This is a genomic window from Antribacter sp. NEAU-D49 (assembly GCF_057158775.1).
Window position 1 is genome coordinate 1 of record NZ_JBXTSN010000009.1, and the last position, 44,282, is coordinate 44,282.

A 44,282-nucleotide genomic window follows, 5' to 3' on the forward strand; every position below is an offset into this window, starting at 1 on the left:
ACGGCCCGTACTTCGCAGGCACGTCCCGCCACGGCGTCCCGGCCCGCAGCCGCCACAAAATCCCGTTGATCACCTGCCGGTGATCACGCCACTGCCCGCCACGCCCGGACGAGACCGGCAGCAGCGGCTCGATCCGCGCCCACGCCGCATCCGTCAACTCACCCCGACCAACACCCACAACCCGGACATTACAGAACCAGTGACCAGGCCATTCACAGGACAGGCCCTAGGGCAGGTAGCGCATCGGGTCGGTCGTGCTGCCGTCCGTGTACACCTCGAAGTGCAGGTGGCACGCGGTGGAGGTGCCTGTGGTGCCCGAGTAGCCGACCACCTGGCCCGCCGCGACCTGCTGGCCCGAGGACACCGCGAACGCCGACAGGTGGTTGTAGCTCGACATCACGTTGTGCCCGTCGGTCCAGCCGTGGTTGATCAGCACCTGGTTGCCCAGCCCCGCCAGCGTGCGCGAATACACCACGGTGCCGCTCTGCGCGGCGAGGATCGGCGTGCCGCAGTACGCGCGGAAGTCCGTGCCGGCGTGCAGCCGCCAGTAGCCCAGCACCGGGTGGAACCGCATCCCGTAGGACGAGGTGACCACGGGGTTCGCCGTCGGGTAGCGCAGGAACGAGCCGGACGGTGCGCTCGCCGCGCCGCCTCCGCCGCCGCCACTGCCCTGGGCGGCCGCGGCGCGGGCCGCCTCCTCGGCGGCGCGGCGGCGCTCCTCCTCCAGGCGGCGGTCACGCTCCGACTGCTCGGCGATGATCCGCTGGAGGTCGGCCTCGATCGCCGCGGCCTCGGCGGCGTTCGCGTCGATCTCCTCGATCGCCGCCTGCTTGCGCGCCTCGATGGTGGCCTTGAGCTGCTGCTGCTCGGCGATCAGCCGCTCGATCTCGGCCTTCCGCGCGGCGGCCGCGTCCGCCGCCGCCTGCTTGGCCAGCACGTTCTCGTCGGCCAGGCGCTTGAGCTCCGCGATGGTCTCGCGGACCGCGGCGAGACGGGCCTGGAGGTTGCGGGCGATGGCCTCGGCGTCCTGCAGCTCGGCGAGCGTGCGGGCCTGGCTGCGCGCAGCCGACGACGTCACGGCGTACCCGTCCACGAACTCCTCGGTGGACTGCGCCCCCGTGACGAGGCCGAGCGCGTTCGCGTCCCCGCTGCCCCGGAACTCCTCACGGGCCATCTGCGCGATGTCGGCCCGCGCCTCCTCCACCTTCCCCGCGCCGTCCTCGATCTGCCGGGTGACGGCTGCCTCCTCGAGCTGCGCGTCCGACAGCCGCTGCGCCAGCACCGCCGCCTCCCGCTCGGCACGTTCGAGCTCCGCCTCGGCGGCGGCGAGCTCGGCCTCGGCCACGGGCAGCCGTCCCTCGACGGTGTTGAGGTCCAGCACCGCCTGCGCCAGCTCGGCGTCCGTGTGCTCGAGCTCCGCCTCCAGGGTCTCCCGCTCCGCCTGCTTCGCCCGCTGCTGGGCCTCGGCGGCGGCCCTGCGGTCGTCGATGTCGTCGGCGACGGCGGACGTGGCCCCGCCGAGCACGAGGGAGACCGTCAGGAGGGTCGCCGCCAGGCGGCCGGGCAGCGAGCGGGCTGGGTAGGTGCGCATCGTCGGCATCAGACTCTCGTGTAGCGGTTCTGCGTGAAGAACGACGACACCACTGCCAGCGCCGCCGCCACGGCGACGAGGAGCGGCGCTATCGCCAGGACGTCCAGCTCGGAGACGTAGGCCACCCAGTTCACCGACTGTTCCAGCCAGTCGGAGACCAGGAAGCGCACGGCGAGCCACAGCCCCACCACGGCGAGCACGGAGCCCGCCACCGCCGCCAGCGCTCCTTCCAGGAGGAACGGCAGCTGGACCAGCAGGTTGGAGGCGCCGACGAGCCGCATGATCTCCGTCTCCTTGCGGCGTGAGATGGCCGACAACCGGATGGTCGTGGTGATGAGCAGCACGGCAGCGAGGAGCATGACGACGGCAAGGCCGGCGGCCAGCAGCGTCGCCACGTTGAGGGTGCGGAACAAGGGTTCGAAGACGGCCCGCTGGTCGTTGACCATCTCGACGCCGTCCCGGCCGGAGAGGACGTCGCTCACCACCCCGTACTGCTCGGCGTCGGTGAGGTTGAGGCGAAGCGACGCCTGCATGTCGTCGACAGTGAGCTGCGTGCCCTGGTACCCGTCCGGGTAGCGCTCCTGGAACTCCGCGAACGCGTCGTCCTTGGACTCGAACCAGACCTGCTGCACCTCGTCGGCGAGCTCGGTGTCGATCACCTGGCGCACCGCGTCGATCTGGTCCTGGGTGGCCTCGCCCGCCGCGCAGGTGGGCGCCATCGAGCCCGTGGGGCAGAGGAAGACCGACACCTCCACGAGGTCGTACCAGTCGTCCTTGAGCTTGCCGATCTGCGCCTGGAGCAGCGCGGCCGAGCCCACGAACGTCAGGGACACGAACGTCACCAGGATGACGGCGATCACCATCGTGGTGTTGCGCCGCAGGCCGTGGACGACCTCGCTCAGGACGAACTGGAACCGCACCTCAGGCCTCCCCGAGGGCGGGCCGCAGCATGCGGGTGCCCGCACCGGGCGCGTCAAGCACGGGCGAGCGGCCGACGTCGGGCAGGATCGCCTCCCGCTCGCCGTACACACCACGCGCCTCGTCGCGCACGACGACGCCGGTCGACAGCTCGACCACGCGCTTGCGCATCTCGTTGACGATCTCGTCGTCGTGCGTGGCCATGACCACCGTGGTGCCCGTGCGGTTGATGCGGTCGAGCAGGCGCATGATGCCGAGGGAGGTGGTCGGGTCGAGGTTTCCCGTGGGCTCGTCGGCCAGGAGGATCTGCGGCCGGTTCACGATGGCCCGCGCGATGGCGGCGCGCTGCTGCTCCCCGCCGGAGAGCTCGGTGGGCATGCGCTTCTCCTTGCCGCCCAGGCCCACCATGTCCAGCACCTCCGGGACCGTGTCCCGGATGACGTGCCGCGGCTTGCCGATCACCTGGAGCGCGAACGCCACGTTCTCGTAGACGGTCTTGTTCTGCAGGAGCCGGAAGTCCTGGAAGACCACGCCGAGCTGACGACGGAGGGTCGGCACGCGCCAGCTCGACAGCGCCGCCACGTCGCGCCCGGCCACGTACACGTGGCCCCGCGTGGGACGCGCCTCCCGGAGGACCAGCTTGAGGAAGGTCGACTTCCCGGAGCCCGAGGCCCCCACGAGGAAGACGAACTCTCCCCGCTCGACGTCGACGGACACGTCGTCGAGGGCCGGGCGCGCGCCCCGCGTATAGACCATCGACACGTTCTCGAACCGGATCACGAGCACTCCCCTGGGACGGACTTGCGTCCCGAGGGTAGGCACGGGTGAAGGCGGGCGCGGCGGGAGACACGCCGGAAACCCTCGTTGTCGGAAATCGCGCTATTAGGCCGTTTTGAGGCCCTTGCGCCGCCGATCTACTCGACGGTGGCAGACCGGCGCCAGCGGATCCCTGCCTCGATGAAGTCGTCGATGGCGCCGTCGAACACCGCGCTCGGGTTGCCGGACTCGTGCTCCGTCCGCAGGTCCTTGACCATCTGGTACGGCTGCAGCACGTAAGAACGCATCTGGTCGCCCCAGCTCGCCTTGATGTCCCCCGCGAGCTCCTTCTTCTTCGCCGCCTCCTCCTGCTGGCGGACCAGGAGCAGGCGCGACTGGAGCACGCGCAGCGCCGCGGCACGGTTCTGGATCTGCGACTTCTCGTTCTGCATCGAGACCACGATGCCCGTGGGGATGTGCGTCATGCGCACCGCCGAGTCGGTCGTGTTGACCGACTGGCCGCCCGGCCCGGACGAGCGGAACACGTCCACCTTGATCTCCGACTCCGGGATCTCGATGGAGTCCGTCTGCTCGATGAGCGGGATCACCTCGACGGCAGCGAACGACGTCTGCCGGCGACCCTGGTTGTCGAACGGCGAGATGCGCACCAGGCGGTGGGTCCCGGCCTCGACCGACAGGTTGCCGAACGCGTAGGGCGCCTTCACCTCGAACGTGGCGGACTTGAGCCCGGCCTCCTCGGCGTACGACGTGTCGAGCACGGTGGTGGGGTACCCGTGGCGCTCGGCCCAGCGCAGGTACATGCGCATGAGCATCTCGGCGAAGTCCGCGGCGTCGACGCCGCCCGCGCCGGAGCGGATGGTCACGACGGCCTCGCGCGCGTCGTACTCCCCGTTCAGGAGGGTGCGGATCTCCAGCGCGTCGAGGTCCTTGCGGATGCCGACGAGCTCGCCCTCGGCCTCGGTCAGCGTGTCGGCGTCGTCCATCTCCACCGCCATCTCGACCAGGGTCTCCAGGTCGTCGATGCGGGCGCCCAGCTTGGCGACGCGGTCGAGCTCCGCCTGCGTGACGGAGAGCGCGGAGGTGATCTTCTGCGCGGCCTCCGGGTCGTCCCACAGGTCGGGGACCGACGCCTGCTCCGAGAGCTGGGCGACCTTGGCGCGCAGCACCTCCGGGTCGCTCACCGACTCGATGGACTCGAGGGTGGAGCGGAGCGCCTTGATCTCGGCGGGAAAGTCGATGGTTGCCACAAGGTTCTAGGTTACCCGCCCCTGCCGTCTCACCATGCCCGGGCAGTCGACGTGGCGCTCAGCGGGATGCCGCCGCCGAAGAGGTCGGTGAACCAGCGGAGCAGAGGTGGTCTCGCGACCGCGGCCAGCGTGACCCGCGCCGAGCGCCCGTCCGGCGACGACGCCTCGACCACCGCGAACCCGTCCGGCGCCGACGGGGGACGCTCCGCCAGGGCCGCCTGGACCGCGGCCCGCACGTCGGCGTCGGACAGGGTGAGCACCGCGCCCTCCCGCGGTGCCGCGCCCCGGCCCGAGTAGAAGGTCTCCGCGGGCATGGCCTGCGCCGCGTCGGCGGCCAGCAGGTCGGCGAGGTCGTAGAGGCGCTTGCGGTCGAGGTGGACCGCGGTCGCCGAGACCACGACCGCCGTCAGGGCCAGGGCGAACGCGGTGAAGGCCGCTGTCAGCAGGAGGATGCGGCCGGACTCGGGCTCCCCGGCTCCCGGCGTCACGGGCGGGCCGCCGCGTAGCGGTCGACCACGCCCACGTGCGCGGCCTCGACCGGCACGCTCAGCGGCACCCAGCCACGGACGGCCGGCGGTACCAGGGGCAGGGGGACGTCGAGCCGGACGAGCGCCGCCACCTCACCGCCCGGGGTGAGGCACGGGTCGGCCGAGCACTCCAGCGTGAGGCGTGTGCCGCCGTCGGACGCGAGAAAGCCCTGGTCCGCCAGAGCCAGGGCGACCGCGGCCTGGGCCCGCGTCGCGCCGTCGGCGCTGGTCTGCGCCGTGACCATCGCCCGGACCGCCTCGTGCGCCGCGCCCTCGACGGCGAAGGCGGCGGCCTGGACGCGCCCGGCGGTCAGCACGAGGTAGACGAGCGGGACGAGCAGGACCAGAGCGACCCCGAGGAACTCGACGGAGGCGTTGCCACGGTCGGCTGCTGCTCCGGGCCTGGTCATGGCACCTCGTCGAGGGCCTGGCCGCGCACCGTCAGCGAGCCGCCCGGTCCCAGCAGCCCGACGACGGGCAGCGGCGCCACCACGGTCACCTCCACGACGGGCAGCCCGTCGCGCGTGACGGAGCGGGCCGTCACGTCCTCGGCGAAGTCGCGGGACAGGGCCGCGTCCAGCAGGGCCCGGGTGCGGGCGACGCCGTCGGCCAGGTCACGGTCGGCCCGGCCCGCGAGGCGGGCGCCCTCGGCCGCGGCGTCGGTGGTCAGGGCGCGGACATGGACCGCGAGCGCAACCTGGACCACGCCCAGCAGGAGGGCCAGGACGAGCGCCGAGACCATGACGAACTCCGCGATCGCGGAACCGGCCTCGCCGGCAGCCGGGCGGGTCCCGGTGCGCGGGCGCGCCCCCGCGCGAGCGGCGCTCATCCCTGCCCGGTGACCGACGCGATCGCCTGCCGGAAGGCGCCCTCGAGCAGCGGCCCGGCGACGGCCCACAGCGCGACCACCAGGCCGGCCGTCATGAGGGTCACCAGGACCCAGCCCGGGACGTCACCCCGCTCGGGATCGTCGCCAGGGACTCGCGGGGCGGTCGCCGGGCGCTGCTGCTGCGTCATGGTCGTCCTTCGTCGTGGGGTCAGAAACCGATCTGAAGTGTCATCAAACTGGGGAGAACTGCGAAAACAACGGTAATCGGCAGCAGAAGAAACACAACAGGAACCATCATCAGGACCTCCTTGCGCCCGCCCGCCTCCAGCAGGGCCCGCCGGCCGGCCTCCCGCACGTCCTGGGCCTGCGCCCTCAAGACCTCGGCCAGCGGGGTTCCCCGCTCCAGTGCGACCACCACGCCCTCGGCGAACCGGGTGAGCGGAGCGAGACCGGTCCGCTCGGCCATCGCGGTGAGCGCCGCGGGCACCGAGGCCCCCGCGCGGACCGCGGCGAGCGCCCGCGCGAGCTCGTCCGCCAGCTCGCCGCGCGCGGTGGTGGCCACCCGCTCGATCGCCGCGACGGGCCCCTCCCCGGCGGCGACCGCGAGCGCGAGGAGGTCGGCGATCGTCGGGAACTCGGCGAGCATCCGCTCCTCGCGCTGGCGGACCCGGTGCGCCAGGACCTGGTCGCAGGCGACGTAGCCGGTAGCTCCGCACAGCACCACCAGCGCGACGAGCGGGATCGCCGCAGACTCGCGCGTCGTGGCGAGCAGCAGTGCCAGGCCGAGCCCGGCGGCCACCCCCAGCACCGACCACACGAGCTGACGCGCCCGGAACTGGTCGACGCTCTCGCGGGATCCCGCGCGGTCCAGCCGCCGCCGCACCTGGTCGCGGGGCGACCCGAACCGTTCGAGAGCGCGCAGCACGGCGGAGGCCAGGGGGCCGGTCCACGCGACGCCGGGGACGTCGGAGCGCAGCAGAGCGGAGGTGGCGTCGCGCGGGCGCAGGTACGGGGCGAGCCGCGCGTCGAGCCGGGGGCGCCGTGCGTCCAGCCCGGCGAGGACGAGCAGCAGCCCCGCGGCCAGCCCGAGTCCGGCCAGCCCTCCCCAGGCGGTCACCGGAGCACCCGCCGTTCCTCGGGCAGCCGCCCCAGCCGCAGCATGAGCCGGTACGCGGCGACCGAGCAGGCGGCGCCCGCAACCAGCACGGCGACGCCCACCGGTGAGTCGTAGGCGCGTGCCGTCTCCGGACGAGTGGCGAGGAGACCGAGCACCACCCAGGGGCCGGCGACGGCGACGCGTGCCCCGTTCACCGTCCAGCTCTGCCGCGCCTCCAGCTCGCCGCGTGTCCTCAGGTCGTCCCGGAGGAAGCCCGACAAGGTGCGCAGGAGGCGGCCCAGGTCGGACCCGCCGACGTCGCGCGTCAGCCGGAGGGCCTCGGCGATGCGGTCGGCGACAGGGTCGGCCAGGCGGGCCTTGAGCGCGTCGAGGCAGTCGCCGAACCGTCCCGTGGCGCGGTAGTCGCTCGCGAACCGCCGGAACGGCTCCCGGAGCTCGACCGGCCCCCGGTCGCCGAGCTGCGCCACCGCCTCGGGCAGGGACAGCCCGGCGCGCACTCCGGACGCGAGGTGGTCGACCACCTCTGGCCAGACCTCCCGCAGGTCCCGGCGCCGCCGCCGGGCCCTCGCCCGCACCAGAGCGCCTGGACCGAGCGCCGCGAGGACCGCGAAGCAGGCAGCGATCGCGGGCGACCGGGTGAGGGCGAGCGCCGCGAGCAGGACCAGTACCCCGGCCCCGGCGCTCGCCCCGTAGAGCATGGCGGGCGTGACCGAGGGCGCCCCGGCCTGGACCAGGAGGTCCTGCACCCGGGCCAGCCGTCCGCTCCGGACCGGGCCGCGCGCCGGCGGCTCCCAGAAGGACCACCAGACGCAGAACGCTCCCGCGCCGAGCAGGAGGCCGGCGACCACCCCCATCAGCGTGTCGCCCCGTCGGGGTCGGCGAGCAGCGCCCGCAGGTCGATCCCCGCCCGCTCGAACCGGTCGGTCCCGGGCGGGAAGCCGTCACCGCGCCGGAGGATGCCCGTTGTGTCGCGGGCGAACAGCGTTGCCGTCTCGATCCGCCCCTCCTCGGCACGCCCCGTCACCGCGACGATCTCGCCGACCCGCCGCCGTCCGCCCCGGTCCACGCCCAGGTGCACCACGACGTCGATCGCCGACGCCACCGTGGGCACCACGAAGCGGTCCGTCACGTTCTCCCCGGCGAGCAGCGGCAGCGTCGTCATCTTCGCCACCGCGTCGCGCGCCGAGTTGGCGTGCAGGGTGCACATCCCCGGGATGCCCGCGTTGAGCGCCACCAGCAGGTCGAACGCCTCGGCCTCCCGCACCTCCCCGATGACGATCCGGTCGGGGCGCATCCGCAGCGCCTCCTTGACCAGGCGGCGGAGCGGGATCTCGCCCACGCCCTCGAGGCTGGGCGGACGGCACTGCATGGCCACCTGGTCTCGGACGGGGAGCCGCAGCTCGAAGACCTCCTCGCACGACACCACCCGCTCGGACGCGGGGATCGACCCGGCGAGCGCGTTGAGCATGGTGGTCTTGCCCGCCTGGGTGGCGCCTGCCACCAGCACGTTGAGCCCCGCCCGAACCGCGCCGTCGAGGAAGGCGGCGGCGTGCGGCGTCAGCGAGCCGAGCCGGACCAGGTCCTCCAGGCCGTTCGCGCGCACCACGTGCTTACGGATGTTGACCGCCAGGTCGCGCCGGGTGACATCCGGGATGACGGCGTGCAGCCGCTCGCCGCCGGGCAGGCAGGCGTCCACGAACGGGCTCGACAGGTCGAGCCGCCGCCCGGAGGACTTGAGCATCCGTTCCACCAGGTCGCGCACCTGCTCGGCCGTGAGGATCGTGGTCGTGAGCTCGGAGACCCCGCCCCGTGCCACGAAGACCTGGGCGGGGCTGTTGATCCAGATCTCCTCGACCTCCGGGTCGTCGAGGTACTGCTGGAGCGGCCCGAGCCCGCCCACGGCGTCGCCGACGGCACGTGCGGCCGCGGCCGGGTCGACGAGCGGCGGCACCAGCCCGCGCGTCACCCGCTCGGCGTAGTCGCCCAGCACCTCGTGCACCAGGCTGCGAAACCCCGAGCCGTCGCGCGCGGGGTCCAGCCCCCGCTGACGCACCAGCTCGCGCACCTCTTCCTCCAGCAGCGCGACACCGTCGTGATCGGCCATGCTCCGCCCCCTCGGACTGCCCCCGTGCGTCCCTCGTGGGACCCGCGAGCGACACTAGGCGGTCGCGCCCCGGCGCGCAGAGGCACCCTGTGGACAACTCCGCATAGGGTCGCTCCATGAGCTCGCCCCGCTGGCAGGCCGCCGCCCGCGCCACCGGCCTCCTCGCCCCTGACGGACGCGTCGCCGCGACGATCTTCGCGGAGATGTCGGCCCTCGCCGCCCGCACGGGTGCGATCAACCTGGGCCAGGGCTTCCCGGACGTGGACGGTCCCGAGTACGTCAAGGAAGCGGCGGTCGCCGCGATCCGCGACGGCCGTAACCAGTACCCGCCGGGCGACGGCATCCCGGAGCTGCGGCGCGCCGTGGCCGGCCACCAGGCCCGCCACTACGGCCTCGCCGTCGACCCCGACACCGAGGTGCTGGTCACCACGGGCGCCACCGAGGCGATCGCCGCCGCGCTCCTGGCGCTCGTCGGCCCGGGCGACGAGGTCATCACGCTCGAGCCCTTCTACGACTCGCACGCCGCGGGCATCGCGATGGCCGGCGCCACGCACGTCCGCGTCCCGCTGGTGCCGAGCGGGACGACATTCCGCCTCGACCTGGACGCCCTGCGCGCCGCCGCCTCTCCCCGCACCCGGATGATCCTGGTCAACAGCCCGCACAACCCCACGGGCACGGTCCTCTCCCGGGCGGAGCTGGAGGCGCTGGCGCAGGTCGCCCGCGAGCGCGACGCGATCGTCCTGACCGACGAGGTCTACGAGCACCTCGTCTTCGACGGCGTCGCGCACGTCCCGGTCGCCACCCTGCCCGGCATGGCGGAGCGCACGCTCACCGTGTCGTCGTCGGGCAAGACGTTCTCCTTCACGGGCTGGAAGATCGGCTGGGTCCACGGCCCGGCCCACCTGGTCACGGCCGTCCGCACGGTCAAGCAGTTCCTCACCTACACGTCGGGCGCGCCGTTCCAGCCGGCCATCGCCCAAGCCCTGGCCGACGACGACACGCCCCGCGCCCTGGCCTCGTCCCTCGCCTCCCGGCGGGACCTCCTCCTCGAAGGTCTCGAGGCAGCCGGGTTCGGCGTGAGCGTCCCGCAGGGCACGTACTTCGTGGTGGCCGACGGCGGCCCGCTCGGCTTCGCGGACGGCGCCGACCTCTGCCGCCGCCTGCCAGAGCTCGCCGGAGTGGTCGCGGTGCCGGTCTCGGCGTTCTGCGCGGCCGGCTCCCCCACCGCGGAGGCGTTCCGCTCCCGGATCCGCTTCACGTTCGTCAAACGGGAAGAAGTGCTGCGCGAGGCGGCCACCCGCCTGGCGCGCCTCTCGCCGAGATAGTGCGCTCGGCGGGGCGAGGGTCAGCCGACCACCAGCGACACCGCCACGACCAGCATGACGACGGCGATCACGCCGTCGAGCACCCGCCACGCACCGGGACGGCGCAGCACCGGCGCCAGAAGCCGCGCCCCGTACCCGAGACCGAGGAACCAGGCCCAGCTCGCCACGGCGGCGCCCGCCGCGAACCACCAGCGCAGGTCACCGTAGGTGGAGCCCACGCCGCCCATCAGCACCACCGTGTCGAGGTAGACGTGCGGGTTGAGCCAGGTGAGCGCGAGGGTCGTGGCGACGACGGCGCCGGCCCCTGTACGGGCGGCCCTCCCGGCCGCGCGCCTCGCCGAGAGAGGCCCCTGCCCCTCGAGACAGGCCTCCGGATCGCGAGCGAGGCCCTCCCGGCCCCTGTCCCCCGGACCGGCCCCTACCTCGGCCGGGACCGGGACGCCCGCCGCGACGGCCACCGCCCCGGGCGACCCCGGCCCGCCGTCGGGCACCGTGAGCTCTCCCGTGCCGAGCCAGGCACGCCGGGCGGCCAGGGCCCCGTAGGCGAGCACGACCGCGGCGCCGAGCCAGCGCACGGCCTCGACCACCGCGGGAGCGCCCTGGAGCACCGACCCGAGCCCACCCACGCCCGCGGCGATGAGCAGCGTGTCCGACCCCGCGCAGAGCACCACCACGAGCGCCACGTGCGCGCGCTGGAGCCCCTGGCGCAGCACGAACGCGTTCTGGGCACCGATGGCCACGATGAGCGACAGGCAGAATCCGAGCCCGGCGAGGGCAGCGCCGAGCGCGGGAGCGTTGGAGAGCATGCAGCCACGCTACGGAAGGACCTCATATGAAGACCAGCTCAAGTTCCTGAAGGTGATGAAGCAGCGCTTCATGATTGACTGGCTCCCATGCGCTGGGACTCCGCACAGCTCGAGGCGCTGGCCGCCGTCGTCGCCGAGGGCACGTTCGAGGGGGCGGCGCGCGCGCTGCACGTGACGCCGTCGGCGGTGAGCCAACGCATCCGCGCGCTCGAGAACACCGCGGGAAGCGTGCTGGTGCGGCGGTCCCGGCCGGTCGTGGCCACGGACACCGGCGAGGTGCTGCTGCGCCTCGCCCGCCAGGTGGAGCTGCTGGCGGCGGAGGCGGCCGCGGAGCTCGGCGGCGCGGGCGACCACCCATCGCCCACGTGGTCCACGGTCCCCCTCGCCGTCAACGCGGACTCGCTCGCCACCTGGATCCTGCCCGCGCTCGCCCACGTGGACGGCGTCTGCTTCGACCTGCACCGCGCCGACCAGGACCGCACCGCGGCGCTGCTCACCGACGGGCTCGTCATGATGGCCGTCACCTCGCAGGCCGAGCCGGTGCAGGGCTGCTCGTCGGTGCCGCTCGGCGTCATGGCCTACCGGCCGGTGGCGACGCCCGCCTTCCGGGAGCGGTGGCTCCGGGACGGCCCCACGGCCGCCGCGCTGTCGGCGGCCCCGGTCGTCGTCTTCGACCGGTCCGACGACCTGCAGGACCGCTACCTGCGCGGCCGGGGCGCGTCCGGATCGCCCCGGCACCACGTGCCGAGCTCGGTCGAGTACGTCGAGGCGGTCCGGCTGGGCCTGGGCTGGGGCATGCTGCCGGAGCTGCAGTCGGGGCCGCTCGTGGCCTCGGCCGACCTGGAGGTCTTCGACCCCGCGGCCGTCCTGCGCGTGGCGCTGCACCTGCAGCAGTGGCGGTTGCGGTCGTCGGTGCTGGACGCGGTCTCCGCGGCGCTGCGCGCGGAGGCCGCGGACCGCCTCCTGCCGCAGCGGCGCTGACGGCTACGGGCAGGTGCCCGGCGGGACCGAGGGCACAGGCTCGGGCGGGGGCACGGCACCGCTGCCCGACGGCGGTGGTGCCGCCTCTCCCGTCGTCGTCCCCGGGTCGGTGGCCGTCTCCGTGGTCGGCGGGGGCGGCGGGGGCGGGGCCGCCGCTCCGGTCCCGGTCCCGGTCGCGGGCGCTCCCGTCGTCGTGCCCGGCTGCTCCGCCGCCCCGGACGAGGCGGCCGGCTGCTCCACGGGCAGCGCCGGGAGGTCGGCCGGGGGCTGGTCGGCGGCGATGCGGTCCCAGATGTCGTACGCCTCGCCGGTCCAGACGACCTTGTTCCGGTTCTGCGGGAACGGCTCGTTGGGGATGGTCCGGAAGACGATCCGCGACCGGTCCAGGTCCTTGAGGCTGAAGGCGAGACCGACCAGCTTGGCAGGGTCCGCGAGCGCCGGGTCGGGGCTGATCGAGCCCATCACGGCCGAGGCCAGGGGCAGCATCTTGGTGGGGTCGGCGAGCGTGTCGGCAGCGAGCAGCTTGCCCAGGAGGTTGTTGACGAACCCCTGCTGGCGCTCGATGCGCGCGATGTCGGCCCGGCGCTCGTCGATGCCCTCGCCGTGGCGGATGCGGAGGTACCCGATCGCCTGCAGGCCGTTCAGCGTCGGGTTGCCGGCCGGCAGGTTGAGGCTGCCGTAGCGGGGGTTCTCGACGATCGGCTCGGCCAGGCAGACCGGCACGCCGCCGATCGCGTCGACCACGCCGACCACGCCGTTCATCTTCACGACCACGTGGTTCCCCACCGGCACGTCCGTGTTCTCCACGACCGTCGAGATGGTGCACGCGGCCGCGTAGTCGAGGTCGTTCTCGCCCTTGCCCGTGATGTACCCGACGGCGCCGAAGGAACCGTTGAAGCTGTTGAGGTCTCGCTCCGGCGCGGTGCCGCCGCCCGGCACGTTGCAGGCGGGGATGGAGACCATCGAGTCGCGCGGGATGGACACGATCTCGACCCAGGTGCGGTCGGCGGAGACGTGCACCAGGAGCGTGGTGTCGGACCGCAGGCCGCCCTCCTCGTCCTTCCCGGCGATCGCGATGTTCGCGGCGTCCCGGTAGTCGGTGCCCATGACGAGGATGTTGACCGGCACGTCCTTGAAGGGGTCGTCGGGGTCCTGCGGCACGGGCGCCTCGGCGGCCGCGCCGACGGTGAGCCCGGAGACGTCGGAGACGTCGACCTGCGACCGGAGGTCCGCCACCACGGCGGCGACTGCAGAACCGCCCAGCGCGAAGACGCCGAGCGCCACCATCGCCACCACGCGCGGCACGGGCGACCACCCGAGGCCGGAGGAGTGTCGCGTGGCCGGGGCGTCCGGGTCACGAGGCAGACCCACCTGGGGTCCAGCCTTGTGCTGGGGCGTCGGTGTCACGGGCATGGCTCAGAGGTTAGCGGCGGGTGAAGGCCCCTCCCGCACCCTTTCACCAGGGGAAACGGCCGAGTTGAGGAGATTCTGCGAAGGCCGTACGGAGGTCGGCGGTAGAAGCCTTCCCCCCGGTGGCGGACACGCGGCTACGGTGCGGTCGCCGGTGTCCGGCGTCAGTCCGCGCAGACCCCGTCGAGCAGGCTCGGTGTCGGCGACGGGGCCGGCGGGGGCGCGGCGGGAGCAGCCGGGTCAGCGGCAGGTGCGGCCGGGGCGGCCGGGTCCGCCGCGGGGGGCGCTCCGCCCGCCGGAGCCGCCGGGTCACCGGCGGGAGCGGCCGGGGCCGCGGGGTCACCGGCGGCCGGGCTCCCGGACGCGCCGGGAGCGGGCGTGACGGGCAGCACGACACCAGGCGGCGGCTGGTCGGCGGCGATCCGGTCCCAGATGTCCTGCGCCTCGGGCTTCCAGCCGATCACCGACAGCCCGCCCTGGGTGTCGTCGTAGACGGGCAGCTGCGTCATGACGACGTTGGCCCGGTCGAGGTTCCGCAGCGACCACGCGAGCCCGGCGAGCTTGGTGGGATCCGCCAGGTCCTCGTCAGCGCTCACCGAGCCGAGGGCGGCCGACGCCAGGTTGTACACCTTGACGGGGTCGGCGAGGGTCTGGGCCGAGAGCACCTGCCGGAGCATCGAGTTGATGAACGCCTGCTGGCGCTCGATGCGGGTCAGGTCGCTGCCCAGCTCGAGGCCCATGCCCCTGCCGTGGCGGGCACGCAGGAACTGGATCGACGTGTGACCGTCCAGCGTCTGAGGGCCCGCGCCGAGGTCGAGCGAGCCGTACTTCGGATCCTCCTTGATGGCCTCGGGGAGGCACATCCGCACCCCGTGGATCGCGTCGACCACCCCGATGACACCCGTCATCTTCACCACGGCGTGGTTGGTGACGGTCACGCCCGTGACGGTCTGCACCGTCGAGATGGTGCACGCCGCGGCGTAGAGCAGGTCCTCCTGCTCCTCGCCGGACAGGCGCCCGTTCGCGCCGAACGATGCGTTGAACTTGTTGGAGCCCGCGCGCGACTGGCCGTCCTTCAGGTTGCAGGCGGGGATCCTGACCCAGGAGTCCCGGGGGATCGACACGATCTCGATCCACTGCCGGTCGGCGGAGATGTGGACCAGCATGGTCGTGTCCGACCGCAGGCCGCCGTCCGCGTCCTCGCCCGCGATGGCGATGTTCTCCGCATCGCGCAGGTCGGTGCCCATGAGGAGGAGGTTCACGGCCCTCCCGCTGAACGGGTCGGTGGGGTCCACCGGTTCCTCGGCGCCGCCGATCACGAGGTCGTCGACGTCCTGGACGTCGATCCGGCCCATCAGCGACTGGTAGGCGGCCGCACCGGCGCTCGTGCCGAACACCATCGCGCCGACGAGGGACATCCCGACGACGCGCGCGGTCTGGACCCGTCGCCAGCTGCGCACGTGCCGGGGCTGGCGCACCGCGACCCGGCCGTGCCGTGGAACGGCGGCGACGGCGCCGGACCCACGGGTCCGCCCACGGACCACGGAGGAGAAGTCGAACGGCTGCACGGAGGGAGTGTACGAGCCCCAGATGCACGCTCTGTGACGTTCCCGTGATCTTCGCCGGCCTCTGTCGGGTGAAACGACGGCGTCCGGACGCCTCCCGCAGGAGGCGACCGGACGCCGTCGGGCCGATGACCTGCGTCAGCGCGTCGAGACCGCCGCGTCGCCCAGGTCGGGGTTGTCGGTGAAGAACCCGTCCAGCCCGGCGTCCAGGTAGGTCTGGATCTCCCGGACGAGGTCGCCCGTGGCGTTGGGGTCCGTCGACGAGCGGTAGTCCACCGGCATGAACTGGTTCTCGCGGCGGAACGTCCAGGTGTGCACCTCGAGCCCGGCGCGGTGCGCGTCCGCGATGACAGGGCTGGGCGTGCCGAGCGTCCCGTCCGCCCGGCGGGGGATCAGCACGCTCTTCTCCGCGCCGATGCCGTCGGCGTACGCGGCGATCTCCGCCAGGCCGGCCGGCGTGACGAGGTCGCGGTACGTGCGCGGGTCGCCCGCGGCGACGAAGTCGTACGGCGCCCCGCTGTTGCTGATCAGCTGACCGAGCGGCACATCGGTCAGACCGTTCAGGTCCACGAGGTTGCCCACCTCGAAGGACTGCACGATCACCGGCGCGTCGGCGCGGTCGAGACCGTTGGCCCGCAGCGTCGCGACCAGGGGCTCCTCGAGCGAGAGGCCGATCGAGTCGAAGTACGACGGGTGCTTGGTCTCGGGGTACACGCCCACGGGGGCGCCGTCGCAGGTCCGGCTGTTGCGGGCCAGGTCGATGACCTCGTCGAGGGTCGGCACCTGGTAGAGGCCGTCGAACGCGGTGTTCTGCGGGCGGGTGCCCGGGATGCGCTCCTTGGCCCGCAGGGTGCGGAGCTCCGCGAGCGTGAAGTCCTCGGTGAACCAGCCGGTGATGCTCGTGCCGTCGATCACCTTGGTGGTGCGGCGCGACGCGAACTCCGGCTTGGTGGCCACGTCGGTGGTGCCACCGATCTCGTTCTCGTGCCGGGCGACCAGGACGCCGTCCTTCGTGGCGACCAGGTCGGGCTCGATGTAGTCCGCGCACTGCAGGATCGCCGTCTCGTACGCGGCGAGCGTGTGCTCGGGGCGGTAGCCCGAGGCGCCGCGGTGGCCGACGACGGTGATGCCGTCGTCCGTGGCGCGCACGCGGCGCAGGTCCACGATCGCCATCTCGGTGTCGTCCGGCGTGCCGGGGACGCGCGCGTCGTTGCCCGGGAAGTTGTTGTCGTTGCCGATGAGGAGGCGGCCGTCCTTGAGCTGGAGCACCGTCTCGAAGGACTGCACGGGCAGCGAGAACGTGTCGCCCAAGCCGTAGCCCTCGCCCGCGTCGATACCGTGCGGGTTCTCGACCCGCAGCGCGTCCAGGACGAGCTCCTTGCGGACGAAGCCGTCACGGTCCGTGCGGTCCAGGTTCACGCGGTACACGCGCTTGATGACCGACGCCTCGCCCTGGAAGTCGTCGCGCTCGATGAGGAGCAGCTCGTGGCGGCCCACCGTGAAGGCGTCGCCGATCACGTCGGCCGGCATGTCCGTCTGGTACGCCCAGCGCTGGCCCGTGTACTCGCCGCGGCGGGTGTCGAACTCGTAGATCCAGCGGCGGCGGGCATCAGTCTCGTTCACGAGCGCGCCCTCGACCACCGGGTAGAGGTACCGGCCGTCCTTGCTGGCCGACATGGCCTCGAAGCCGCGGCTGGAGGGGACGAGCGGGGTCTCGCCCGGCGCGAGGTAGGGGTTGGCGGGCGACTTGCCGTCGGGGAACGGCACCGGCGCCTCGAGCAGCGTGCCGTCGGCCGAGAAGTGCAGCAGGAACGGGCCGAACTCCTCGCCCACCCACAGCGTGCCGTCCTTGGCGCGCACCACGGACTCGATGTCGAAGTCCGCGCCCGTGAGCAGGCGCTCGGCCGTGCCGTCGTTCACGATCGGGAAGTCCAGGACGCCGTTCGCGTCGTTGTAGGAGATGAAGCGCTCGACCTCGATCTCGCCCGACCCGCCGCGCGCGGTCTCCCAGTGCGGGCGCACCAGGTAGCTGCGCAGCAGGAAGTCGGCCGAGTTGCCCTTGGCGCCGAACCCGTTGTCGGGCTGGGCCCAGAAGGTGCCGTCGCCGTTGTCGATCATGGCGGAGAAGCCCGGGATCACCTGGCCGGCGAACGGGCCGCTCCGCCCGTTGTCCGGGGTGACCGCCGCGCCCGACTGCGGACCCTCGGCGAGGAAGTCCGCCGAGAGGGTCGCCCGGGCGACGAGTGTGGGCTCGGTGCGGAACGGCTTGCCGTGGGCGTTGCCCGCGGGCTCGTGCCTGCCGTGGTCGCCCGCCTCGCCGGCAGCGGCGACGGTCGGAGCCAGGACGGGCAGGAGCAGCGAGGCGGCGGCGACGAGCGCGGCGGCGCGCCGGGTGGAGCGTGGTGTCGTCCTCATGGGCGCGAGCCAAACGGAGCCGTCCGACATCGGCGTGTACCGCGGTGGTCGGCCGGGTGAACGCTGGGTGTCGCCCGAGCGGGCTCTGTGCCCGTCAGACCGGCAGGTGCCACCCACCCTTGCGGAACGCCGGCGTGGCCACCGCGAGCACCACGATCGCCAGGGCCAGCGCGACCACCATCACCCCGGCCATCGTCACCGCGGTGCTGCCGAGGAACCCTGCGAGCGGGCTCACGACGCCGGCGACCAGCGACTGGATCGCGCCGATCATGGCGGCCGCCGTCCCGGCGATCTCGCCGTGCCGGGTGAGCGCCAGGGCGGAGGCGTTGGAGGGGATGAGCCCCTGGAACGCGAGGACGAGCCAGAGCACCACCAGCAGGCCGATCAGGCCGCCGAACCCCGTGATCGCGACGCCGAGGAGGACCACCGAGATGATCGCCTGCGCCACGATGCCGAGCCGCAGCAGCCGGATCGGGGCGACCCGCCGCACCAGGGCGGCGTTGAGCTGGGCGGACAGGACCAGTCCCAGCCCGTTGACCCCGAACAGGAGGGCGTACTGCCCCTGGCTGAGCCCGTAGCCCTCCTGGAACACGACCGGTGAGCTCACCACGTAGGCCATGAGCACGCCGAAGCCCAGGCCGGGCACCACCGCGAGCGCGATGAAGTGGCGGTCGCGCAGGAGGACCCGGTAGCCGCGCAGGGCGGCCGCCCCGACGCCGCCGGTGGTCCGGGACTCGGGCGCGTGCGTCTCCGGCATCACCGTCAGCACCACGACCGCCAGGACAGCGCCCATGAGCGCGAGGGCCACGAAGACCCAGCGCCAGCTCGCGTGCAGCAGGACGAACGAGCCGACGGTGGGGGCGAACATGGGCGCCACGCCGATGACCAGCATGAGCCGGGAGAGGATGCGGGCCGCCTCGGCCCCCACGAAGCGGTCGCGGACCACCGCCACGGCGGCCACGCCGGCGGCCGAGTTGAAGAAGCCCTGGAGCAGGCGGAGCGCGATCAGCGTCGGCATGTCCGTCACGACGGCACAGAGCAGCGAGGTCACCACGTGCAGTGCCAGGCCGACGAGGAGCGGCACGCGCCGCCCGAAGCGGTCGGACAGCGGCCCGATGACGATCTGCCCCGCGGCACCGCCGATGAGCATGCACGACACCGTGACCTGTGCCATCGCGTCCGTCGAGCCCAGGTCCTCCGCGACCTGCGGAAGGGCCGGGAGATACATGTCCACGGTGAACGCGGGCAGGGCGGAGAGCGCGCCGAGCATGAGGACCCAGCGCACGACGGAACGGGAGCCCGGGGGCGAGGTGGTCGGCACCCAGGCAGCCTATCGAATCGATACGAGGATCGGGAGGGCCTCAGGCCGCCCGGCATCGTGATCCGTGCCGCACCGCCCCCGCCCGGGGAATGTCGGTGGTCCGGGGCATGCTGGACCCATGTGCGGACGCTTCGCCTCCTTCCGGGACGCCCAAGACCTCGCAGACGAGCTCGCCGTCGCCGAGATCGCCGACGACGCGCGGCTGCTCCCGCCCTCCTGGAACGTGGCCCCGACCGACCCGATCCGGATCGTCGTCGAGCGCGCGGCCAAGGACTCGGACGACGTGGTCCGCTCGCTGCGTGTCGCGCGCTGGGGCCTGGTCCCCTCCTGGGCCAAGGATCTCTCGGTGGGCTCGCGCATGTTCAACGCCCGCGCCGAGTCGCTCGCCGACAAGCCGGCGTTCGCCAAGCCGTTCGCCGTCCGCCGCTGCCTGGTCCCGGCGGACGGCTACTTCGAGTGGAGAAAGCTGCCCGATCCCCGGGGCCCCCGCGAAGCCGCTGGGGCCGGTTCCGGCACCACACGGGCCTCGCGCGTGCCCAAGCAGGCGTACTGGATCCACCCGCCGGGCTCGGGCCTGGCAGCGCTCGCCGGGCTGTACGAGTTCTGGAAAGACCCGTCGAAGGGCCCGGACGACCCCGAGCGATGGGTCGTGTCGGCGACCGTGGTGACCACGGCGTCGTCGGGCACCATGGGGCTCATCCACGACCGCACGCCGCTCGTGCTGCCGCCCGAGACCTGGGACGCGTGGCTGTCGCCGGACGTGGGCGCCGACGAGGCGGCCGGGCTCCTCCGCGCGCCGGGTGTGCGGCTCGAGGCCACACCCGTGCGCGACGCGGTGGGGTCGGTGCAGAACGACGGGCCGGAGCTCGTGGAGCCGGACCCGGACCCGCGCGACCCGGAGGTCGTGCGGCTCTGACGGGCGGCGCCGGCCCCCAGCCTCAGAACGTGAGGGCGGCGAGCGTCGGCACTGTCCGGTGCCCTGTGGACTCGTACCGGCTGGTCCGGTCGAGGAGCACTGCGTCCATGCCCGCGTCCAGGGCCGCGAGGTAGTCGTTGGTGGGGTGGTCGCCCACCATGAGGATGTCGCCGGGGTTCGCGGCGAGCAGCTCGCACGCCGCGGCATAGGCGCGGGGGTCGGGCTTGCCGGCGGGGAGCTGGTCGGAGGAGACGACGCTGTCCACGTGGTCCGCCAGGCCCGTGACCTCCAGCTTCTGCTGCTGCTGGGCGGAGTTCCCGTTCGTCAGCACAGCCGGACGCAGGCCCGCCGCGCGCACCCGACGCAGGGTCGGCAGCGCGTCGTCGAACGCCCGCCAGGCGGCCTCGTACCGGCGCAGGTAGCCACGGAAGAGCTCGTCCGCCTCGTCGTCGTCCGCGTCGATCCCGAGGAACGAGCGCACGCGCTCGCGCCTCTGGTCCTGGAACGAGATCTCTCGCCGTTGGTAGCGGCCGTAGGCGCCGTCGGACACGGCCGCCCAGGAGTCGACGACGTCGTCGGGGCTCTCGGTGTCGAGCCCCAGGTCGTCGGCCCAGCCGAGCACCGCCTCCCGGGAGGCGGACTCCTGGTCCACGAGGGTGTCGTCGAGGTCGAAGAGCACGATCCGGGCCACGGCAGGCATCCTGCCACGGGACGACGGGCGCCGGTCCGCTTCGAGAACGCCATTGAGGGTCGCCTCGAGGCGGCTGGCACTACCTCATGACGTTCTCGAAGCGGACGCCACGCGAGAGCCTAGAGTGACGCCATGACCGTCACCTGCACCGTCGCAGCCGGCATCGCCGACGTCCGCCTCGACCGGCCCGACAAGCTCAACGCCCTCTCGCTGGAGATGGTGCGCGGGCTCGCCGCCACAGGCCACCGGCTGCGGCGCGAGCGAGGGCTGCGCGCGGTGGTGATCTCGGGCAACGGCCGGGCGTTCTGCGCCGGCATGGACCTCGGCTCAGCGGCCCGCGACCCGTTCGGCGTCGTGCGCGGGTTCATCCCCACCCTGCGCGGCACCAACGTGTTCCAGGAGGCCGTCTGGGCCTGGCGCCGGCTGCCCGTGCCCGTCGTGGCGGCGCTGCACGGACCGGTCTTCGGCGCCGGGCTCCAGCTCGCCCTCGGCGCGGACCTGCGCGTCACCGCCCCGGACGCCCGCTGGTGCGTCGCGGAGACCGGTCGCGGGCTCGTGCCCGACATGACGGGCATCCACGCGCTCGCCCAGCTGGTCGGCGTCGAGACCGCGAAGCGGCTCACGTTCACCGCCGACGAGGTCTCCGGCGAGCAGGCGGTCGCCCTCGGCCTCGCGGGCACGCTGAGCGAGACCCCGCTCGACGACGCCCGCGCGCTCGCCACCCGCATCGCCGAGCACCGGCCGGCGGCGGTCGCCGCGGCGAAGCGCCTGTTCGACCAGACCTGGTCGGCGGGACCGCGCCGCACGTTCCGCGCCGAGCGGAGGGAGCAGTCGCTCCTCCTGCCGGGCGCGATGCAGCACCTGAAGCGTTCGCCGAGATAGGCCTCCGTCCCGCGAGCAGGCGACGAGGGCTCAGCCCGTGTACGCCCGCTGCAGCCGCACCGGGACCAGCGGCCCGATGCCCGGCACGTCCCGCTCCGGCTGCGCCGTCAGGGCGTAGCGCGGGCTCGTGGCCAGCGAGCCGGCGGTCGCGGTGTCGACCAGCACGGTCGAGGGCTCCGCCAGCTCGGTCAGCCGCGACGCGAGGTTCACCGACGGCCCGAACACGTCGCCGAACCGCGACAGCACCCGGCCCCACACGAACCCGACGCGCACGGGGATCTCGGGCTCGTCCGGCCCCGCGGTACCGAGGGCCCGGCCGGTCGACTCCGCCAGCCCGAGGGCCACCTCGGCGCCCGTCGTGACGTCGTCGGCCACGAAGAGGACCGCGTCGCCGATGGTCTTGACCACGCGCCCGCCCGCCGTGGTGATCACGTCCCGCGCGCCCGCCTCGAAGCGCTGCACGAACTCCGCCAGCTCCGCCGACCCGAGGCCCGCCGTCCGCTTCGTGAACGACACGATGTCCGCGAAGCCGACCGCCCGCGGCAGGGGCAGCTGGTGCGAGTCGGTGGGCGCCCCGGCCCGGGCCCCCGCGAACTCGATCGCGGTGCGGCCCGTGAGAGCCGCCAGCTGCCGGCGCCAGGCGTGCTCGAGCTGGCGCCCGAGCGTCTCCGCGACCGACGGCAGCCGGTCGAGGGCGAGGAGCCGCGCGCTCGTCTCGTCGAGCTCGTGGCGCCGGGCGAGGTGCTCCACCAGGGCCTCGACCTGCCACAGCGCCAGCCGCTCGGTGGTGTGGCCCAGGGAGCGCACGAAGGTCATCTGGGCACGGCGGTCCATCTGCTCGGCCTCGAACAGTGCGGCGATCTCCCGCAGCGCGGTCTCGTCGCCCTCGGTGAACCACCGCTCCGTGGGGTGCGTGACGGGCAGGCCCATCCACCGCCAGTAGGACTCGATGAACTCGCGCGAGAGCCCTGTCCGGTCGATCAGCTCCGAGAGCGTGTAGCGCCGCTCGCCGCCGAGGATCGCCTCGTCGAGCCGCGACGCGGTGTCGTTGCCGACGAGCGCGTGATGCTCCGGCTCGCCGGCCTGCGGCTCGGGAGCCGCTTCCTCGGGGTTCTCGCTCTGACGCAGCACCCGTCAAGCCTATGCGCCCCGCCTGGGAGCAGGGGTCACAGGACCCTCAGCGCAGGTGGTGCACGTCGCCCGCGGACACGGTCTGCTCCCCCTCGGGCGTGCGGATCACGAGCGCGCCGGTCGCGTCGAGCCGGGCGGCCTCGCCCTCGATCACCCCGCCGCCGCCCGCCAGCTCGGCCCGCACGCCGGTGCCGAGCGTCGCCGACGCCGCCGCGTACTGCGTGTCCAGCCCCGCGGCAGCGACGTCACCGCCCGCGGCCTCCCAGCGTCCGACGACGGAGCTCATCTCTCCCAGCAGCCGCACCAGGAGCCCGGTCCGGTCGGGCGGGTTCCCGCCGGGTCCGGTCATGCCCGCGAGCGCCAGCGAGGTGGCCGACCCGACGGGCAGCTCCGCCTCGCCCTGGGAGACGTTGAGGCCGATGCCGACCACGACCGCCGTCGGGCCGCCGCTGCCGGGGCGACCGGGGGTCCCTGCGCCGGCGTCGGGCACCACCTCCGCGAGGATGCCCGCCACCTTGCGGTACGGGCCGAGGCCGGCGGCGGGCAGGTCCGACGGCAGGAGGACGTCGTTGGGCCACTTGACGCGCGCGCCGAGGGGCGCCGAAGCGCCGGCCTCCAGCGCCCGCACCACGGCGAGCCCCGCCAGGAGGGGGAGCCAGCCGAGGGCGGCCGGCGGGACGTCGGGCCGCAGGAGGACCGACACGGTCAGGGCGGCGCGGGCGGGCGTCTCCCAGGTGCGGCCCGCCCGGCCGCGGCCCGCCGTCTGGTGCTCGGCCACGAGCGCGGCGGGCACGGGCCACGACGGCGCGAGGCGGGCGAGCTCGGCGTTGGTGGACGGCGAGGTGTCGACCACCTCGAGGCGGGCGAGGGGACCACCCCGCCGCGCAAGGGGCGCGAGGCGGCCCCGGTCGAGCGGGGGCCGGTCGAGGAGGAGCGTCACGTGTCCATCCTCCCTCGCCCGGGCGCCGGGCGCTTGGAGGTTTCCCACAACGCCGCCCGCAGACCCGCTGGCACCTCACCCATCGAGTTGGCGGCAGCCGCCAACTAGGCTCGGCCACGTGAACGACGCCACCACCACGCTCTCCGGGACCCAGGCCAAGCTGGCGGACCTGGACCGCCGCCGCGCCGAGGCCATCGACTCCCCGGAGGAGACGGCCCGCGAGAAGCAGCACAAGCGCGGGAAGAAGACGGCCCGCGAGCGCGTCGAGGCCCTGCTGGACCCGGGCAGCTTCGTCGAGCTGGACGCGCTCGCGATGCACCGCAGCCGCAACTTCGGGCTGGAGAAGAAGCGGATCGCGGGCGACGGGGTCGTGACGGGCTACGGCACGGTCGACGGCCGGCAGGTCTGCGTGTACAGCCAGGACTTCACGGTGTTCGGCGGGAGCCTGGGTGAGGTCCACGGCCAGAAGATCACGAAGGTGCAGGACCTGGCGCTGCGCACGGGCGTGCCGCTGATCGGCATCAGCGACGGCGGCGGCGCCCGCATCCAGGAGGGTGTGGCGGCGCTGACGCAGTTCGCGGAGATGTTCCGGCGCAACGTCGCCGCTTCGGGCGTGATCCCGCAGATCTCGCTGATCCTGGGCCCGAGCGCGGGCGGCGCGGTGTACTCCCCCGCGCTGACCGACTTCATCGTGATGGCCGACGGCACGTCGAACATGTTCATCACCGGCCCGGACGTGATCCGTGCGGTCACGGGCGAGGACGTGGACTTCGAGACGCTCGGCGGCGCGCGCACGCACAACGCGACCTCGGGCGTGGCGCACTACATGGGCGCCGACGAGGACGACGCGATCGACTACGTGCGCCACCTGCTGGCGTACCTGCCGCAGAACAACCTGAGCGACGCCCCCGCCTTCCCGCCGGACGACCTCCCGCTGGAGGTCACCGCCGAGGACGAGGCGCTCGACGAGCTGGTCCCCGACAGCGACTCCCAGCCGTACGACATGCGCGGCGTGGTGGAGGCCGTCCTCGACGAGGGCGCGTTCCTCGAGGTGCAGCCGCTGTTCGCGCAGAACGTGCTGGTCGGGTTCGGGCACGTGGAGGGCCAGTCGGTGGGCATCGTGGCGAACCAGCCGCTGTCCATGGCGGGCACGCTCGACATCGACGCGGCCGAGAAGGCCGCCCGGTTCGTCCGGACGTGCGACGCGTTCAACATCCCGGTGCTGACGTTCGTGGACGTGCCGGGCTTCCTGCCGGGCGTGGGCCAGGAGCACCAGGGCATCATCCGCCGCGGCGCCAAGCTGATCTACGCGTACGCGGAGGCCACGGTCCCGCTCGTCACGGTGATCACGCGCAAGGCCTACGGCGGCGCGTACATCGTGATGGGCTCGAAGCAGCTCGGCGCGGACGTCAACCTCGCGTGGCCCACGGCGCAGATCGCCGTCATGGGGGCGGGCGGCGCCGTGAACATCCTGCAGCGCGGGGCGCTCAAGGCCGTGGCGGAGGCGGGCGGGGACGTGGAGGCCGAGCGCCGTCGGCTCACCGCGGAGTACGAGGAGGCGATCGTCAACCCGTGGGACGCGGCCGAGCGCGGCTACGTCGACGCGGTGATCCGCCCGTCCGAGACCCGCATCCAGGTGGTCCGCGCCCTGCGGGCGCTGCGGACCAAGCGCGCGAGCCTGCCGCCCAAGAAGCACGGCAACATCCCGCTCTGAGGCACCGCGGGGCTGCCCGACGGCGGCCTGGTGCACCCGGGTGCACCAGGTCACCCCCTCGGCGGCGGCCTGTACCCAGGAGGGCGCGCGACAATGGGGACGTCCGAACGTCGGGCGCCGACTGCACGGAGGCACACATGAGTCACGAGGACGCCACACACGGTCCCGCACCGATGGGCGCCGTCGATCCCGAGCCGATGCACCGCGCGGTGGACGCGCTGGCCTCGACGCTGCACGAGTACGTGAAGGCGGCGGTGGGCGTGCGTGCGGAGTTCGGCGCCTCCGAGGCGGACGAGGACCCGCGCATCCTCGCGCTGGAGGACCGCATCGGGCGACTCAACGCGACGCTGTTCGACACGCTGCACGACGCGCTGGGCATGCACCCGGACCTCACGTCGTCGGTGTGGGAGCCGGAGGACGGCGAGTCGGTGGACCTGGACGACCACGTCAACCCGGCCGATGCCGAGGCGTTCTACCTGGGTTTCCTCGTGACCGCCGGCGGTGGCGACGCGACGATCGACGGTGTGATCGACCTGCTGGACGCCGCCGGCGAGGGCGTCGCGGAGCAGCTCCACGAGGGCGGCTACGACGTGGTCGAGTGGGCGGCGTCGCGGGGCGAGGCCCCCGGGTTCGGCAACGACGCGCTCGGCGACGAGGAGGAGCACGGACGATGACCTCCGAGGTACGCGTGGTCCGCGGCGAGCCTGACGACCTCGAGGTCGCCGCCCTGGTCGCCGGCCTGGCGGCCGTGGCCGCCGCCGGCGAGCCCGAGGACGCGGCGCCCGTGGACGAGTGGACCAACCACACGCGGACCCTGCGCGGCAACGGGGCGGGCGCGACGGCGAGGAGCTTCGGCGGCCGCGAGGGCCGCCACAACGCCGACGCGTGGCGCTGGAGCCTCCGGTCATGACCCGCGGGGCCGTCGGGGCGCTCGTGGAGTCGCCGCTGCAGCTGATCTGCACCATCGAGGCGCACGCCGCCGGGCTGGGCGGCAGGCCCACGCGCGTGCACGTCCGCTCGGACGTGCCCTCGCTCGAGCAGGTCCGCGACACCGTGGCCGCGTCAGTTCTGCCCGACGGCGTGACACTCGACGTCCGTGGCCCCGGCGCGGCCCTGACGTCGTTCGAGCCGGGCCGGATCGTGGGCGAGGCGTTCTCCGGCCTGTTCCAGCTGGCCCTCCTCACCCGGCCGGTGCGCTCGATCGTGCTGGTCGACGACGGCCTGGCGGCGCTCGACCTCGCCCGCATCCTCGCGTCCCCCGACGCCGCCCTGATCCGGCCCGGCCTCCGTCTCGGCGCGGGACGCCGCGTCCTCGGCCGGCTCGCCGCCGCCCGCCTGCGCGACCTGGCCCGCCGCGGCCGCCTGACCGTCTTCACAGCGCTCCCCCTGGCGTCCGACGTCGCCGAGCGGCTCGTCGCCGTGGGGGTGAACGTGGTCCGCAACGACTTCACGTGGCTCGCCACCCAGCCGATGGACGAGACCCCGCCCGAGCCGACGGTGGTGCTGGGCTCCGAGCTGGTGGCCACCGGGCTCGTCGACGAGGACGGCTACCTCGGGTGGGTCCTGTCGATGGCCGCCGAGGGCCCGCTCCTCTACCTGCCGTTCCGCCGGGAGAACCCGGCCGTGGCACGCGTGCTCGCCCGCACCCCGGGCGTCACCGTCGCCGACCCGGGGGCGGCCCTGGAGCTGCGCCTGTCGGGCATGAAGCCCGGCCAGCGCGTGATGTCGCTCCCGTCCACGACGGCGGTCGTCCTCACCACGATCCTGGGCCACCGGGGCGTCGAGGTGGAGACCGTGCCCGTCCCGGACGCATGGTGGACCCCGCGGTCCACGGTGGAGCAGCACGCGTTCGCCGCGCGCCTGGTCCCGCTGGCGGAGGCGGCCCGCGCCCGCGGGTGAACCCCGTCCGGGGGCTCCCCCTGCGGCGGGGATCCCGCCGAAAAGGAGCCCCGGGCGACCGGCGGTGCGTCGTAGGCTCGGCGGGTGACCACACCTGACACCCCTGCCACCCGCACCCCCACGGCGATCGACGCCGTCGCCGACGCGTTCGTGACCCGGATCGCCGAGCTCAACCCGCTCAACGCCACAGCCATGGGCCTCGCGGGGTACGACCACCTGATGAGCGACCTCTCCCCCGCCGGGCACGAGGCGCTGGCCGACGCCAACCGCGCGGTGCTGCGCGAGCTGGACGGCCTGGAGCCCGCGGACGACGTCGACCGCGTGACCCTGGCCGCGATGCGCGAGCGTGTCGGCCTGGACCTCGAGCTGCACGAGGCCGGCGAGCCGCTCGCCGAGCTGAACAACATCGCCTCCCCCGCGCAGTTCCTCCGCGACATCTTCGACATGATGCCGACCGGCACCGTCGAGGCGTGGGAGAACATCGCCACCCGCCTCGGCGCCCTGCCCGGCGCCCTCGACGGCTACACCGAGTCCCTGCGGCTCGCCGCCGAGCGGGGCAACGTGGCCGCGATCCGCCAGGTGCGCGAGGTCGTGACCCAGGCTCGCGAGCTGGCGGGTCCGGAGTCGTTCTTCCGGTCGTTCGTCGACGGCAAGGAGGCCCGCTCCGTGCTCGACGAGTCCGCCGCCTGCAGCCTGGTCCGCAAGGAGCTCGAGCACGGCGCCACCGCGGCCCGCGAGGCGTACGGCCGGCTGGCCGAGTTCCTCGAGACGGAACTCGCCCCCCAGGCACCCGAGCAGGACGCGGTCGGCCGCGACCGGTACGGGCTGTTCTCGCGCCAGTTCCTCGGCGCCACGGTGGACCTCGACGAGACCTACCAGTGGGGTCTCGAGGAGCTGGCCCGCGTCGTCGCCGAGCAGGAGGAGGTGGCCCGCCAGATCGCCGGACCCGGCGCCACCGTGGAGGACGCCGTGCGCCTCCTCGACGAGGACCCGTCCCGCAAGCTCATCGGCACCGACGCCCTCAAGGCGTGGATGCAGGAGACGTCCGACGCGGCGATCGTCGCGCTGAACGGGACGCACTTCGACATCCCGGAGCCCGTGCTGACCCTCGAGTGCATGATCGCGCCCACCCAGAACGGCGGCATCTACTACACGCCCCCGAGCGACGACTGGTCGCGCCCGGGCCGCATGTGGTGGTCCGTGCCGCCGGAGGTCACGGAGTTCAACACGTGGCGCGAGAAGACCACCGTCTTCCACGAGGGCGTCCCCGGCCACCACCTGCAGTGCGGCCAGGCGGTGTTCGCGCGCGAGACCCTGAACACGTGGCGCCGGCTCGCCTGCTGGGTGTCCGGCCACGGCGAGGGCTGGGCGCTGTACGCCGAGCGCCTCATGGCCGACCTCGGCTTCATGGAGGACCCGGGCGACCGCCTCGGCATGCTCGACGCGCAGCGCATGCGCGCCGCCCGCGTGGTGTTCGACATCGGCGTGCACCTCGGCCTGCCGGCGCCCGAGCAGTGGGGCGGCGGCACGTGGGACGCCGAGAAGGCGTGGCCGTTCCTCAAGGCCAACGTCAACATGGCGGAGGGCTTCGTCCGCTTCGAGTACAACCGGTACCTGGGCTGGCCGGGCCAGGCGCCGTCGTACAAGGTGGGCCAGCGCCTCTGGGAGCAGACCCGCGACGAGGCCCGGGCCGCGGCGTCCGCGAAGGGCGAGGCGTTCGACGCCAAGGTCTTCCACGCCCGCGCGCTGAACCTCGGCTCGGTGGGCCTCGACGTCCTCAAGGACGCCATCGCCTGACCCCGCCGTCCCGGTGTCCGCTTCGAGAACGTCATGAGGTATCGCTACCCAGGTCCACGCACCACCTGATGACGTTCTCGAAGCGGACCACAACCGGCCTCGGGCACGGCGGGACCACCCACCGAGCCCGACCCCAGGGACAAGGAGCGCCGCACCGTCCACAGGGTGCGGCGTCCACTCCTCGGCGGACACACGACTGCTGGTCCCATCAGCAGATGCGCGCCCTCCTGCCGATCCCCCCAGACGTCATGACCTTCGCCCACCACCAGGAGGGGCTCGTCTCCACGGCACAGTGCGACGCCGCAGGGCTGAGCCGGCAGCGGGTCGCACGGCTGGTCGCCCAGTGCAGATGGCAGCGGGTCACCCGGGGCGTCTACGACACCGATCCCGTCCCACCCCACCAGCGTCGCCGGGACGACTTCCACGACCACCTCCGTCGGCGAGCCGCCTGGATCGGTCTTCTCGCGTTCGCGGAAGCGATCGCCGTCGGCGCCTGCTCCCTCGCCCTGCACCGGGTCCAGGGCCTCCCGCGGGTCGTGGTCCCGGAGGTCGCCCTCCCGGACGGTGCCCACCGGCGCGGCCGGGACGGCATCCTCGTTCGCCAGTACCGCCCCTTTCCCACCAGCCGGATCGGACCGCGGCAGGTGGCGCGGATCGACCACGCCCTCGCCCAGGCGCTGCCCGGGCTGACTCGGGAGCAGGGCGTCGCGGTCCTCAGCAGCGCCCTGAACCAGTCGATGATCGACGCCCCCGGGCTCGCTCGCGTGCACGACCTGATCCGCGGAGGCCGCGGGGCGGTGTCGGTCCACGGCTGGTTCCGGCTCGCCGAGGCCGGTGACGAGTCGCCGGCGGAGACGTCTGCCCGCCTCTCCTGCCTGGACCACGGCGTCCCGCCGGACGACACCCAGGTGGTGTTCACCCTGGACGGCCGCTTTCTCGCGCGCGTCGACCTGGCCTGGCTGCTGCCGGACGGCCGCTGGCTCGTCGTCGAGATCGACGGCCTGGGGCCGCACGGGCGCCCGGAAGCCCTGGTGAAGGACTCGGCCCGGCAGAACGGCCTGCTCAGCACCGGCCGCATCGTCCTGCTCCGGTTCCGGCCCGCGGACAGCACCCGGTCCGGAGGGATCGGCGCAGCCGTCGCCCAGCAGCTGTCCCGGCTCGGGTGGAAGCCCGGCCAGCAGGTGGAGCGTGGGCTGGCGGTCGAGCTCCGGTCCGCTTCGAGAACGTCATGAGGTATCGCTACCCAGGTCCACGCACCACCTGATGACGTTCTCGAAGCGGACCCCACCGAGGGCGCGTGACGATCACCACGGATCACGCATTCCAGGACCCTTCCCGGCCGATCGTCAGTACTCTGGCGCGCGTGCCCCGTATGGTCCTCGCCTCCCGGTCCCCCGCCCGCCTCGCGACGCTGAACGCCGCCGGCGTCCGCCCGGACGTCCTGGTCTCGGGCGTGGACGAGGAACGTGTCCTGTCCGACGCCGCCGCGCGGTTCGGCGACCTCGACCCCGTCGACGCCGTCCTCATCCTGGCCCAGGCCAAGGCGGAGGACGTGGCCACCACCCTCGAGTCGGGCGAGCACGCGGAGCTGGCGGCCGAGGGCGACGAGATCGTCGTCGGCTGCGACTCCATGCTGGAGATCGACGGCGAGATCTTCGGCAAGCCCGCCGGGCCCGACGAGGCGCGCGAGCGCTGGCGCGCGATGCGGGGCGGCCGCGGCGTGCTGCACACGGGCCACTGGATCGTCGACCTGCGGGACGACGAGTCGGGCGGCACGGGCGCCACGCTGGGCTCCACCAGCTCGACAACCGTCTGGTTCGCGGACCTGGACGACGACGAGATCGACGCGTACGTCGCCACGGGCGAGCCGCTCGAGGTGGCCGGCGCCTTCACGATCGACGGGCTCGGCGGCCCGTACGTCGAGCGGATCGAGGGCGACCACCACGGCGTCGTCGGCCTCAGCCTCCCGCTGCTGCGTGAGCTGCTCGGCGAGCTCGGCATCCCGTGGCGCGACCTGCGGGCAGCCTGAGAAACCCCTCTCCTGTCGGAACCCGACAGGCCGACCCCGGCCCGGACCGGGGTCGGACCACCTGGCCATGGTGGATTCCTCCAAACGTCCCCAGACACGGTTGGCCCCTTTTCCAATCTTCGTGGTGAGGTTGCGCCGGAGCACCGACGGGCGTACCGAGACGCGTTACCGTGAGCCGTGCTCAGTTCAAGGATCACCAAGGTTCTCATCGCGAACCGCGGGGAGATCGCCGTCCGCGTCGCGCGCGCGTGCGCCGACGCCGGCGTCGCGTCGGTCGCCGTCTACGCCGACCAGGACCGCGAGGCCCTGCACGTGCGTCTCGCCGACGAGGCGTTCTCTCTCGGTGGCGCCCGTGCGGCCGAGACGTACCTGGACATGGGCAAGCTGCTCGATGTCGCCCGGCGGTCGGGCGCCGACGCGGTGCACCCCGGGTACGGCTTCCTCTCCGAGAACGCACAGTTCGCCCAGGCGGTGATCGACGCCGGGCTGATCTGGATCGGCCCCCCGCCGAGCGCGATCGACGCGCTGGGCGACAAGGTGAGCGCCCGCCACATCGCGCAGCGCGCGGGCGCGCCCCTGGTCCCCGGCACGGCGGACCCGGTGGCCGACGGCGCGGAGGTGCGCGCGTTCGCCGAGGAGCACGGCCTGCCGATCGCGATCAAGGCGGCCTTCGGCGGCGGCGGTCGCGGCCTCAAGGTGGCCCGCACGTTCGAGGAGATCGACGAGCTCTTCGACTCGGCGGTGCGCGAGGCGACCGCCGCGTTCGGCCGCGGCGAGTGCTTCGTGGAGCGCTACCTGGACAAGCCGCGCCACGTCGAGACGCAGTGCCTCGCGGACCAGCACGGCAACGTCGTGGTGGTCTCGACCCGTGACTGCTCGCTGCAGCGCCGGCACCAGAAGCTCGTGGAGGAGGCCCCAGCCCCCTTCCTCACGGCCGAGCAGGAGAAGTCCCTGTACGCGGCGTCGGAGGCCATCCTCCGGGAGGCCGGCTACGTGGGCGCGGGCACCTGCGAGTTCCTCGTGGGCGCGGACGGCACCATCTCATTCCTGGAGGTGAACACGCGACTCCAGGTGGAGCACCCCGTCACCGAGGAGGTCACGGGGATCGACCTGGTCCGGGAGCAGCTCCGCATCGCCGCGGGCGAGAAGCTGGGCTACCACTCGACAACGGTCCGCGGGCACTCCCTGGAGTTCCGCATCAACGGCGAGGACCCGGCCGCCGGCTTCCTCCCGGCGCCGGGCCGCATCACCACCCTGCGCTTCCCCTCCGGACCGGGCGTGCGCGTGGACACCGGCGTGGTCGAGGGCGACACGGTCTCGGGCGCGTTCGACTCGATGATCGCCAAGCTCATCGTCACGGGCGCCACGCGCGAGCAGGCGGTGGAGCGTGCCCGCCGTGCCCTGCGCGAGCTCGAGGTCCAGGGCATCCCCACGGTGGTCCCGTTCCACCGGGCGGTGCTGGAGGCCCCCGCGTTCGTGCCGACGGACGGCGGCCCCTTCCGCGTGCACACGCGCTGGATCGAGACGGAGTTCGCCGACACGCTCAAGGCTCTCGCACCGGCCCCCGCGCCGGTCGCCGACGACGAGCCGGAGGTGCTGGCCGAGCGCGTCGTCGTCGAGGTGGGTGGCCGCCGGCTGGAGGTCGTCCTGCCGGTCGGTCTGGGTGTGGCCGCGGGACGGGCACGGTCCGCGAACGCGGCTCGCCGTCCGGCCCGGCGCAACGGGCCCAAGGCCGCCACGGCGAGCGGCACCACCCTCACGTCGCCCATGCAGGGCACCATCGTCAAGGTCGCGGTCGAGGAGGGCGCGCAGGTGGCCGAGGGCGACCTCGTCGTGGTCCTGGAGGCCATGAAGATGGAGCAGCCCCTGGTGGCGCACCGCTCGGGCGTCGTGCGGTCGCTGACCGCGACGCCGGGTGCGGGTGTCACCGCCGGCGCGCCGATCTGCGAGATCGTCTCGGAGTCCTGAGCCGTAGGCTCGACCCGTGCCCGACGACGACTCGCCGCCCGCCCCTGCCGCCTGGTCCCGTCCGGGCGCTGACGCGCCCGAGCGCCTCGCCGGTGCGCCGCAGCCGCCGCAGGGGCTGCACCGGCACCCTGGCGACGGCTGGGTGGCGTGCGAGGACCACCGGCACTGGGGCCTGTTCGGGGCGGCGGGCCTGCTGGTCGCCCGGCGCGACGCGACGGGCCGGGTGACGGACGTGGTGCTCCAGCACCGGGCCCTCTGGTCCGACCTGGGCGGCACCTGGGGCATCCCGGGCGGCGCCCTCGCGCCGGACGAGGAGCCCCTCGCCGGGGCTCTCCGCGAGGCGCAGGAGGAGGCTGCCGTGGACCCCGCCGCCCTCCGGGTCGTCGGCTCCTCCACGCTGGAGCATCCGGCGTGGCGGTACACCACGGTCGTCGCCGAGGTCGCACCGGGTGCGACGGTCCGTCCGGCCGCGGCCGACCAGGAGAGCCTCGAGGTGCGGTGGGTACCGGTGGACGAGCTCGCCACGCTGCCGCTCCTGCCGGCCTTCGCCGAGGCGCTGCCTGGCCTCCTGGCCCTTCTGGACGACGACGGGTCGGCGCGCGGCGAGCGACCCGCGTCGGCGGCGGGTTAGGGTCGAGCAGTGCATATCCGGCTTACTCCCGTCGAGGCCCTGGGCCTCGCGAAGCTCAGCGGCCAGGCGCCGCCGCCCGTCATCACCTCGGTCGCCGGTGACGGCGACGTGCTGCGGGTCGTCCTCGACCTCCGGCGCCTGGACTCCCTCCCCGGGCCGCTGCGGCTCGCCGTGAAGATCGCCCCCATCGTCCGGGCGGACGTGCGCGTCGAGTCGTTCACCCGCGGCGTGGCCACGCTCGCCGTCGAGGCCAACGCGGCCGGCCTGCCCGCCCACAAGCTGCTCAGCCTCGCGGCCGCCCCCATCGAGCAGGCGCTGGCCCAGCAGGGCCTGCCGCCGGGGGTCGTGGACGTCCAGCCGGACGCCCGCATCGCCGTGGACGTGGAGCGCCTGCTCGACGCGCGGCTGCCCGGCCTGACCGTCAGCTCGCTGCGCGTCCAGGACGGCCAGATCCTCGTGGACGGCACGGTCACCTGACGGCTGCCGGGACACGCCCGGCGGTCAGTCAGGTCAGGGCGCGGCCACCCTCGCGTCGAGGACCCGCGCGGCCTCGGCGATCGACCCCGAGAGCGAGGGGTAGATCGTGAAGGCCGACGCGACGTCGTCGACGGTGAGGTGGTTCTGGACCGCGAGCGTGACCGGGAAGATCAGCTCGGACGCCCGGGGGGCCACGACCACCCCGCCCAGCACCACCCCCGCCTCGGGGTGCGCGAACAGCTTCACGAACCCGTCCCGCATGCCCAGCATCTTGGCGCGCGGGTTGCGCGCCAGGGGCAGCGTCGTGGTGATGTAGCGGGAGCCCTGGGCCTTGAGGCGCTCCTCGCTGTACCCGACGGTGGCGATCTCGGGCGCCGTGAAGATGTTGGCGGCCACCGTGCCGAGGGCCAGCGGCGACACTCCCCCGCCCAGCGCGTGGTGCATCGCGATGCGGCCCTGCATGGCCGCCACGGACGCGAGCGGCAGCACCCCGGTGCAGTCGCCGGCCGCGTAGACGCCGCGCGCCGAGGTGCGGGAGACCTTGTCCACCACCACGTGGCCCGACGCCGACAGGCGCACCCCGGCCTCCTCCAGACCGAGGCCCTGGGTGGAAGGCACGGCGCCCACCGCGATGAGGACGTGCGACCCGTGGACCACCCGGCCGTCGGCCAGGGTCACCGCCACGCCGTCGGCGGTGCGCATCGCCGACTCCGCCCGGGAGCGCGACATGACGGTCATGCCGCGGGAGCGGAACACGCCCTCGAGCAGCTCGGCCGCGTCCTCGTCCTCGCCCGGGAGCACACGGTCGCGGCTCGACACCAGGACGACGTCGGCCCCCAGCGCGTTGTAGGCCCCCGCGAACTCCGCGCCCGTGACGCCCGAGCCCACGACGATCAGCCGCTCGGGCAGCTCGGTGAGGTTGTACACCTGGGTCCAGGTGAGGATCCGGTCGCCGTCGGGGACGGCGGTGGGCAGGGTCCGCGGCGTGGCGCCCAGGGCGAGGAGGACGGCGTCGGCCTCCAGGGTGCGCGTGCCGCCCTCCGCGAGGTCCACGACGACGCGCTCCGGGCCGTCGAGGCGCCCCGTGCCCGTCACGACCTCTACGCCCTCGCGCTCCAGCCGGCCGCGGATGTCGGCGCTCTGCGCCGCCGCGAGCGCCAGGACGCGCGCGTTGACGGCGCGGAGGTCCACGAAGTGCTTGAGGTCCGACGCCGGACGGGTCGCCCCGGGCGTGCCCGGGGCCCCGGGCGCCGGGGAGGGCGCCAGCTGGGGGCTCACGACGGGGATGTTGCCTGTGGCGAGGCTCACGGAGACGTCTCCGGCGAGGTCCAGCTGGTCGGGCATCCGGATGCCGAGCTCGGGCGCGCGGTCGGCGATGGTCATCCACTCGGCGGTGGCGATCAGCGTCTTGGAGGGCACCACGTCCGTGAGGACCGCGGCACCGCCCACACCCTGGCGTTCCACCACGGTGACCCGGGCGCCGAGGCTGCGGGCCACGAGCGCGGCCTCGTAGCCTCCGGGGCCTCCTCCGACGACGACGACGTGCGTGGGGGTCTCGGTGTTCTCGGCGCTCACGGACCCCATTCTGTCAGGCCGCCGGAGGACAGCGCCGCCGCCGTGATGCGGATAACCTCGGAGCATGACCACCGCACCTTCCCTGGACGACCCCGCCACGGACCCGTTCGAGGTGGCCCGCGAGGCCGCCGAGTTCATCGCCGCGAAGACCGGGGTGCCCGGCCACGACGTCGCGCTCGTGCTGGGCTCCGGCTGGGGCGGTGCGGCGGAGCTGCTGGGTGACGTGGTGGCCGAGATCCCCACGGCGGAGATCCCGGGCTTCACCAAGCCCGCGGTGGGCGGGCACCTGCCGGTGACGCGCTCGATCCGGGTGGAGCGGGCGGACGGCTCGACGCGCCACGCGCTGGTCCTCGGCTCGCGCACTCACCTCTACGAGGGGCACGGCCTGCGCCGGGTGGTGCACGGCGTGCGGACCGCCGCCGCGACCGGGGCCACCACGCTGGTCCTCACCAACGGGTGCGGCGGGCTCCACATGGCGTGGCGACCGGGCCAGCCCGTGCTGATCCGCGACCACCTGAACCTGACCGGCCAGTCCCCGCTCGAGGGCGCCACGTTCGTGGACATGACGGACGTCTACACGCCCCGCCTGCGCGACCTGGCACGGACGATCGACCCGGACCTGCCGGAGGGCGTGTACGCCCAGTTCCGCGGGCCGCAGTACGAGACGCCGGCCGAGGTGCGGATGGCGGGTGTCCTGGGCGCCGACCTGGTCGGCATGTCGACGGGCCTGGAGGCCGTCGCGGCCCGGCAGTGCGGGCTCGACGTCCTCGGCATCTCGCTCGTCACGAACCTCGCGGCGGGGATCAGCCCCACGCCGCTCTCGCACGGGGAGGTCCTGGAGGCGGGCGCGGCGGCCGGCCCTCGGATCAGCGACCTGCTCGCGCGCATCGTCAAGCAGCTGTGATCTCGCCGCGCCGAGGAGGTCGGACCGTATGACGTCCAGCATCCCGCTCGACACCGACGCGCCGGGTTCCGACCCGCGCGATGACGTCCAGGGCCTGATCGACCGCGCGGAAGCGTGGGCACGGTCCGACGTCGACGAGGACGACCGCGCGGAGCTGCGGGCGCTCCTGGACCGGGTGACGCACACCCCGCCGTCGGTCCGCAACGCCGACGCGGCGGTGGACCCGTCGTTGCGCGACCCACGGCCCGCGCGGGTGCACGCCGCCGCGCTGGCCGAGCTGCGCGACCGGTTCGCGGGGTCCCTGCAGTTCGGCACGGCGGGGCTGCGGGGCGCCATGGCGGCGGGCCCCAATCGCATGAACCGGGCTGTCGTGATCCGGGCCGCCGCCGGGCTCGGGGCGTACCTGTCGTCCGCGCTGGACGGGCAGGACGGCGCCCCGCGCGTCGTCGTGGGCTACGACGCGCGGTACCGCTCGGCGCAGTTCGCGGAGGACACCGCGGCGGTGCTCACGGCGGCCGGTGCCGAGGTGCTGCTGCTGCCGCGCCCGCTGCCCACCCCCGTGCTCGCGTTCGCCGTACGGCACCTCGACGCCGACGCGGGGGTCATGGTCACCGCGAGCCACAACCCCGCGGCCGACAACGGGTACAAGGTCTATCTCGGCGGCCGCGCCGTCACCGACGCCGGGCAGGGGGCCCAGATCGTCCCGCCGTACGACGCGCGCATCGCCGAGCGCATCGCCGCCGCCCCGCCCGCCGCCGACGTGCCGCGGGCGGGGTCCGGCTGGACGGTGCTGGGCCGGGACCTCGCGGAGGCGTACCTCGCGTCCGTGGCCGCCCTCGCCGCCCGGACCGACGGTCTCGCGACGGGCGGGCCCCGGTCGCTCCGCATCGTCACCACCTCGTTGCACGGCGTGGGCGGCGTCGTCCTGGGGCGGGTGCTCGCCGACGCCGGCTTCCGCGACGTGGTGCCGGTGGAGGAGCAGCTCGACCCGGACCCCCGCTTCCCGACCGTCACGTTCCCCAACCCCGAGGAGCCCGGGGCGATCGACATGGCGCTGGCCGTGGCGCAGGACTGCGCGGCCGACGTCGTGCTGGCGAACGACCCGGACGCCGACCGGTGCGCCGTGGCCGTGCTCGACCCCGCCGTGGGGGCGTACCGCGGCCCGGAGACCGCACGGTCGCAGGGCTGGCGCATGCTGCACGGCGACGAGGTGGGCGCGCTGCTCGGCTGGGAGGCCGCCACGTTCGAGGCGGCGAGGGTCCGGGCCGGCGGTCCGGGCACCGAGGCCGGGGTGCTGGCGAGCTCCGTCGTGTCGTCCCGTCTCCTGGGCGCGATCGCCGCACGCCACGGGCTGCGCCACGCCACGACGCTGACCGGGTTCAAGTGGATCTCGCGCACGCCCGGGCTCGTGTTCGGCTACGAGGAGGCGCTGGGCTACTGCCTCGACCCCGCCCACGTCCGTGACAAGGACGGGCTGTCCGCGGCGGTCAGCGTCGCCCTGCTCGCCGACCGCCTCAAGGCGGAGGGGCGCACGCTCCTGGACGCGCTGGACGACATCGCCCGCGCCTCCGGCCTGTACGTGACGGACCAGCTGTCGGCGCGCTTCGACTCCCTGGACGACATCACGGGCACCATGTCGCGTCTCCGTGCTACCCCGCCGCGCACCCTCGCGGGCGCGGGCGTCGCCCGGGTCGTGGACCTCTCCGCGGGCTCCGACGGGCTCCCTCCCACCGACGGCGTGGTGCTCGTCGGCGCCGACGACACGCGGGTGATCGTCCGCCCGAGCGGCACCGAGCCCAAGGTGAAGTGCTACCTGGAGGTGGTGACGGCCGTGCCGTCCGACGCGACGACGGACGCCCTGGGCGAGGCGCGGGCGGAGGCCCACCGCAAGCTGGGGCGCATCAAGGACGACCTGCGGGCGGCGCTGGGCATCTAGCGGGCACAGGTTAGGCTTGCCTCACCATGACAGAGAACCCGGTACCCGAGGTCCGGCGCCGCAAGGGCGTGCCCACCACCGCGACGGTCACGCGCGCACGTCACGTGACACCGCACATGATCCGCGTGACGCTCGGCGGCCCTGCTCTCGCGGCGCTCGGCCCGCTGCCGTTCTCCGACCGCTACGTCAAGCTCGTGCTCGGCGAGCTCGAGGACGGGCGCCCGCTCCTGCGCGCCTACACGGTGCGCGCGGTGCGCGGCAGCGGCGAGGCCACGGAGTGGGACGTGGACGTGGTGGTGCACGGCACGGGCGACGCGCTCGAGGGCGTGGGCGGGCCGTGGGCCGCCGGGGTCCGGCCGGGCGACGAGGTCACGTTCCTGGGCCCCGGCGGCGAGTACGCCCCCGGGGCGGACGCCGCCTGGCACCTGCTGATCGGCGACGAGTCGGCCCTGCCCGCCGTCGCCGCGTCCCTGGAGGCGCTGCCCGACGGCGCCGTGGCGCGCGCGTTCGTCGAGGTGGAGGACGCGGCCGAGCGTCAGGAGCTGACGCTGACGGGCGACGTGCTCGTCACCTGGGTCCACCGCCGGGACGGCGGCGACCTGGCCACGGCCGTGCGCGCGGCGCACACCGCCGGGGCGCTGCCGGAGGGCGTGCCGCAGGTCTTCCTGCACGGTGAGGCAGCGTGCGTGCGCGACCTGCGCCGCTGGGTCCGCACCGAGCTGGCGGTCCCGCGGGAGCAGCTCTCGGCTTCCGGGTACTGGCGCCGGGGGCGCTCCGACGAGGGCTGGCGCGCCGAGAAGCCGGAGTGGAAGGCGGCCGTGGAGAGGGATGACCTAGCACTGGTCTCGGCCCACTAGGATTCGACCTACCGAGTGCGCATTCCTGAGGGCCACGCCGGGGCGTGGCGCACCAGGGGTGCGCACTTCGTCGTGTGCGAGGACAACGGGTGCGACCCAGGCTCTAGACGCCTAGAGTCAGGCTCGGACACGTGATCGCGAAGGCCCCGGAAAGCCCGCAGATCCGTAACTCATTCCCGTAACGCGTCTGCCGTACACTCGCGCCACCGTGAGCCCCCGACCCGGGACGACGGACCTGTCCACACCGACTTCGCAAGGAGAAGCCATGTCCCCTGTCAGCCGCCGTCTCACCGGGTTCCACACGAGTGAGGAGGCGCACGCGGCGCTCAGTCATGAGGCCGCCGAGGGTGCGCTCGACACCCTCCAGCACACCGAGCACCACGCCACCGAGCTGCGTCCCGTCACGCCGTCGGACCAGGAGTCCTGGACCGCCGCCAAGGAGGAGAACCGGCAGCCGCGCGAGGCGTGGTCCGCGCCGAACCGCTCCTGGGACAAGCCCTTCGTCGAGGTCGTCGAGACCCCCACGAGCGACGTCCTGATCACCCAGGCGATCCGCCGGGGCCTCCCGCTCGACGAGGCCGTCGCCACCTCGGTGCGCGAAGCCACCGGCATCAACGCCGCCGAGTGGCGCGCGCTCTGCCACTCGCTCGCCGCACAGCCGGCCACCCGCAGCGCCGGGGTGGTGGGCTCCGCCCTCCTGGCCCAGCGCTCCGGCCTCCGCGACCTGGCGTGGGACCTGCTCTCCTCCCTCGAGGAGGACGACGCGGCCCGCCTGGCCCCTGCCGAGTACCTGCGCGCCGGCATCGCCTCCCGCGACCCGCGTGCCGTCCCGGTGGCCACGCGCTGGCTGGAGACGGGCGCCGTGAGCGACCCGGCCGTCCTGCTCGAGCTCGCCCGCCTCTTCTTCGTGGCCGACGAGTACACCCTCGCCCAGGGCGCCGTCGACGCGGCCCGCAAGGCACCCGGCCTGAGCGACGGCACCGAGGCGTCCCTCGACTACCTGGAGCCGTGGATCCGCAAGGCGGCCTACCCGGCCCCGGCCCCGCGCATCCCCGCCGGCCAGGTGTCGTTCGCCGTCATCGACTACAAGGCTCCCGACGAGGTGGTCTCGTCGAGCAACATCGGCGACAACGTGCAGACGGTCGCGAGCCTCGGCCACCTGGTGCGCCACGAGGGCCTGCGCCTGCACGGCGACCCCGAGGTCACCGAGCCCGTGTCCTTCCTCGCCGGCCGCGTGCGACCCGAGCTGAAGGTGGCCGGTCCCGGTGCCGACGTGCACCTCACCGTGGTACAGCGCGACGTGACCTACCTGGACTCGGTGCCCGAGAACACGTGGATGCTTGCCTTCGGCTGGTACATGCACAACCAGTTCGACCTGCGGTTCGGCTTCCCCTTCCACGAGAACCTGAACCCGATCTTCGTCTCGTTCCATGTGAACAAGTACGCGATCCTCACGCCCACCGCCGTGGACTACCTCAAGGCGCACGGCCCCATCGGCTGCCGGGACTGGACCACCGTCCACCTGCTCCTGAACGCGGGCGTCCCGGCGTTCTTCTCGGGCTGCCTCACCACCACGGTGAGCACCGTGTTCCCCGCCGAGCACGCGGCCGCTCCGGCGGACGCCCCGCGGGTCTACGTGGACACGGCGGCGCCGAGCATCGACGACGCCGTGGTCACCCACTCCTACCCCGAGGTGCGGAGCGCGTCGTTCAGCCGCAACCTCTACGACGCGGTGGCGCTGCTCGACTCGTACCGGACCGACTACTCCAAGGTCGTCACGTCGCGCCTGCACTGCTTCCTCCCGGCGTGGGCCATCGGCGCCAACGTCGACTTCACGCCGAAGAACAACGCCGACATCCGCTTCGCCGGGCTCCTCGACGCCACCGAGGAGGACCGCCGGGCCATGCAGTCGCGGATCCGCGACCTGGTCGCGCCCGCCATGAGCCGCATCCTCGCGGGCGCGTCCCGTGACGAGGTCTACGCGGTCTGGCGCGAGCACACCGCGGCGCTGGTCGAGCACGCGCGCCGCGTGCACGCCGAGCCGGTCCAGGCACCCGTGGCGTCGTTCGACGTCCACGCCGCCGTGGAGAACGTGCGCGCTACGCGGGTGCGGGTCGAGGCGAGCCGGCCGCGAACCGGCGAGCCGGTCAACGTCGCCGTCGCCCTCGACGGCAACCTGCGTTCCCAGATGGAGGTGGTCGTGGGTGGCGTCGTACGCCACACGGACCGCCCCGTCCGCGTCGTCGCCCTGACGCGCGAGCACGGCGCCGCGGACCACGCCCGCCTGGCGGCCCTCTTCCCCGAGGTGACCTTCGAGTGGTTCGCCTGCGACGACGTCGACTACGGGTCCGTGCTCGGCATGCTCAAGCACATCACCGTCGCGACGATGGACCGCCTGCTGCTGCCGGAGCTCCTGCCGCACCTCGACAAGGTGCTGTACCACGACCTCGACGCCCTCGCGGTCACGGACCTCACCCCGCTGTACGACACCGACCTGGGCGGGGCGCCGCTCCTCGCGCGCCCGTCGATCTCGTACAACTACCGGCACGGCATCGGCAACGTCATCCGGTCCACGCGCCTGCTGCGCCACGACCCGGCCGCCGCGCGCGACCTGGTCCGCAGCACCACGCAGCGGCACCGGCACGGCTTCCGGGGCTTCAACGCCGGGATCCTGCTGCTCAACCTCGCGGTCATGCGCGCGGACCGCTTCACGGCGGAGTTCGTGCCGTACGCGGAGCGCTACGGCCTCAACGACCAGGACATCCTCAACGCCTACGCGGGCTCCCGGTACCTCGTCATGGACGACCGGTGGAACGCGTGGCCCACGCAGGAGGTCGTGACCGAGCCCGCCCTGGTCCACTGGGCCGGACCGGTCAAGCCGTGGAGCACGGAGAACTACATCCACCTGCGGCAGCATTGGCAGGAGGCCGAGGGCTACGTGGCGGAGCGCCGCGCGACCCGCTGACACAGCTCAACGCCGAGACAGTGCGTTCGTCCGGACGGACGGACGCACTGTCTCGGCGTTGCTGCGCTCAGTAGCCGGCGTCGCCCGTGGCCGACGTCGCACCCGGCTGGGCCGCGCCGCCGTCGGGCGCGTCGAAGCCGTCGAGGACCGCAGCGGTCCCGGACAGCCCGAGGCGCGTGGCGCCCGCGTCGACCATGGCGAGCGCGTCAGCGAGGGTGCGGATGCCGCCGGATGCCTTGACCCCGAGCCGCCCGCCCACGGTCTCCGCCATCAGCCGGACGGCGTGCACCGAGGCGCCACCTGCGGGGTGGAAGCCCGTCGACGTCTTGACGAAGTCGGCGCCCGCGGCCTGGGCCGCCCGGCACGCACCGACGATCTCGTCGTCGGTCAGCGCTGCCGACTCGATGATCACCTTGAGGATCTTGCCCGCCGGCACGGCCGCCCGGACAGCAGCGACGTCGGCCTGCACGGCCTCGAAGTCGCCTTCCTTGGCCGCGCCGACGTCGATGACCATGTCGACCTCGTCCGCGCCGTCAGCGACCGACTGCGCCGCCTCGTACGCCTTCACGGCGCTGCGGTGCTTGCCCGAGGGGAACCCGCACACCGTGGCGACGGCGAGCCGCCCGGCCGCCGTGGACACCGCGTGCGCGACGAACGTGGGCGAGACGCACACCGAGAAGACCCCGAGGGCGGCGCCCTCTTCGACGAGGGCCGTGACGTCGGCGGTGGTGGCCTCCGGCTTGAGGAGGGTGTGGTCCACGAAGGCCGCGAGGGTGGGCCGGTCCAGCGTCATCGGACCGCCCCCTGCACTGCCTGGTAGCCCGGGACGATCACGTCGTCGACGAGCGCCCGGCGCTCGTCGTGGTGCATGAACGCGCTCCAGGCGGCGGTGACGGTGACGTCGACCAGGTCGTCGATGGTCCAGCCGGCCTCGGCCACCAGCAGCTCCATCTCGTGCGACATCGAGGTGCGCGACATGAGCCGGTTGTCGGTGTTGAGCGTGACCGCGAAGTCCAGCTCCTTGAGCCGGGTGATCGGGTGCTTGGCGATCGACTCGGCGGCACCGGTCTGCAGGTTGGACACCGGGCACAGCTCGAGGGCGACCTGGTGGTCGCGCACCCAGTGCGCCAGCGGGCCGAGCTCGGCGTAGCCGCCGTCGGAGTCGCCGTCGGCCTCGTCGCCGTCCAGGACGAAGGCGATGTCCTCGATGAGGCGCACGCCGTGCCCGATCCGGTCCGCGCGGCCGAGGTGCACGGCCTCCGCGATCGAGTCGAGTCCCGCGGCCTCGCCCGCGTGGATGGTCACCGGGAAGTTGTTCCGGGCCAGGTAGTCCCAGATCTCGGCGTGGCGCGACGGCGGGAACCCGTCCTCGGCGCCCGCGATGTCGAAACCGACGACGCCGCGGTCGCGGTACGCGACCGCCAGCTCCGCGATCTCCTGCCAGCGGTCGGCGTGCCGCATCGCGGTGACGAGCTGGCCCACGCGGATGATGCGGCCCTCGGCCGCGGCGAGCGCGATGCCCTCGTCGATGCCCGCCTGCACGGCCTCGACGGTCTCCTCCAGCGACAGGCCCTTGGCCAGGTGCTGCTCGGGAGCCCAGCGCTGCTCGGCGTACACGACGCCGTCAGCCGCCAGGTCCAGCACGGCCTCACGGGCCACGCGGGCCAGGGAGTCGGCGGTCTGCATGACCGCGATGGTGTGGTCGAAGGTCTCGAGGTACCGGACGAGCGTGCCGGAGTCGGCCGCCTCCTGGAACCAGGTACCGAGCGACTCGGCGTCGGTGGCGGGCAGGGTGTGCCCCACCTCCTCGGCGAGCTCCAGCACGGTCTGCGGGCGCAGGCCACCATCGAGGTGGTCGTGCAGCACGACCTTCGGCAGGGCGCGGATGGTGTCCGCCGTCGGGCGCGAGCCCGTGGCGACGTCGAGCGTGGTCATGCGACCAACCTACCCGGCGCCGGGGGGCCCCCCCCCCCCCCCCGGGGGGGGGGGGGCCGGGGGCCCCCCCCCCCCCCCCCCCGCGCGGGGGGGGGCGCCCCC

At 73.8% G+C, this 44,282-nt stretch carries 41 protein-coding genes; 18 read left to right on the top strand and 23 right to left on the bottom strand.

The features are described from left to right. The 12 genes from AC060K_RS09030 to AC060K_RS09085 all read right to left on the bottom strand — a co-directional run. The coding region (locus tag AC060K_RS09030; RefSeq protein ID WP_483765222.1) for a transposase at nucleotides 1-223 on the bottom strand (223 nt) is incomplete at its 3' end. A 3-nt stretch (nucleotides 224-226) separates the two neighbouring features. Next, nucleotides 227-1,591, bottom strand: coding sequence for a peptidoglycan DD-metalloendopeptidase family protein (locus AC060K_RS09035; protein WP_483765102.1), 1,365 nt, complete (start codon nucleotides 1,589-1,591; stop codon nucleotides 227-229). An 8-nt stretch (nucleotides 1,592-1,599) separates the two neighbouring features. Continuing rightward, complete coding sequence (gene ftsX / locus AC060K_RS09040) at nucleotides 1,600-2,511, bottom strand: permease-like cell division protein FtsX (protein WP_483765103.1); 912 nt, start codon at nucleotides 2,509-2,511, stop codon at nucleotides 1,600-1,602. Between the two features lies 1 nt (nucleotide 2,512). Then, nucleotides 2,513-3,289, bottom strand: coding sequence for a cell division ATP-binding protein FtsE (gene ftsE / locus AC060K_RS09045; RefSeq protein ID WP_483765104.1), 777 nt, complete (start codon nucleotides 3,287-3,289; stop codon nucleotides 2,513-2,515). Between the two features lie 134 nt (nucleotides 3,290-3,423). Continuing rightward, entirely contained in the window at nucleotides 3,424-4,533 is a 1,110-nt protein-coding gene (prfB, locus tag AC060K_RS09050) for a peptide chain release factor 2 (protein ID WP_483765105.1), read from the bottom strand. A 29-nt stretch (nucleotides 4,534-4,562) separates the two neighbouring features. Beyond that, entirely contained in the window at nucleotides 4,563-5,021 is a 459-nt protein-coding gene (locus tag AC060K_RS09055; protein WP_483765106.1) for a hypothetical protein, read from the bottom strand. Continuing rightward, nucleotides 5,018-5,470, bottom strand: coding sequence for a pilus assembly protein (locus tag AC060K_RS09060; RefSeq protein WP_483765107.1), 453 nt, complete (start codon nucleotides 5,468-5,470; stop codon nucleotides 5,018-5,020). Before AC060K_RS09060 ends, AC060K_RS09055 begins: the two co-directional genes overlap by 4 nt. Further along, nucleotides 5,467-5,889: a TadE/TadG family type IV pilus assembly protein gene (locus AC060K_RS09065; protein WP_483765108.1), complete on the bottom strand. Its 423-nt coding sequence runs from the start codon at nucleotides 5,887-5,889 to the stop codon at nucleotides 5,467-5,469. Before AC060K_RS09065 ends, AC060K_RS09060 begins: the two co-directional genes overlap by 4 nt. Then, on the bottom strand, nucleotides 5,886-6,077 hold the full coding sequence (locus AC060K_RS09070) for a hypothetical protein (protein ID WP_483765109.1): 192 nt from the start codon (nucleotides 6,075-6,077) through the stop codon (nucleotides 5,886-5,888). Before AC060K_RS09070 ends, AC060K_RS09065 begins: the two co-directional genes overlap by 4 nt. Nucleotides 6,078-6,097: 20 nt before the next feature. Next, nucleotides 6,098-7,006 (bottom strand): type II secretion system F family protein, encoded by a 909-nt coding sequence (locus AC060K_RS09075; protein ID WP_483765110.1) that lies wholly within the window; start codon nucleotides 7,004-7,006, stop codon nucleotides 6,098-6,100. Then, nucleotides 7,003-7,860 (bottom strand): type II secretion system F family protein, encoded by an 858-nt coding sequence (locus AC060K_RS09080; protein ID WP_483765111.1) that lies wholly within the window; start codon nucleotides 7,858-7,860, stop codon nucleotides 7,003-7,005. Before AC060K_RS09080 ends, AC060K_RS09075 begins: the two co-directional genes overlap by 4 nt. Continuing rightward, the gene (locus AC060K_RS09085; RefSeq protein WP_483765112.1) at nucleotides 7,860-9,110 is read right to left on the bottom strand and encodes a TadA family conjugal transfer-associated ATPase; all 1,251 of its coding nucleotides are present in this window, start codon (nucleotides 9,108-9,110) and stop codon (nucleotides 7,860-7,862) included. Before AC060K_RS09085 ends, AC060K_RS09080 begins: the two co-directional genes overlap by 1 nt. Before the next feature lie 116 nt (nucleotides 9,111-9,226). Between AC060K_RS09085 and AC060K_RS09090 the strand changes: the two genes are divergently transcribed. Then, a complete protein-coding gene (locus tag AC060K_RS09090) occupies nucleotides 9,227-10,435 on the top strand; it encodes a pyridoxal phosphate-dependent aminotransferase (protein WP_483765113.1) in 1,209 nt (402 codons plus the stop codon). 20 nt (nucleotides 10,436-10,455) lie between these two features. On the opposite strand, the gene AC060K_RS09095 is transcribed toward AC060K_RS09090, so the two are convergent. Further along, on the bottom strand, nucleotides 10,456-11,241 hold the full coding sequence (locus tag AC060K_RS09095; RefSeq protein WP_483765114.1) for a LysE/ArgO family amino acid transporter: 786 nt from the start codon (nucleotides 11,239-11,241) through the stop codon (nucleotides 10,456-10,458). An 87-nt stretch (nucleotides 11,242-11,328) separates the two neighbouring features. Here AC060K_RS09095 and AC060K_RS09100 point away from each other — a divergent pair, with 87 nt between their 5' ends. After that, complete coding sequence (locus AC060K_RS09100; RefSeq protein ID WP_483765115.1) at nucleotides 11,329-12,222, top strand: LysR family transcriptional regulator ArgP; 894 nt, start codon at nucleotides 11,329-11,331, stop codon at nucleotides 12,220-12,222. 3 nt (nucleotides 12,223-12,225) lie between these two features. On the opposite strand, the gene AC060K_RS09105 is transcribed toward AC060K_RS09100, so the two are convergent. The 4 genes from AC060K_RS09105 to AC060K_RS09120 all read right to left on the bottom strand — a co-directional run bounded on the left by AC060K_RS09105 (nucleotide 12,226) and on the right by AC060K_RS09120 (nucleotide 18,933). Further along, nucleotides 12,226-13,635: an LCP family protein gene (locus AC060K_RS09105; RefSeq protein WP_483765116.1), complete on the bottom strand. Its 1,410-nt coding sequence runs from the start codon at nucleotides 13,633-13,635 to the stop codon at nucleotides 12,226-12,228. Between the two features lie 161 nt (nucleotides 13,636-13,796). Continuing rightward, nucleotides 13,797-15,200 carry an LCP family protein gene (locus tag AC060K_RS09110; protein WP_483765117.1) on the bottom strand — a complete coding sequence of 468 codons (1,404 nt, stop codon included), beginning with the start codon at nucleotides 15,198-15,200 and terminating at the stop codon, nucleotides 13,797-13,799. Between the two features lie 135 nt (nucleotides 15,201-15,335). Continuing rightward, nucleotides 15,336-17,612 (bottom strand): esterase-like activity of phytase family protein, encoded by a 2,277-nt coding sequence (locus AC060K_RS09115; RefSeq protein ID WP_483765118.1) that lies wholly within the window; start codon nucleotides 17,610-17,612, stop codon nucleotides 15,336-15,338. 94 nt (nucleotides 17,613-17,706) lie between these two features. Next, nucleotides 17,707-18,933 carry a multidrug effflux MFS transporter gene (locus AC060K_RS09120; protein WP_483765119.1) on the bottom strand — a complete coding sequence of 409 codons (1,227 nt, stop codon included), beginning with the start codon at nucleotides 18,931-18,933 and terminating at the stop codon, nucleotides 17,707-17,709. Between the two features lie 118 nt (nucleotides 18,934-19,051). Here AC060K_RS09120 and AC060K_RS09125 point away from each other — a divergent pair, with 118 nt between their 5' ends. Then, nucleotides 19,052-19,849, top strand: a complete 798-nt coding sequence (locus AC060K_RS09125) for an SOS response-associated peptidase (RefSeq protein WP_483765120.1) — start codon at nucleotides 19,052-19,054, stop codon at nucleotides 19,847-19,849. 22 nt (nucleotides 19,850-19,871) lie between these two features. Here the strand turns inward: AC060K_RS09125 and AC060K_RS09130 are convergent, their stop codons facing one another. Beyond that, nucleotides 19,872-20,540, bottom strand: coding sequence for an HAD family hydrolase (locus AC060K_RS09130; RefSeq protein ID WP_483765121.1), 669 nt, complete (start codon nucleotides 20,538-20,540; stop codon nucleotides 19,872-19,874). A 132-nt stretch (nucleotides 20,541-20,672) separates the two neighbouring features. Between AC060K_RS09130 and AC060K_RS09135 the strand changes: the two genes are divergently transcribed. Beyond that, the gene (locus AC060K_RS09135) at nucleotides 20,673-21,422 is read left to right on the top strand and encodes a crotonase/enoyl-CoA hydratase family protein (protein ID WP_483765122.1); all 750 of its coding nucleotides are present in this window, start codon (nucleotides 20,673-20,675) and stop codon (nucleotides 21,420-21,422) included. A 30-nt stretch (nucleotides 21,423-21,452) separates the two neighbouring features. Here AC060K_RS09135 and AC060K_RS09140 read toward each other — a convergent pair whose 3' ends face one another. Then, nucleotides 21,453-22,553, bottom strand: a complete 1,101-nt coding sequence (locus tag AC060K_RS09140) for an adenylate/guanylate cyclase domain-containing protein (protein WP_483765123.1) — start codon at nucleotides 22,551-22,553, stop codon at nucleotides 21,453-21,455. A gap of 46 nt (nucleotides 22,554-22,599) precedes the next feature. Beyond that, a complete protein-coding gene (locus AC060K_RS09145; RefSeq protein WP_483765124.1) occupies nucleotides 22,600-23,493 on the bottom strand; it encodes a biotin--[acetyl-CoA-carboxylase] ligase in 894 nt (297 codons plus the stop codon). A gap of 118 nt (nucleotides 23,494-23,611) precedes the next feature. Between AC060K_RS09145 and AC060K_RS09150 the strand changes: the two genes are divergently transcribed. The 10 genes from AC060K_RS09150 to AC060K_RS09195 all read left to right on the top strand — a co-directional run bounded on the left by AC060K_RS09150 (nucleotide 23,612) and on the right by AC060K_RS09195 (nucleotide 34,008). Then, nucleotides 23,612-25,207: an acyl-CoA carboxylase subunit beta gene (locus AC060K_RS09150; RefSeq protein ID WP_483765125.1), complete on the top strand. Its 1,596-nt coding sequence runs from the start codon at nucleotides 23,612-23,614 to the stop codon at nucleotides 25,205-25,207. A gap of 137 nt (nucleotides 25,208-25,344) precedes the next feature. Continuing rightward, complete coding sequence (locus tag AC060K_RS09155; protein ID WP_483765126.1) at nucleotides 25,345-25,881, top strand: hypothetical protein; 537 nt, start codon at nucleotides 25,345-25,347, stop codon at nucleotides 25,879-25,881. Further along, complete coding sequence (locus AC060K_RS09160; protein ID WP_483765127.1) at nucleotides 25,878-26,117, top strand: acyl-CoA carboxylase epsilon subunit; 240 nt, start codon at nucleotides 25,878-25,880, stop codon at nucleotides 26,115-26,117. Before AC060K_RS09155 ends, AC060K_RS09160 begins: the two co-directional genes overlap by 4 nt. Beyond that, entirely contained in the window at nucleotides 26,114-27,106 is a 993-nt protein-coding gene (locus AC060K_RS09165; protein ID WP_483765128.1) for a hypothetical protein, read from the top strand. The genes AC060K_RS09160 and AC060K_RS09165 overlap by 4 nt, the downstream gene beginning before the upstream one ends. Before the next feature lie 84 nt (nucleotides 27,107-27,190). Beyond that, the gene (locus tag AC060K_RS09170) at nucleotides 27,191-28,903 is read left to right on the top strand and encodes a DUF885 domain-containing protein (protein ID WP_483765129.1); all 1,713 of its coding nucleotides are present in this window, start codon (nucleotides 27,191-27,193) and stop codon (nucleotides 28,901-28,903) included. Between the two features lie 215 nt (nucleotides 28,904-29,118). Continuing rightward, nucleotides 29,119-30,135: a type IV toxin-antitoxin system AbiEi family antitoxin domain-containing protein gene (locus tag AC060K_RS09175; RefSeq protein ID WP_483765130.1), complete on the top strand. Its 1,017-nt coding sequence runs from the start codon at nucleotides 29,119-29,121 to the stop codon at nucleotides 30,133-30,135. A 140-nt stretch (nucleotides 30,136-30,275) separates the two neighbouring features. Further along, nucleotides 30,276-30,932: a Maf family protein gene (locus AC060K_RS09180; protein ID WP_483765223.1), complete on the top strand. Its 657-nt coding sequence runs from the start codon at nucleotides 30,276-30,278 to the stop codon at nucleotides 30,930-30,932. A 177-nt stretch (nucleotides 30,933-31,109) separates the two neighbouring features. After that, nucleotides 31,110-32,900: an acetyl/propionyl/methylcrotonyl-CoA carboxylase subunit alpha gene (locus AC060K_RS09185; protein ID WP_483765131.1), complete on the top strand. Its 1,791-nt coding sequence runs from the start codon at nucleotides 31,110-31,112 to the stop codon at nucleotides 32,898-32,900. A gap of 115 nt (nucleotides 32,901-33,015) precedes the next feature. Next, nucleotides 33,016-33,531 (top strand): NUDIX domain-containing protein, encoded by a 516-nt coding sequence (locus tag AC060K_RS09190; protein ID WP_483765224.1) that lies wholly within the window; start codon nucleotides 33,016-33,018, stop codon nucleotides 33,529-33,531. Nucleotides 33,532-33,540: 9 nt separating this feature from the next. Then, nucleotides 33,541-34,008, top strand: a complete 468-nt coding sequence (locus AC060K_RS09195) for a hypothetical protein (protein ID WP_483765132.1) — start codon at nucleotides 33,541-33,543, stop codon at nucleotides 34,006-34,008. A 33-nt stretch (nucleotides 34,009-34,041) separates the two neighbouring features. On the opposite strand, the gene AC060K_RS09200 is transcribed toward AC060K_RS09195, so the two are convergent. Further along, the gene (locus tag AC060K_RS09200) at nucleotides 34,042-35,583 is read right to left on the bottom strand and encodes an NAD(P)H-quinone dehydrogenase (RefSeq protein WP_483765133.1); all 1,542 of its coding nucleotides are present in this window, start codon (nucleotides 35,581-35,583) and stop codon (nucleotides 34,042-34,044) included. A gap of 64 nt (nucleotides 35,584-35,647) precedes the next feature. Here AC060K_RS09200 and AC060K_RS09205 point away from each other — a divergent pair, with 64 nt between their 5' ends. From AC060K_RS09205 to AC060K_RS09220, 4 genes are all read left to right on the top strand, one after another. Next, entirely contained in the window at nucleotides 35,648-36,487 is an 840-nt protein-coding gene (locus tag AC060K_RS09205) for a purine-nucleoside phosphorylase (RefSeq protein WP_483765134.1), read from the top strand. 28 nt (nucleotides 36,488-36,515) lie between these two features. Further along, nucleotides 36,516-38,423, top strand: coding sequence for a phospho-sugar mutase (locus AC060K_RS09210; RefSeq protein WP_483765135.1), 1,908 nt, complete (start codon nucleotides 36,516-36,518; stop codon nucleotides 38,421-38,423). A gap of 26 nt (nucleotides 38,424-38,449) precedes the next feature. Next, nucleotides 38,450-39,280 (top strand): siderophore-interacting protein, encoded by an 831-nt coding sequence (locus AC060K_RS09215; RefSeq protein ID WP_483765136.1) that lies wholly within the window; start codon nucleotides 38,450-38,452, stop codon nucleotides 39,278-39,280. A gap of 265 nt (nucleotides 39,281-39,545) precedes the next feature. After that, complete coding sequence (locus tag AC060K_RS09220) at nucleotides 39,546-42,245, top strand: glycosyltransferase family 8 protein (RefSeq protein WP_483765137.1); 2,700 nt, start codon at nucleotides 39,546-39,548, stop codon at nucleotides 42,243-42,245. Between the two features lie 67 nt (nucleotides 42,246-42,312). On the opposite strand, the gene deoC is transcribed toward AC060K_RS09220, so the two are convergent. After that, the gene (gene deoC / locus AC060K_RS09225; protein ID WP_483765138.1) at nucleotides 42,313-43,038 is read right to left on the bottom strand and encodes a deoxyribose-phosphate aldolase; all 726 of its coding nucleotides are present in this window, start codon (nucleotides 43,036-43,038) and stop codon (nucleotides 42,313-42,315) included. Further along, nucleotides 43,035-44,180 carry an adenosine deaminase gene (locus AC060K_RS09230; protein ID WP_483765139.1) on the bottom strand — a complete coding sequence of 382 codons (1,146 nt, stop codon included), beginning with the start codon at nucleotides 44,178-44,180 and terminating at the stop codon, nucleotides 43,035-43,037. Before AC060K_RS09230 ends, deoC begins: the two co-directional genes overlap by 4 nt. Between the last annotated feature and the right edge of the window lie 102 nt (nucleotides 44,181-44,282).

What these genes read in the sequence shown, in the direction of transcription:
- AC060K_RS09135 (WP_483765122.1), top strand. Translation starts at nt 20,673, where the DNA reads ATGACCGTCACCTGCACCGTCGCAGCCGGCATCGCCGACGTCCGCCTC.
- AC060K_RS09100 (WP_483765115.1), top strand. Translation starts at nt 11,329, where the DNA reads ATGCGCTGGGACTCCGCACAGCTCGAGGCGCTGGCCGCCGTCGTCGCC.
- AC060K_RS09180 (WP_483765223.1), top strand. Translation starts at nt 30,276, where the DNA reads ATGGTCCTCGCCTCCCGGTCCCCCGCCCGCCTCGCGACGCTGAACGCC.
- AC060K_RS09155 (WP_483765126.1), top strand. Translation starts at nt 25,345, where the DNA reads ATGAGTCACGAGGACGCCACACACGGTCCCGCACCGATGGGCGCCGTC.
- AC060K_RS09220 (WP_483765137.1), top strand. Translation starts at nt 39,546, where the DNA reads ATGTCCCCTGTCAGCCGCCGTCTCACCGGGTTCCACACGAGTGAGGAG.
- AC060K_RS09230 (WP_483765139.1), bottom strand. Translation starts at nt 44,180, where the DNA reads ATGACCACGCTCGACGTCGCCACGGGCTCGCGCCCGACGGCGGACACC.
- AC060K_RS09210 (WP_483765135.1), top strand. Translation starts at nt 36,516, where the DNA reads ATGACGTCCAGCATCCCGCTCGACACCGACGCGCCGGGTTCCGACCCG.
- AC060K_RS09165 (WP_483765128.1), top strand. Translation starts at nt 26,114, where the DNA reads ATGACCCGCGGGGCCGTCGGGGCGCTCGTGGAGTCGCCGCTGCAGCTG.
- AC060K_RS09060 (WP_483765107.1), bottom strand. Translation starts at nt 5,470, where the DNA reads ATGACCAGGCCCGGAGCAGCAGCCGACCGTGGCAACGCCTCCGTCGAG.
- AC060K_RS09085 (WP_483765112.1), bottom strand. Translation starts at nt 9,110, where the DNA reads ATGGCCGATCACGACGGTGTCGCGCTGCTGGAGGAAGAGGTGCGCGAG.
- AC060K_RS09160 (WP_483765127.1), top strand. Translation starts at nt 25,878, where the DNA reads ATGACCTCCGAGGTACGCGTGGTCCGCGGCGAGCCTGACGACCTCGAG.
- AC060K_RS09090 (WP_483765113.1), top strand. Translation starts at nt 9,227, where the DNA reads ATGAGCTCGCCCCGCTGGCAGGCCGCCGCCCGCGCCACCGGCCTCCTC.
- AC060K_RS09125 (WP_483765120.1), top strand. Translation starts at nt 19,052, where the DNA reads ATGTGCGGACGCTTCGCCTCCTTCCGGGACGCCCAAGACCTCGCAGAC.
- AC060K_RS09070 (WP_483765109.1), bottom strand. Translation starts at nt 6,077, where the DNA reads ATGACGCAGCAGCAGCGCCCGGCGACCGCCCCGCGAGTCCCTGGCGAC.
- AC060K_RS09105 (WP_483765116.1), bottom strand. Translation starts at nt 13,635, where the DNA reads ATGCCCGTGACACCGACGCCCCAGCACAAGGCTGGACCCCAGGTGGGT.
- AC060K_RS09115 (WP_483765118.1), bottom strand. Translation starts at nt 17,612, where the DNA reads ATGAGGACGACACCACGCTCCACCCGGCGCGCCGCCGCGCTCGTCGCC.
- AC060K_RS09080 (WP_483765111.1), bottom strand. Translation starts at nt 7,860, where the DNA reads ATGGGGGTGGTCGCCGGCCTCCTGCTCGGCGCGGGAGCGTTCTGCGTC.
- AC060K_RS09035 (WP_483765102.1), bottom strand. Translation starts at nt 1,591, where the DNA reads ATGCGCACCTACCCAGCCCGCTCGCTGCCCGGCCGCCTGGCGGCGACC.
- AC060K_RS09095 (WP_483765114.1), bottom strand. Translation starts at nt 11,241, where the DNA reads ATGCTCTCCAACGCTCCCGCGCTCGGCGCTGCCCTCGCCGGGCTCGGA.
- AC060K_RS09215 (WP_483765136.1), top strand. Translation starts at nt 38,450, where the DNA reads ATGACAGAGAACCCGGTACCCGAGGTCCGGCGCCGCAAGGGCGTGCCC.
- AC060K_RS09205 (WP_483765134.1), top strand. Translation starts at nt 35,648, where the DNA reads ATGACCACCGCACCTTCCCTGGACGACCCCGCCACGGACCCGTTCGAG.
- deoC (WP_483765138.1), bottom strand. Translation starts at nt 43,038, where the DNA reads ATGACGCTGGACCGGCCCACCCTCGCGGCCTTCGTGGACCACACCCTC.
- AC060K_RS09175 (WP_483765130.1), top strand. Translation starts at nt 29,119, where the DNA reads ATGCGCGCCCTCCTGCCGATCCCCCCAGACGTCATGACCTTCGCCCAC.
- AC060K_RS09065 (WP_483765108.1), bottom strand. Translation starts at nt 5,889, where the DNA reads ATGAGCGCCGCTCGCGCGGGGGCGCGCCCGCGCACCGGGACCCGCCCG.